Genomic DNA, 57,671 nt, shown 5'->3' with positions numbered 1-57,671 from the left:
GTGAAGTGCCGGGCCTCGTCTCGGCTCAGGTGGTTCAGCACGTCGATCAGCACCGGCTCGTCGACGACGGCCCGTAGCTGCTGGTAGTAGATCTGCGTCGCCTTCTCCTGGACGAGCGCGTAGGCGAACAGCGAAACGGCGTGTTCGAGGGGCAACGTGAACGGTTTGCGCCCCTCGTAGCCCAGCTCGGTGCGCAGCCGGGCCGGCTCGGACAGGCCCGCCGCCACCTGGTACTCGAACAGGGCTCGGGCGTGGCTGTCCTCCTCCTGAGCCCAGCGCACCGTGAAGTGGTACAGCTCGCGGTTGTGGACGAAGGCGTCGAGGTCCACCGACTCGTCGAGCGGGAACCGCCGGGCGTAGAGCCCGAAGTACCCCGGCAGGTGGTCCTCGATGTAGGTGATGAAGGCGACCGCCGAGCGCTGGCCCTCGGTGAGCCGGCCGGCGTCGACCGTCGACCAGGCGAAGGCCGACTCGACGTCCCAGCGCCGCCCGACCGGCGACGAGCGCATGAACGCCCCGACTGCCTGTGCGACATCGGCGGGGGGCAGCAGCGGCCCGGCGGCCTGGCCCGCCGGTTCCACCGCCACCTCAGAGGTGCTGTCCGTTCTCATTGCTGTCCTCCCGGACGGACGGTCGGTTCGGCGTTCTCAGCGGGACCGCTGGCACACGAGCGCGTAGTGCTTGGTCGTGTAGCCCCAGCCCGCGTTGGCGACCTCGAGGTAACGGCGCAGGGTTGGGGCCATCCCCGGCCGGATCCGCTCGATGGCCTCGGCGTTGGCGTCGACGTTGCCGAGCCAGTCGTCGATGGTGCGGCGGTAGTCATCGGTCAGGTCCTCGACGCTGACGACGGAGAACCCGGCGTCCTCGGCCGCGCGGACGAGGTCGGACAGCGGACGCATGTCACCCCAACCGAAGATCGACTGGCGGACGAACTCGGTGCCGGTCCGCCGGTCGTACTCGTCCCGGGCCGCCGCGTTGCGAAAGCAGGTCTCGGAGACGTAGTACCGGCCGCCCCGGCGCAGCAGGGACCGGGCGCGGCGCATCACGTGGACGAGGTCGGGCATGTGCACGATGGAGCCGAGCATGGTCACCGCGTCGAACCGCCCGGCCGGCAACGCGGCGTGCTCGAAGTGGCCCTGGACAGTGGTGACCCGGTCGGCCACGCCCAGCTCCCTGGCTCGCTGGGCGATGTAGGTGTGCTGGTTGCCGGCCGGGCTGATCCCGACGACCCGGGCGGCGTACTCCTGGGCCATGAACAGGATCAGTGCGCCCCAGCCGCAGCCCACGTCGAGCAGCCGGTCGCCCTCGCTCAGGCCGAGGCGGTCTGCGACGAAGTGCAGCTTCGCGACCTGGGCCTGGGCCAGGGTCAGGTCGGGTTCCCGGTAGTAACCCGAGGAGTACTTGCGCATCGGGTCCAGGAACAGCCCGAAGATCCGCGGGTCGAGGTCGTAGTGTTGGTTGGTCTGCGCGGTCTCGGCAGTCTCGGCGGCCGAAGCCGTCGCGGCGGTCGCGGCGGCGCTGGTCGCGGTGCTCACACCGCGGCCGATTCGGTGAGGGTGCGCGCGAGGACCTCGGCCACCTCGCGGACCGTCGAGGCGCCGAAGACCTCCTCGTCCTCGAGCTCGACGTCGCGGGTGCGCTCGATGCGGGCGATCACCCGCAGCACCTTCACCGAGTCGGCCCCCTGCACCGACCGCAGGTCGGCGTCGGGCGGCACCGAGTCCGCGGGGACGCCGAGCTCCTCGGCCACGATCCCGGTGATCTCGGTGATGAGTTCCTCAGTCGACACAGACATGGGATTCCTCCGGACGGTCAGCAGCGGTGACGGCGGCGGCAGGGGAGACGGTGGTGGAGGCGGCGGCGGTGGTGGAGACGGCGGCGGACAGCGCCCGGCGCAGCCGATCGACCTGCGGCGCGGCGAGCGAGATGCGGTCGCGGGCCGCGTCGAGCGACACGGTCCGGTAGCTGGCGGTGGCCGTGGCGACCACGGCGCCGTTCTCCGCACGGATCTCGGACTCGGTATGGATGAGCTGGTCCCCACCGTCCCGGACCCGGGCGGTGCACTCGTAGCTGCCCCCGACGGTCACCGGCAGGACGTAGCGCAGCCGCATGCCCGTCGTGAACGGGATCTCACCGGTCCGCAGGACGATCAGGTTGCCCATGATCTCGTCGGCGATCACCCCGAGCAGCCCGCCGTGGACCACGCCGGGGTAGGACTCGTGCGCCCGCCCCAGGCGGAAGACCGTTCGCAGGCCGTCGCCGTGGTGGGTGAACCGGAGCTGGATGCCGTGCGGGTTGTGCGGTGAGCAGCCGAAACACCGGTAGTCCTCAAGGACGTACCAGGGCAGGCCGATGTGGTCCGCCGCGGCCGGGCTGGGAGAGTGCCCGTTCGTCTCCGTCACGCGATCGCTTCCGCGAGCCGCCGGCGGACGCGGGCGTTGGAGCTGACGTCCATCCCGGTCAGGGCGGCGAACGCGCGGCGGATGTTGTCCTGGAGCTTCTCCAGGTCGCCGGTGCCGGCGACCGTCTCCAGGAACATCTCGAAGGCGGTGTCGATGGTCTCGTGGTCACGCAGGGCGACCAGCTCGCTCTTGAACACCCCGACCGGATGCTTGATCCGCTGCTCGCTGGTGTAGACGTGCAGCGTCTCCAGCACCGAGGGCAGCTCGTCGGGGTGCTGCGCCAGCCGGCGCCGGGCGAAGTGCAGGAACTCCCGAGCGTGTCCCGCCTCGTCCCGGCTGGCGTTGTTCATGATCCCGCGCAGCACCGGCTCCTCGATCCAGGCCGCGACCGCGCGGTAGACGTGATTCACCGTGAGCTCGGAGATGATGTTCGTCGCCAGCGTGGCGCACGGGGTGGTGCCGGGGTCGTACGGCGCGCGCATCGCCTCGACCGCCGTGGTCCTGACCTCGGCGTCGACCGCGTTCAGCCAAGTCCGGAAGGCGAAGTGGTGCTGGAGCTCCTCGTACCCCCAGATCGCGACGAACGCCGAGAAGTCGTAGTCGTCGAACTCGTTGAGGAAGCCGTGCTGGGCGGCGATCGAGTTCGCCTCCCCCATGACCGCGCTCTTGACCATCGTGACGTACTCGGGTCGGACGAGGTCCAGGCGCACCTCGTCCCACGGCACGTCGGCCAGCCGCCAGTGCTTGCGTTCGTAGTGGTGGAAGACGTCGAAGCTGTGCATCGGAGCTGTCTCCTGTCGGTTCGGTGGGTGGTCAGGCTTCGAGGCTGGCCGCCTGCCGCGTCAGCTCCCGGGCGGCCAGCCGCTGGAACTTCCCGCTCGAGGTGCGGGGCAGATCGTCGGGACCGACGAGGTGGACGGTCACGTCCGGCAGGCCGAGCTCGACCGACACGGCGGTGCGCAGGTCGGCGGCGAGCCGAGCCCGGTCGACCGGGTCCTCCAGCGCGCTCTCGCCCACGACGGTGATGCACTCGGCGCCGTCGGCAGCGGTGTCGGCGAACGCGACGCAGCGCCGGCGATGCAGACCGGGGGCGTCCCGGATCACACTCTCGGCGTCCTCCGGGTAGAAGTTCACCCCGCGCACGATGATCATTTCTTTGCGGCGACCGGTGACGTACAGATCTCCGGCGTGCTCGAAGCCGAGGTCGCCGGTGCCGAGCCAGCCATCGGGGTCGGGTCCGGGCGCCGGTGGGGCGCCGGGGGCGGTCAGGTAGCCCGCGGTGACCGGATCGCCGGCGATCTCGATCTCGCCGACCTCGCGGTCGGCGACCTGCTCGCCATGCTCGCCGACCACCCGGACCCGCACGCCGCGGACCGGCCGGCCGAGCGCGGGCAGCCCGCGGGCCCGCGGGTCGTCCCTGGCCAGCTCGACCGCGACGCCGCCGGCGCTCAGCCGGTCGCGGTCCACCCAGAGCGCCGTCGGAGCGCGGCCCAGGGGTGGGAAGGTGACCGCGAGCGTCGCCTCGGCCATCCCGTAGACCGGCAGCATCGCCGACGGTGCGAAGCCGGCCGGCGCGAAGTGGTCGAGGAAATCGTCGAGGCCCGCGACCGGGATCGGCTCGGCGCCGTTGAGGGCGACCCGCCAGCGGCTCAGGTCGAACCGGCCCACCTCGTCCCGGGGGACGGCCTCGGTCAGGGTCTCGTACCCGAAGCCCGGGGCCGGGGAGATCGTCGCGCCGAGGTCGGCGAACCGGCGCAGCCAGCGGGCCGGATCCTTCACGAAGGCCCCCGGGGACCACACCGTCATGGGAATCCCGGCGAGTGTGCCGCTGAGGGTGCCGAACAGGCCCATGTCGTGGAACAGCGGCAACCACAGGCCGCCGCTGTCCTCGCCCGGGCGGATGTCGAGGCCGGTGGCGATCGCGACCAGGCCGGCGATGACGTTGCGGTGGGTCAGCCGCACCCCCTTCGGCACCGCCGTGCTGCCCGAGGTGAACTGGACGACCGCGAGCTCGTCCGGTTCGACGGTGGGCAGCCGCGCCGGGCCGCCCGCAGCCGCCCCGGCGGCGAGACTGCCCACGCCGATCAGCTCCACCCCGGTGAGCGCCCCGGCCAACCGGCTGGCCATCCCGCCGAGTCGGTCGTCCACGAGGACCTTGCCGATGCCGGCGGCGGCGATGATCCCGGAAAGCCGGGAGGCGTAGCCGGACAGGTCACCGGCCGAGGTCGGCAGGGGCAGGGGACAGGCGGCCGCGCCCGCGCCCACGGCGGCGAACAGCGCCACCAGGAACTCGGGGCTGTTGCGGCTGAGCACTCCGATCCGGTCGCCGCCTTCGACGCCGCGGGCGACCAGCGCGACGGCTGCGGACCGCGACGCTGCGGCCAGCTCGCCGACCGAGATGTCCCGATCGGCGGAGGGAAACGAAAGCTGGAGCTCGGGGTCGGCGGCGACGACCGTCGCCAGGGCGTCGGTGAGGTTATCGGCACTTCCGGCGAGCATGTACTCGCTCCTGTCTCGCGGGGGCGGGACGTGGCGGACGAGGGTCGCTGGACGAAGATCGCAAGGCGAAGATCAGTAGACGAAGGTCAGACGAAGGTCAGTGGTGGCGTCGACCGGCGGTGCCCGTGATGTTCACCAGCAGGGAGTCGGGACCGCGCAGGGCCGCGTTCGGCCGGTACTCGATGTCCTCCGTCACCAGGGACAGCTCGCCGCCGCGCCGCACCAGCGTGCCGATCGCGGCCGCCGCCTGGACCCGGGCGAGCGGAGCGCCGAGGCAGTAGTGCAGTCCGAGGGCGAAGCCGAGGTGACGGCGCGCGGGAGGCGTCGCCGCGTACCGGGTGATGTCGAAGCGGTCCGGGTCCGCGAACGCAGCGGGATCGCGGTGCCCGGAGGCGCTGAGCACAACCACGCCGTCTCCCCGCCGGAACGGGTGCCCGTCGACGATGGTGTCGGCCAGCGCCACCCGGGTGACGAACTGGGACGGCGGGTCGTAGCGGAGCATCTCCTCGAGCGCGGCCTCGATGAGCTCGGGCCGCTCGCGCAGCAGCGCGAGCTGGTCGGGGTGACGCAGCAGCGCCAGGATTCCGTTCGTGATCAGGTTGGCCGTGGTGTCGAGCCCGGCGGCCAGCAGCAGCGCGCAGAGTTCGACGACCTCCCGCTCGGTCAGCACATCCTGGTCCTGCTGGACCGCGACGAGCCGGCTCACCAGGTCGTCGCGCGGCTGGGCGCGCCGCGCGGCGACCAGAGCGAACAGGTACCGGCCGAGGTCCCGGGCGGCGGCGGTGCGCACCACGATCTCGGCCGGGGACAGCAGATAGTCGGGGTCGGTGCCGCGGGTGATCCCCTGGATCCAGCCCAGGAACATCGGCGCCTCGGCGGCCGGGACGCCGAGCAGGCGCCCCATGACCGCCAGCGACAGCGGCCTGGCCAGGGCGGAGACCACGTCGAGCCCGCCCTGGGCCACCGCCGTGTCGACGAGGCCGTCGACGGTCCGGCCGACGAAGGGGGTCTCGGCCAGGCTCGCGCGCGGCGTGAACGCCCGGCTGACCAGCCCGCGCAACCGGGTGTGGTCGGGCGGGTCCATCGCCAGGAACGAGCCGCCGGGGACCTCGCCGGGAGCGACGCCCGGGCGGAACGGGTTCAGGCCCTCGGTATAACCCCGCCCCCACTGCGCGCCCTGCAGGACGGCGGCACAGCCGTCATACGTGGTCGCCAGCGTCACCCGGGCGTCGCCGAGCCGGATCGGGCAGAACGGCGCCGTCTCCCGCAGGGCCCGGTACCGGGGGTAGGGATCGGGACGGTGGACCGGGTCGAAGGCGTCGAAGTCCACGACGCCTCCGAGACCCGGGTCGTCTCCACCGCGAACATCGGTCCCGGCGTTCGTCACCACGCCTCTCCTTCCGTCCGCTCGGGGTGGTTGGTCAGGCCTCGAATCGCACGGGCAGTTCCGCGATGCCGCGAACCACGATGTTCGGCCGGTAGGGCGGCGGGTCGGCCAGCAGCGTCATCTTCGGGCCGCGGCGGGCGAGCTCCCGCAGCATGGACTCCATCTCCATCCGGACCAGCGGCGCGCCGATGCAGTAGTGCAGGCCGACGCCGAAGCCGAGGTGGCGGGGAACGGACTGGGACTGCGCGTAGCGGGTGAGGTCGAGCCGGTCCGGGTTGTCGTAGACCCGCGGGTCGCGGTTGGCCGAGGCGAGCAGGATGAGGGCGCCGTCGCCCTCCTTGAAGCTGTGGCCGGCGATCTCCATGTCCCGGACCGCCATCCGGGTGGTCGCGTGCGACGGTCCGTCGTAGCGCATGAGCTCGTCGACCGCGGCCAGCGCCACGTCGGGGTTCCTGCGCAGCACCTCGAACTGGTCCGGGTTGCGGGTCAGCGACAGCACGCCGTTGGCCAGCAGGTTCACCGTGGTCTCGTGCCCGGCGACCAACAGCACGGTGAGGGTGGCGATCATCTCGCCGGTGGTGAGCCGGTCGCCTTCCGCCTCGACCTGGGCCAGCCCCGAGATGAGGTCGTCCTTCGGGTGGGCCCGCCGCTCGGCGACCAGCTTCTCGAAGTACTCGCGGAAGTGCTCGGCCCCGTCGGCCCGGGACTGCAGCTCCGCCGCGGACAGCAGGGTGTCGGGGTCCAGGCCACGAGCGATGCCGGCGGACATCGCGCGCACGGCGGCGTGGTCCTCGGGCGGCACCCCGATCATCTCGGCGATCATCGTCAGCGGCAGCGGGTAGGCGAGGTTCTCGACCACGTCGATCTCGCCCACCCGGATCGCGTTGTCCACGATCTCGGCGGAGACCTCCTCGACCCGGGCGCGCAGCGACTCCAGGCCGCGGGCGGTGAACGCCTTGCTCACCAGGCGGCGCAGCCGGGTGTGGTCCGGCGGCTCCATCCACAGGAACGACGCGGGCAGGTCCGAGCCGTCGCTCTCCGGGTGCAGGAACTCGGGCTCCTGAGCGTGGCTCCACGCCGAGTCCTGGAGGATGGCGTCGGCCTCGGCGTAACGCGACACGATCTGGAGGTTGAACGGGCCGGGCACGAAGGGCCCCGCCTCGCGCAGCACCTCGTAGGCGGGATACGGATTGTGGCGGGATTCGGGCATGAACGAGGCCAGGATCGCGTCCTCGAGGGAGAGCGAGCCGGTCCCCGCGGGCGTCCCGGTCGGCGGCACCGTTGATTCGGTCGTCGTGGTATCCACGTTCGGGTCCTCTCGTCCAGATCAGCCGGCGAAAGATTCTCGGCTGACAGCGGGCGTCAATACGGAGGTCGCTCGTAGTACATTGCACGAACGGATTTCTTCGGGCGGGTTTGAACCGTCGGTTCGGGTGGGTCGCCGATCGGCCTGACCGTTGGCCGGTGCACTCGGAGCGGGCGGCCAAGAAAAGAGCCGGAGTCCAGGAGACGCTGGCGGGTGATCGAATGTCACGATGCCGTGATGCCGGCGGGCTGGCTGATTCCCATAAACCCTGAATTGAGTCTCTATCGCGGCTCACTCGCCGTCAAGACCAAAGGATCGATACAATCGATCTATCGCCGCGCGAACCACGGTCGGATTAAAATAAAGTGTCGGTCAGGTCTCATGCAGATGAGCAGGGTCGAGGGCCGACGGCACAATGATGGTCCGGCCGGTCGGCTACCTGGCCTGATAGCGGCGCGAGGCGTGTTTCCGGGTCCGGACGCCCGATCGGGCGTCCGGACCGCCCTACTCGGCTGCGGCGCTCGGGTCGCCGGTCGTCTCGCCCAGGCGGCGGCCACCGTCCGGGGCGAACAGGTGGACATGCTCGGCCGGGACGCGCACCCGCACGGCGTCCCCGACCGCGGGCACGCGGTCACGGCCGCGGATGCTCACCGCCCACTGGGTGCCCTCACCAGGGCTCACGCAGGTCACCACGGTGCCGTCCCCGGTGAACTCGACGACGTCCGCGACGGCTCGCAGCACGACTCCCGGCCCGGCTGGAGCCGCCACGTCCGTGCCGCCCCCGCCCGGTTCCCGGCTGCCGTCCACCACGCCGGCGCCGGCGCCGTCGCCGTCCATCGGCTCGAGCAGGCCGTCGGCCGGTCGCCAGCCCAGCAGAACCGGCCCCGGCCCGGACCGGGGCGGGCCGGGTAGCCGCGCCGCCACCCCCGGACCGGTCAGGACCCGCCCGTCCCCCGCCGGTGCGACGGTGTGCAGGTTCATCGGCGGGCTGCCCAGGAACGTCGCGACGAAGGTGTCCGCCGGGTACCGGTACACCTGCTCGGGCGGCCCGGCCTGGACCACCCGGCCGCGGTTCATGACGACCAGGTTCGTGCCCATCGACAACGCCTCGAGCTGGTCGTGGGTGACCAGCACCACGGTGTTGCCGAGCTCCCGGTGCAGCCGGACCAGCTCCGCCCGCGCCCGCTGACGAAGCTGGGCGTCGAGGCTCGACAGCGGCTCGTCGAGGAGCAGGACGGCCGGGCGACGCACGATCGCCCTGGCCAGCCCCACCCGCTGGCGCTCCCCGCCCGAAAGCTGGCGGGGCAGCCGGCGGCGCAGCTCGCTGAGCCCGAGCATCCCGCAGACCTCGGCCACCCGGCTGGAGATCTCGGCCCGGCTCGGCCCGGAGCGCCGATCATGTTTGGCCGCCAACCGCAGGCCGAAGTCGATGTTGCGCTCCACGGTCATGTGCGGGTACAACGCGAAGTCCTGGAAGACCAGGGCCACCCCGCGCTCGCCCGGCGGCAGCCGGGTCACGTCGGTGCCGTCGATGAGCACCCGGCCCTCGTCGGGCGTCTCCAGCCCGGCGACGACCCGCAACCCCGTCGACTTCCCGCAGCCGGACGGGCCGACCACGACCGTCAGCGAGCCGGCCGGCACGCCCAGGCGCGGCACGTCGAGCGCGGGCCGGGCGCCATAGCGTTTCACGATGCCGGCCAGCGTGATCCCGTCCGGCGCGGTCCCGTCCGGCGCGGTCCCGTCCGGCGCGGTCCCGTCCGGCGCGGTCCCGTCCGGCGCAGCGTCGGACCCGACGGGCGTGTCGGGCCGCGACCGTCCTGGCGCCGCCGCCGCCGCATCGTCGGTCCGGCCGGGGGTGGTCATATCGGCGGCAATATGCGTCATCTCAGTCCGCTGTGCATGAAGGCGTCGGTGACGCGGCGGGAGGCGAGCAGGTAGACGGCGACGATCGGCAGGGTGGCCAGCATCGAGCCGGCGAGCAGGGGCCCGTACTCCGGACCCTCCTGGGTGAGGAAGGCGCTCAGGCCGGGCTGGATCGTGGCGTGATCGATGTCCGGGGCGGCCAGGCTCGGCCACAGGTACTCGTTCCAGGCGGTGATGAACAGCAGGATCGCGACCGTGCCCAGGGCCGGGCGCAGCAGGGGCAGCAGCACCAGCCGCAGTACCTCCCCCGGCCGGGCACCGTCGAGGACGGCCGCGCCCAGCACCGTCGCGGGGACCGCCCGGATGTGGTCGCGAAGCAGGATCACCGCCAGGCCGGTGCCGTAGAGCTGCGGCAGGATCAGGCCCGGGAAGGTGTTGCGCCAACCGAGGTGGGAGACCATCAGGAACAGCGGGATGATCAGTGACTGCGGCGGGACCAGCAGGGTGATCACGATCAGCGCGACCAGCATCCGGTGCGCCCGGGGCGGGAAGCGGACGAGCGCGTAGGCGGCGGGCACGGCGATCAGGAGCTGCAGCAGCGTGACCCCGGCCGCCATCACGGTGGTGTTGATCAGTAGGCGCCAGACCGGGAAGTCCCTGGTGGCCACGCGGTAGTTGTCGAGGGTCGCGGGCGAGGGCAGCGGATTCTCGTCGAAGATGCCGCCCGGGGTCTTGAACGACGCCGCCAGCGCCCACAGCACCGGCAGGACCATGATCGCCACGGTGGCGAGCAGGAATGCGTGCCGGCCGACCGTCCCGACGAGCCGGCGGCCCCGGTCGGCGGCCGCGCGCCGGGGCCGAGCCACCCGGGCGCCGGTGAGGGCTGCCCTCGCCTCTATCCGCATGGTTCCGCTAGGCGATGGCACGGCGCCTCCGTCCGGCCACGAGCAGCCCGAGCCCCAGTACCAGCGCGAGCGCGCCGGTGATGACCACGGCGGCGGCCGAGGCCGTGCCCGCGTCGAAGAAGGTGAAGGCGTAGGTGAACAGCCGGTAGTAGACGTTGTCGGTCGAACCGGCCGGGCCGCCCTGGGTCAGCACGGCGACGTTGGCGAAGATCCATGGCCAGACCACGACGAGGGAGAGCATGCCGAGCAGGACGACCGTGTGCCGCAGGTGCGGCAGCACGATGTGCCGGGTGATCTCCCACTCGGTCGCGCCGTCCAGCGCGGCCGCCTCGAGCAGGCCGCGTTCCAGGGTCGCCAGCGCCGCGCCGAACAGCAGCACGTTCAGGGCGACGACCTTGACAGAAGTGATCAGCAGGACGGAGTACAGCGCGCTGGACGGGTCACCGAGCCAGTTGTGCGAGCCGACGCCGAACCAGCCCGCCACCACGTTGACCAGCCCGGACAACGGGTCGAGCAGGAACTGCCAGGTGATGGCCGTCGCGACCGGCGCGAGCACGACCGGCAGGAACAGCAGCGTCCGGTAGACGGTGCTGACCCGGCCGGGCCGCTTCCACAGGGCGATGGCCAGCGCCATCGGCACACCGGTGGCGAACGGCAGCATCAGCACCGCATAGACGAGCGTGTTCCGGGCGGCGTGGGGAAACTGCGGCTCGTGCCACAGCCGGGAGTAGTTCGCCGTCCCCAGCCACGACGGGTGGGGCGCAGTCAGGTTCCAGCTCATGAAGCTCAGGACCCCGGTGAACACCAGCGGCCCGTACACCCAGACGACCAGCACGACGATCAACGGCGCGAGGTAGAGCCAGGGGCGGGCGCGGTCACGCAGGCGCGCGACCGGGGGAGCGTGGACGACGCCACGCTCCCCCACGATCAGCGACGGATTCGCCATCCGATCACTTCTGGCCGAGGACGCTGCGCACCTGGCCCGCCACCGACGACAGAGTCGACGCCGGCGTGGCCCCCCGCAGCACGATCGGTTCGACCGCGTCGTCCTGGAGCGCGACGACGGCCTGACTCGCGCGCTTGCCGGTGAAGGACTGGTAGGGGCTGACGTGATCCAACTGCGCCAGGGCCGGGGAGAGCAGCTTGTTGGCGGCGAAGTAGGGCGCGAGGTACTTCGGATCGGTCGCCAGACTCGGCCGCAGCGGCAGGTAGCCGATCTTCGATGTGATGATCGTGAAACCCTCCGCCGAGGTCAGGAACTTGATGAACGTCCAGGCCGCCTGCTGATGCGCCTTGTCCTTGGCAAGGCTGGCGAGCCCCGCGCCGGAGTAGGTCGGGGCCGCCGGCCGGCTCCCGAAGCTCGGGAAGCCCGTGGTCCGCAGCTCGAACTTGCCGGTGGCGGCCTTCTGCAGGCTGGCCGTGACGGCGGTGCTGCCGACGAGCATGCCCAGCTTGCCGGCGCCGAAGGCGGCGACCGCGCTGGTGGCCGTGATCGCCGGCTGCGCTCCCGACGTGGTCAGGTCCTGCATGGCGGCCAGGGCACTCACGGCCGCGGGCTGGTCGAAGGCCGGCATGCCGTCGGGGCCGACCTCGCGCCCGCCGTTGCTGGCGATCACGGACTGGGTCAGGTAGTCGGACTTGCCCGAGTCGACGACCGCGAAGTACGCGCCCTGGGCGCCGGCGGACTCCTTGATGGCGAGCGCGTCCTTCTTGACCTCGTCGACGGTCGTCGGAGGCTTGCTCGGATCGAGGCCGGCCTTACGGAACAGGTCCGCGTTGTAGAAGATCACCGGAATCGAGATGGTGTACGGGACCGCCTTCACCTTTCCGTCCACCGCGACGGCGGACAGCAGGTGCTGGGAGAACCCGGCCATGGCGGCGTTCCAGTCGGCCTTGGTCGGGATGTCCTGCACGGGCACGATGGGCAGGAGCTGGTAGGCGGCCGCCATCTTGCTCCAGCCGATCTGGGCCACATCTGGCGGGGAGCCGGCCGCGGTGTCCGTCTGCAGCCGGGTCAGCACGTCGGCCACCGCGACGCCCTGCGGCTTGACGGTGATGTTCGGGTGCGCCTTCTCGAACGCGTCGATCAGGGCCTGGGTTCCCTTGCCGCCGATGTCCGGCGTGCCGTAGTTGTAGGAGAGGAAGCTGATCGTGATCTTCTGATCGGCTCCGGTCGTCGGGGCGGTGGCGGCCGAACCGGAACTCGATCCGCAGGCGGCCAGGGCGGCCAGCGCGGCCGCGGTGATCAGGGCCACGGCGGCGGCCGGCGACCAACGTCGACGCCCGGCCACCCGCTCGACGTTCGCGCGCTCGACGTTCGCGCGCTCGACGTTCGCGCGCTCGACGTTCGCGCGCTCGACGTTCACGCGATCGACGTTCACGCGATCGACGTTCATGGGCGGGCCCCTGCGGAGGAACGGATGTCGAAGGTCCTGGCCGGGGCGGCCAGGTGCACCGGTCCGTCGAAGGACCGCTCGGCGTCGGCCTTGCGTGCCGTGAGCCACGCGTCGTCGGCGGTGATGAAGTGGGTCAGCACGAGTTCCCGCACGCCGGCCGCGGCGGCCACGTCACCCGCCTCGGCCGCGCAGAGGTGGCCGTGCGTCGTCACGTCGGGCTCCTCGAGGGTCGCCTCCGACAGAAACAGGTCGACGTTCGCGGCGAGCGAGATGAGGTCGGGCGTGTAGGCGGTGTCCCCGGTGAAGGCGAACGATCCCTCCGGGCTCTCGATACGCGTCCCGCAGTTCGGCAGCGAATGGTTCAGCTTGTGCATGCTGATCTCGCAGTCGCCGATGGTGAACGTGTCCGCCGGCTCGTACTCACGGACGTCGAACGCGACATCGAACGACCGGTCCAGCATGGGAAACGACGGGACCGGGAAGACCGAGGCCAGCATGTCGAGCTTGGCTCGGCCGCCCTTCGGCACGTACAGCGGGACCGGCGGCCACTCGGTCCGCGCCGCGCCCCGCAGAGTGGGGAAACGTTCCGGGTCACGGAGCCGACCGGAAAGCAGCGTCTTGCCGATGGTCAACAGGTCGTAGCAGTGATCCGCGTGAAGGTGGCTTATAATTATCGCATCGAGTTCGCTCGGGTGCGCGACCGCGCTGAGCGCCGTGGCCGCACCGGGACCGCAGTCCAGCAGGAGCCGGGCCGACCCCGTCGAGACGAGGTAGCTGGAGCTGGACTGGCCGTCCGCAGGCATGCCCTGACGACAACCCAAAACGGTTAACCGCATAAGTGATCCCATTTCTCGGTATCCAGCGCCAATCAACGGTGATCGGCCGACTCCGGAAAAATGCTCTCAGCAGGGCAACCAGGTTTCAATCACAATCTCCCGATGGTTCGATCGCGCGCCAGAATTTGGATATTTCACCTCCCCGTCATCGCACCTTCACTATCGAGTCGCACAGTGGACGGCCCGATGGTGCTAGGCGGCAAAGCCGGTGGCCGAGTTCGCGGGCCTCACAGCCGTCGCGTCGGGCGATCCACCGCGGGCGGCGACCAGATCGCGGGCCGGGGCCGTCGGGTCACATCAGGTGGCGCGGCGTGGTTCCGCGGAATCTGCATGACCGTGTCAAGCCGGCCCGGCTACGGCACTCCCACCTACCGAGGTCGGCTTCCCACAGCCGCGGATCGACCTCCGCAGGAGGCCCCACTTCCGGGTGGGGTGACGGCGGACGCGGCTCCGACGTGGTGGTGACCTCGTTTTCGGAGGTTCTGCGGGCTATACAGTGGCTGGCACTCAGCGAGGTCGAGTGCCAATCCTCGGTGCGACGGGTGCCTGCATGAACGCCGAGCACCGTCCGCGGTGCCGGGCACCCCATCGATGACTGGTACCTCTCCGCGCAGGCTTGCCCCCCTGAGAGGACCATCACGCATGGCAAAGATGATCGCCTTCGATGAGGAGGCTCGGCGCGGCCTGGAGCGCGGCATGAACCGGTTGGCCGATGCGGTCAAGGTCACGCTCGGTCCGAAGGGTCGCAACGTCGTTCTGGCGAACAAGTTCGGTCTCCCCACGATCACCAATGACGGTGTGAGCATCGCCAGAGAGATCGAGCTGGAGAACTCCTACGAACGGATCGGTGCGGAGCTCGTCAAGGAAGTCGCGAAGAAGACCAACGACGTCGCGGGTGACGGCACGACGACCGCGACGATCCTGGCTCAGGCTCTGGTGCGTGAGGGTCTGCGCAACGTGGCCGCCGGCGCGAACCCGCTGGGCCTGAAGAAGGGCATCGAGGTCGCGGTCGAGCGGGTCTCCGAGGAGCTGTCGAAGCAGGCCAAGGAGGTCGAGACCAAGGAGCAGATCGCCTCGACCGCGTCGATCTCCGCGGGTGACTCGGCGATCGGTGGTCTGATCGCCGAGGCGTTGGACAAGGTCGGTAAGGAGGGTGTGGTCACCGTCGAGGAGAGCAACACCTTCGGTCTGGAGCTTGAGCTCACCGAGGGTATGCGCTTCGACAAGGGCTACATCTCGCCGTACTTCGTCACCGACGCGGACCGTCAGGAAGCCGTCCTCGACGACCCGTACATCCTGATCGTCAACAGCAAGATCGCCGCGGTGAAGGACCTGCTCCCGTTGTTGGAGAAGGTCATGCAGACCTCGAAGCCGCTGGTCATCATCTCCGAGGACGTCGAGGGCGAGGCGTTGGCGACCCTGGTCGTCAACAAGATCCGTGGCACGTTCAAGAGTGTCGCGGTGAAGGCGCCGGGGTTCGGGGACCGTCGTAAGGCGATCCTGGGGGACATCGCGATCCTCACCGGCGGGCAGGTGATCTCCGAGGATGTGGGTCTGAAGCTGGAGAGCACCTCGCTGGACCTGTTGGGCCGCGCCCGGAAGGTCGTCGTCACCAAGGACGAGACGACCGTCGTGGAGGGTTCGGGTGACCCCGACCAGATCGCCGGTCGGGTCAGCCAGATCCGCAACGAGATCGACAAGTCGGACTCCGACTACGACCGGGAGAAGCTCCAGGAGCGTCTCGCGAAGCTCGCCGGGGGTGTCGCGGTCATCAAGGTCGGCGCGGCGACCGAGGTCGAGCTGAAGGAGAAGAAGCACCGCATCGAGGACGCGGTGTCCAACGCGAAGGCCGCCGTCGAGGAAGGCATCGTCGCCGGGGGTGGCGTCGCGCTGCTCCAGGCCTCGATCACCGCCTTCGAGAAGCTCGACCTGTCCGGCGACGAGGCCACCGGCGCGAACATCGTCCGCCTCGCGCTCGAGGCGCCCATCAAGCAGATCGCCTTCAACAGCGGTCTCGAGGGCGGCGTCGTGGTCGACAAGGTCCGCAACCTCCCCACCGGCCACGGCCTCAACGCCGCCACCGGCGAGTACGTCGACCTCATCGCCACCGGCATCATCGACCCCGCCAAGGTCACCCGCTCCGCACTCCAGAACGCCGCCTCCATCGCCGGCCTCTTCCTCACCACCGAGGCCGTGGTGGCGAACGCCCCGGAATATGCGGCCGCCGACGCCGCCAACGTGGACGCCGCCATGCGCAGTCAGGGTTTCTGAGCCGTCGCGCCGGACCGCCCGCAGACCCTGACATCGTTGGGCCCGCGGGCGCTCCGGGGTACCGCACCGGGACCGGCACTGTTGCGTCCGGAGGAAACGACACAGGTCGCCACCGACGCCGAGAACGGCCGCAGCCTCCTCATCATGGAAGCGCTGGGCCAATGGCGGGGACACAGACCCGGGCGGAGCAGCGGAAAAGTTGGGCGAGGACGCGCGGGACCGCCCAACCGGGTCCGACGCCGCACCGAACCTGGCACCTCGACCGAGGGCGGCACGGGGTCGGGTATCGTCGAGATGCCAGCCGGTGTGGCGCAACTGGTAGCGCACTCGACTTGTAATCGAGCGGTTAGGGGTTCGAGTCCCCTCACCGGCTCTGGTAGGTTGCCGTTCGATCGTGTCGATCAACCTCGGGCGGCACCACGCCGATCCGTGATGGCTGGCGGCCAGGGCTCAACAGGCTGCCAGTCGGCTTGGCCCGCCGACCTCCGCGTCGAGCACCTCGTACTCTTCCCAGTGCGGGCTGTCGGACGGCCCCGACACCGTCGGGTATGACGGATGGGCTGGCTTCGTGCCGTCTGTCGTAGAAAGCGGGGCGTTGCGGATGGGAAGCACCGTCAGAGCGGGGGCGATGTCCGCGGGGACCCCGCCGGAGCAGGGCGAGGGCGGCTCGGCTGGTCCGGGCGGGCGGGGAAGGTTAGCTCGCGCCGGCCTGCTCGCGCCGGTGCTGGCGGCGCTGCTCGTCTCCTGCTCCGGCTCCGGCAGCGGTGGGGACGCAGCCGCCACGCCTTCGCCCTCCCCCGCTCCGACAGCCTCGACGAGCGTCACCTCGCCGACGGCCTCGGGTGATACGGCCACAACGCCCGCTCCGACGGCCCTGGCAACGGCGACGGCCGCCGCGTCGGTGGGGCCGCGGGTCGACGCGCGGAGCTGGTCGCGCCAGCCGGCGGCGGCCACGCGCCAGCCGACCCGGCCCGTCCGGCTCGTGTCGCTGCGCAGTGCGACCAACGTGGAGAACGGCGTCCGGTTCCAGCGGCTCGTGTTGGAGTTCGCGGGGGGTGTCCCCGGCTACCGCGCCCAGTTCGTGCCGCAGGTGATCCGGCCGGGTTCCGGCGCGCCGCTGCCGCTGAGCGGGCAGGCGGCCTTCGAACTGGTCCTGACCTCCGCCGCCGCCCATGACGACCAGGGCGCCTCGACGCTGCGCACGGCGCCGAACGGCACGGGCCAGTCGGGGCTGAGTTATGCGCTGGCCGGCGACTTCGAGGGGACGGTGCACATCGGCGTCGGCCTGAGCCGGGTGGCGGGCTTCCGCGTCGTCGAGCTCACGGGGCCGGACCGGATGGCCGTCGACTTCCTGCTCTGATTCGGCGCCTTGGCCGCTTCGGCTCCTTGGCCGCTTCGGCTCCTTGGCGCCGACGTGGCGACGGCGATCGCCCGCCGGGTTGTCTCCCCGCCCGGGCGGCCGCGCGGGGAGACGGCGCTCAGCCGGATGCGGTGGCGCCCCTCCGCGGCATCGCAACGCCCACCGCGGGCCCACGGCCGTTCGTTGCCGAGGCCCCAGGGCGTGGGGATGATGGAGCGCATAGCCGACACCATCCCGATCCATGGAGTCCGCAACCGGATCGCAAAGAACGGACCGGCCATCCGCGAGACGCTACATCCGGATGATCGTGAGATGTTCGTGGCGGAGCTGCGGATCGCGTTGGCCGAGGCCGACGACAGCCTCGACCTCGTGCCTGTGGCCGCGGTGATCGACAAGTGGTGGGGTCGAGCCGTGCTCACGGCGAATCCGGAGATCGAGGCGGGAGCCCTCGCGGACCGCCGCCAACTGGAGGCCGGGGACCTGACCGTGCTCGGCGGGACCACTTCGTACCCCGGCGGCAATCCGGAGGCCACAGATCCCCAGGTACACGATCCGTTGGGTCACCTTCGCCGAGCAACAGCGTGGCACCCTTCCGGCCCGGGGTCGCCACGAACTCGACGCCTTCCTGAATCGACTGGCCGGACGATCCGCATCGGTGCGGGACCTACGACAAGCGCACCGAGCTGTGGCGGGCGGTCTTCGGGTACGGGCTGCTGACGTACAGCATCGAAGAGCGCTGGATCACCATCACCATCCTGCGGGTGACCTGGGTGGGTTGACTCCACGGGACTGCGCGTCGAGACCGCCGTCGTCGGCGGGACCGGCAGCGGCCTGACCCGGGCCAGTCCAGCGCCGCGCGGCAGCTCACCGGCGACCACGACATCATGCGGCCATGACCTCCGAGGCTGACGCGCGGGCCCGGCTGTTGGCGGAACGGGCCGACGCCACCGCGCGCGTCGCCGCGCTGCGCGAGGGGTTCGAGCGCATTCTCGACGACACCGCCGACCGGGATGCCGACGACGAGCACGACATCGAGGGCGCGTCGTTGCCGTTCGAGCGCGAGCAGGTACGCGCGACGCTACGCCAGGCGACCGACCGCCTGGCGGAGGTCGACGCCGCGCTCGGCCGGCTGGCCGCCGGAACCTACGGCGTCTGCGAGACCTGCGGGCGACCCGTCGGCGAGCAGCGCCTGGCCGCCCGCCCCTCGGCCCGCACCTGCGTCCCCTGCGCCAGCCGCCGGCCGCCGCCCCGCTGACCTTGCCTCCACCAGGGCAGACCGGACACCAAGGGCCGTGCCCGCACGGTCACGGGGCAGGCGCGGTCGTGGCGGGGGGCGGGGGCTGACGGGTCAGCACCGCCACGGTGCGGTCGTCACGGGCGTCGGCGTGGGTGTGGGCGGCGACCCGCGCGAAGATCCGGTCGATGAGCAGGTCGGGCGTGACGTCGGGGTTGTCGCCGCCCGCCGCGCCGATGCGGTCCGCGCCGAACTGCTCGCCGGCGGCGTCGCGGGCCTCGCTGAGGCCGTCGGTGTAGACCACGAGGCGGTCGCCGGGGGCCATCCGCAGGGACCGGGACGTCCAGATCCGGGTGTCCGCGAACAGGTCCGACAGGATCGGGCCGGTCGGTCCCAGCGGCAGGCCGGCGGGGCCGGAGCCGGGATCGGGGCCGGAACCGGGGCCGGGATCGGGGCCGGGATGGGGGCCGGGATTGGAATCGTGGCCGGACTCGGAGTCGGGACCGGACCCCACGGCGCCGGGGTCCACGCCGGATCGGGACAGGTGCACGGCCCATCGGGTCAGGTGCACGGCGGGCGGATGGCCGGCGTTGACGTAGGCCACGCGGCCCGTGGACGGGTCGGCGATGGCGACGAAGGCCGTGGCGAACATCTCCCCGAGGTCACCGAGCCCGGCGACCTCGTCGACCGTGCCGCTGACGGCGGCGTCGGGCTCCTCCCCGGCCAGCAGACGCCGGCGCAGCACCGCCCGCACCCGGCCCGCGAAGGCCGCCGCCCGCGAGCCGTGCCCGGCCGCGTCGCCGACGCAGATCGCGAGCCGGCCGTCGTCGAGGTCGAACACGTCCACCCAGTCCCCGCTGGCGCCGGGCGTGACCGCGTGCAGCCGCCAGTAGGCCCCCATGCCGCAGGCGCACGACCCGCCGGCGGGGGGCGGTTCGGGCTCGGAGTCGGAAGCCGGGCGGGGTTGCGGCATCGGGATGTCACGCACGGCCGGCCTCCCGGTTCATCCCGCTGGAACATCTGCGGATCCCCAAGGGTGCCCCGCCGAGCCGGTGCCCACCAGGGACCTTCGGCGGGTACCCGGGGGTCTCCCGCCCCGTCCGCCCTGCTGGCCTGGCAGCCGACGCCCAACCGGACGGCACGGCAGCACCACCTTCGGGCCCGGTCGGGCGGCCCGTGCCCGGCCCTCGGCGCCCGCGATCCCCCCGCACCACCGGTCCCCACGGCCCCACCCGGCAGGGCCTCCGGCCCTTCGCCACAACAGCCAGGGCCACCGGCCCATCGCCACTACAGCCGGGGCTACCGGCCCATCGCCACGGCGGGCGGAGCTACCGGCCCATCGCCGCGGCGGGGCCGGCGGCGTCAGCGGTCGAGGCCGGGGTCAGCGTGGTGGGTCCGGACGCCGGGCAGGACCCGGGACCGGCGCGCACCGACACCGGGCATGAAGCGGAACTCGCCGGTCCAGTCGATCGTCGCGGTCTCCGCGTCGGCCGACACCATGGCGTACGTGCGCCACAGGAACGCCGCCACCTCCCGCGCGGGCAGCTCCAGCTCGGCGGTGCCGGACGGGCCGCACAGGCACAGCGCGAGCGCGGGCTGCCCGCGCAACACGATCGGGCGGACCCGCACATCGCCCAGACCGACGGGTCGGCGCGCCCCGTCGGCGAGAAGCCGGCGGGCGAACCGCCAGACGACCGGACCCGCCCCGATCGCTCCGCCGATGGTCAGGGTCACGGCGATCGGATCCGTCGGGTCGTAGCCGAAGACGACGCGGACGTGCCGCGGCGGCCGGCCCTCCCGCATCAGCCGTGCGGTCATCCCGCGGGCCAGGCTGCCGCGGCGCACCGAGATGCCGACGCGCCCTGAAATTCCAACGCGCCCTGAGGCACCTCGGCGCACCGATCTACCGAGCATGGGTCCTCCTCCGGGGTCGGCCAGGATCGTAGGACAGCGGCCCCAGGGGTCGACGTCACCGCCGGGCGGCCGGGCCCGCACCGACACCACGGCGGAGATCCAGAGCCGCCGCCACGATCGACCGCACACCGACCAATGAAACATGCCCTCCCGGCAGAATGCGCGACGCGTGTCCGGTCGCCGCGGAGCCGGCCGGCACCGCCGGAAAGGCCGACCACTGGCACCTCGGGGCCAGCCGGCCGCATTCGACCGCCGCCGACATCACCCCGGCCACACCCGGCCCGCGGACCGACCGCCGACGGCGCCGACCTGGAGTTGGAGGCGATCTGTGGCCCACGGCCCGGCCGGCGAACCCCGCCGGCACTCGGTTTGAGTAGCCGTTCAGGTGGTATTAGCACTCCTGCCACGGAAGGGTGAACGCCTAAACCATCTGGTCGCGTCACGACGATGCTGTGCGCCGCGGATCATGCGGGTGGGAGGGCGAGGTAATGGCTGCTGCCGCAGACGGTTCGTCCGTGATGCGCGCGGCGCAGAAATTCTGGCAGCTACCCGACGACGACCTGCACGCGCTGGTGAAACTCACCCGCCAGGTGGACCGGGTGGAGCTCAAGTTCGTCGTGCCCTCCTCCGCACACCGGCGGGCGTTCGAGATGTTCGGGATCTCCGCGACGAGGGCTCGGCGGCAACGGGTCTATTACCTTGACACCCCGGACCGGCTGCTGCACCGGCGCGGAGTGGTGGTCCGCGTCCGCAGTACCAGGGGCAGACCGGACGACTCCGTCGTCAAACTCCGGCCCGTCGTTCCGGCGAACGTCGCCCCGCGGCTGCGGCGGTCGAAGCAGTTCGTCGTCGAGGTCGACGCGATGCCCGGCGCCTACGTCTGCTCCGCCGCCCTGCGGACCCGCCTCGCTCCCGACGATGTGCGGCGCGCGATGGCCCGCCGCGGCTCGCTGCACAGCCTGTTCTCAAAGCAGCAGGCACGGCTGCTCGCCGCCCACGTGCCCGGCGCCGGCCGCATCGACGATCTGGCCGTCCTCGGGCCGATCGAGGCCTCCCGGCACCGGTTTCGCCCCGAGGGTTTCGATCGGGTGCTCCAGGCCGAACGGTGGACGTTTCCGGACGGCTCCCGCCTGCTCGAGCTGTCGACCCGCGCCACGCCGCAGGCGGCCACGCGGACCGCCGCCCGCATGTCCGCCGTCCTGCGCCGCCACGGCCTCGACCTGACCGGACCGCAACAGACCAAGACCCGCGCCACGCTCGACTTCTTCAGCGCGGCGCCGTAGGCGTGACGCGCAGGGAGGACCGGCCCTCGTCCCACGCGGTGAGGATCGCCTCCGCGCAGCGGCCCTCGACCACGGTCGTCGCCCGGGCGCCGAAGACGACGTCGACGGCCAGGGCCGGGTCCTGGGCGACGAGGGCCGCGGCGAGGTCGCGGGCGGCGACCATCTGATGATGGGCGTCGGCGACGACGTGGACCTCGAAGAAGTGGCGGGCCCCGGCGGCCAGGCCGAGGCGGCGCAGCGCCGCCGCGTAGGCGCCCATCGGCTCCACCGACGTCATCTCGAACAGCGCCAGGTGGCCGACCAGCGCACCGCGCAGCCGCCGGTGCAGGCCGAACAGCGACGGCACGTTGACGGTCGCGAACGCGTGCCCGGGCAACCGGTCCAGGTAGGCGCCGGGACGGGCGTCGAGATCCAGGGCACGCATGGTCACGGCGAACAGGTTCTGGTGCATGTCCCGTTCGACACCGTGGCCGTACTCGTCGGCCTGAATCTCCACCAGCGCCGCCTTCGGCGCGCCGGTCAGACGCGGAATCGCCCAGGTGTGCGGGTCGGCCTCGATGAGCTGGAGCAGCGAACGGTGCATCGCGTACTCGCGGAACTGGTCGAGCGTGCCGGTGGTCGCCAGCCGCCGCGACAGGGAACGGCCACCGGCCCGGGCGATCACGTCCCGCAGCGCGGCCGCGATGTCCCCGGCCGCGATGTCCCCGACCGCCCCGTCACCGTCGACCCCGGCCCCGACCCCGGCCCCGGCGGCGGCCCCGGCGGCGGCGTCAGCGTCAGCGGCGGTGGTGGCGGTGGCGGCACCGGCCTCGGCGTGTAGGCGGGCGAGCAGCTCCCTCTCCAGCCGGCGGCGCACCGCGAGCAGCGACGGCTCCCACTCCCAGTCGTCGTCAACCTCGGCGAAGCCGCGGTAGTGCAGACCGTAGAGGCAGTAGAGGGCCAGCGGGCCGTCCTCGCCGTAGAGCACGTCGTCGTCCGCGGCCGGCGCCGGCCCGAGCCCGGCGGGGCGGGGAGCACGGCGCAGCCGGTCGAGCAGGAACCCGGACAGCGTCCCCCTGGGCTCGGGCAGGTGCGGCTGACCGAGCTCGGCGGACGTCAGCACGGCGCCGTACTCCGCCCCCGACGGGCGCGCCAGCCGGTCGGCGGTTGCCGTGGAGCCACCGTCCCGCGCGGTACCGGACCCCGCCGAGGTGATCATGTACCGCTCCCCGACAGGCGGGAGACGGACCGGTCCGGCAGCTCACGGTGCCCCGAGACGATCCGTGTCCGGTGGCGGCCGTCGACGGTCGTCGTCCGACCGACGCCCGCGGTCTCGTCGAGACCGGTGGCGCTGCCCGCCGCGGTGAGGGTCCGGCGAAGCATGGTGGCGGCGTGGTCGGGCTCGCCGGCGACGGCGATCGGCCCGCCGGCGCGGACCCAGGTGACCCCGGCGAGCAGGTAGCCCTCCGGGCCGAAGAAGGCGCGGCCCGACCGGGCCAGCTCGCCGATACGTCGGCTGATCCAGGGCTGGCGGGAGTACCGCCCGAACGGGATGGGCCGCACCAACCAGTCCGCGACCCGGTAGCCGGCGGCGCGGGCGTGCTGGACAAGACCCACCGGGTCGGAGATGGAGGCGATCATCAGCAGCACCACGTCCATCTCCTGGGACAGGATGCGCCGCGCCACGTGTGCGCCGTCGTGCCCGCCCCACAGGTGGGAGGCGCCGGCCGGCCGCACGGTCGCCGGCAGGTACGGCGGGTTGCCGATCGCGCACCGCGCCCGCCGCGCCGGTGCGGTGGCGGCGAAGAAGTCGCCCTGGACGACGGTGTAGTTCCCCAGCTCCACCCCGGCCGCCGCCCGACTCGCGATCCGCGCGGCCTCGGCGTCCAGCTCGTACCCGGTGATGGGCACTCGTGACCCGGATCGTTGCAGCGCCTCGACGACCGGACGGGCGGTTCCCGGCCCGATCTCCACGATGCCGCCGGCGAGCAGCGGCGCAAGCTCGGTCGACGTCAACAGTCGCTCTACGCAGTGGCCATAGAAGGGGGACTCGATCGGATCGAAGAAGGGCATGCCATCGCTCCTCGGCTACGCAGCACGGCGTCGCTGTCACAAAACGGACCGGTCGCACAGCGTGGTTACTCACGGTGGGGGCACGTCCGTGCACACCAGGTAAAAGGTGTCCGGTGACGGCCCAGCAAAACCCACTTCCCGCCCGCCGCCCAGCGGCAGGACCCCGCTCAGCCCTGCCCGTCACCCGCGACCGGGGCCGCGGCCGAGGGCGGGGCCGAAGGCGGAGGCGGGGCCGAAGGCGGAGGCGGGGCCGAAGGCGGAGGCGGGGCCGAAGGCGGAGGCGGGGCCGAAGGCGGAGGCGGGGGCGAAGGCGGAGGCGGGGGCGGGCGCCAGCCGCCCGCGTCGACGCCGCCGGGTACGGGGCCGGCCGGGGCGTAGGGGACCCGCGTGAAGACGAACGAGGCGAGTTCGAGGTGGCTGAGTTCGCCGTCGGACTGGCGCCGCGGGATGAGGGTCTCGCCGGCGAAGTAGCCGTCGACGCCCAGGAAGGTGCCGCGGTCGGCAGGGCCGGGGCGGAACCGGGATCGCCGGCCGGAGCGGCCCAGCGGCGCGAGCAGCAGCCCGCCATCCGGCCGCAGCGACAGTGCGTACGGCGCCGGCCCCCAGTACCAGACGCCGGTGACGTCGAGCGGCTCCCGCCCGGCCACCGGCGCGGGCACCCACTCGGCCGGCAGCGGCGGCTCGACGGTGTCGACCGTGTCGATCAGGCCGACGGCGAGGTCGACGACGGCGACCCCGCTGGTCGCGTTCGCCATCGCCACCGCCGCGGTCCCCCCCGGTCGGGTCCACAGGGCCGCGACGAAGCCGGGCATCGAACCACCGTGCCCGACGAGCACGCCCCCGGGTTCGCGCAGCAACTGCACGCCGAGCCCGGCCCCCAGGCGCCACTCGCCGCTGTCGCCCTCGACGGCGGCCGGTTCGCGCATCTCGGCGAGGGTGTCCGCGCACAGCACGGCGTCGGCGTGCCCGCCGAGGACGGCCGACCAGCGCACCAGGTCCGCGGTGGTCGACCAGAGCTGGCCGGCCGGGGCCAGCACGCCCGCATCGTGGGCGGGCTCGGGCAGCAGCACGTCGGCATGCGGGTGGACGGCGAAGCCATGGGCGTGCGGCGCGGCGGGCAGCGCGGTCGTGCGGGACATCTCCAGCGGCGCCAGCAGCTCGCGGTGCAGGGCCTGCGCCCAGCTCATCCCGCGCAGCCGGGCGACGAGTTCGCCGAGGACCGCGAAACCGACATTGGAGTAGTGATGGCGACGTCCCGGGCGGAACCGGTCCGGGTCGGGACCGAGCGCGTCGGCGAGGGTGGGATGGGCCTGCCCCGCCACCCGCTCCCACCAGGGCGGCGGCGTCTCCGCCGCGATGCCGCCGAGGTGGGACAGCAACTGCGCGACCGTGCGATCGCCGACCGTGGTCCCCGGCAGGTGCCGGTCGAGGGGGTCGCCGAGCGCCAGGCGTCCCTCGTCGCGCAGGCGCATCACCAGCACCGCGGTGAAGGTCTTCGTGATCGAACCGATCCGGTACTGGGTGTCGGCGTCTGGCCGCCGGACGCCCCGGCCCTCGCCAACGCCCCCGCGACCGCCCTCGCCGTCGCCCTCGCCGTCGCCCTCGCCGTCGCCCTCGCCGTCGCCCTCGCCGTCGCCCTCGCCGTCGCCCTCGCCGTCGCCCTCGCCGTCGCCCTCGGCCGGATCGGGTCCGACCGCGCGGCCCCGCCCGGCCGTCCACACCGGGCGGCCGTCGCGCGCCACCGCGGCGACGAGCGACGGCGCCCGCCCACCGGCCTGCTCGGCCGCGACCCGCTGCAGCAACAGCCGCTCGGTGGCGGGCAGCAGGCCCCCGCCCTGCCCCGGCTGCGACCCGGGCGCCGCGGGCACCCGGTTCGCTCCGTCCGACCGCGGCGATTCCGGCGGCATCGGCACCCCCCGTCTGTCGGCAGTTTCCCGGTTCGGCGTCCGGGCCACCCCATCCGATCAGCCTCTTTGCCTCGGCGCCAGCGGAACGCACGCCGTGAGCTGGGCGATCGCGGCGCGGCCAGGCCGAACGACGGCGCGACCGGTACGCCACGGACCCGACGGACGCGATGCGGGCCTACTGCGCCAGCAGCTCGGCCGCAGGGTGCCGCCCGGCAGCCCGCCGACGGCGGGGGGCGATCGAGGAATGAGGCTGACGCGGGCACTCGGGCACAGTAGGCACTAGCTTCGAAAGAGTGGACTCATTAGTAGCGCGCAAGGTGGCGCGGACAACAAATCCCTACCCGTCGATCGTCTTCCTCGCCCCCGAGGTCCAGGATGCCTACACCGCCGTCGGGCTCCCACCGGGCCTGACGGGCTACTTCGCGGGCCGAGCGGCCCCGCTGGGGCCCGTCCCCGCCGAGGTGGTGATCGCCACCTTCTACAGCTTCCAGCCCGACCTGGTCCGCTCGGCGATCCCGGCGGCCTGGGCCCAGGTGGCGCCGACCGCGATCCTCGAACGCCGCCTCGCCGCCGTCGACGCGGCACTGCGCCGCGTCCTCGGCGACGAGATCGTCGGCGGGGAGGCGGTGCGGGAGGCGGCCGGTCTCGCCCGTGAGGCGGCACTGGAGTGCCAGCCCGAGGCCAGGACGCTCTACGCCGGGCACGCCGCACTCGACTGGCCCGACGAACCCCACCTGGCGCTCTGGCACGCCCTGACGCTGCTGCGCGAGCACCGCGGCGACGGCCACCTGATCGCCCTGCAGGCGGCGGGCTACTCCGGCTGCGACGCGATGGTGATGACGCTCGCCACGGGTGCCGCGTCGGCGGAGTTCGTCGCCACCCGAGCCTGGTCGGACAAGCAGTGGGCGGCGTCCGTGGCGAGCCTGCACGAGCGGGGACTGGTGGACGCGGACGGCCACGCGACCGACGCGGGCCGTACGCACCGTGAGGCGGTCGAGCAGCAGACCGACCGGCTGGCACTGGACCCGCTGCGGACTCTCGGCGTGGACCGCTGCCTGCGGCTGCGCGAACTGCTGCGCCCGATGAGCGCCACGATCGCCGAGAGTCTGCTCACCGGTTTCCGTCGCCCCGCCGGCCCCTGACCCGCAGTCGCTTCCCGACCGACCCCGGACCAGCCCTCCCAGCGGTCGAAAGCACCACCGACATTTTCCCGAACCGAGCTCCGCCGATCATGGTGTTCCCCGCGGCACCGAGCACCGCGCCCGGCATCGCGTGGCCGTGGAAAACCGAGAACCGCCCGACGGGATCGCGCTGTTCAGTCCATTATCGCCGTAAACCGGGTGGCACCTTTTTCCCATCGGGCCGAGTCGGAGTCCGCCGGTCGGCTCCGTCCGCCCTAGGATCGTCGCCACCGACCGGAACTCCCGCCACAGAGGGGCCTCATGCGACGGCGTCTGTCCATCATTGCGGCCGGCCTCGGATTGCTCCTGCTGTCCGCCGCGCCGGCCGGGGCCGCCGGCTCCCCGTCACCGGCCACGAGCGGCGGCCCGGTCCCGAGCCCGTCCGAGGCCGGCAGAGTGGTCGCGGAGCCTGTGGTGTTCGGTGCCTGGAACGACCGGCAGCCGCCCACGGCCGTCACCTACGACGAGCATCTCGTGCCGTCGGGCACGACGGCGGTCGCGCTCGCCGTCCGCGGTAAGCAGACCGTGATCGGCCTGATCGTGCAGGGCCTGGCGCCGAACCACCAGTTCGGCGCGCACGTTCATCAGAAGGCCTGCGGGGCGACCGGCGCGGCCGCCGGCCCGCATTACCAGAACGTCCCCGACCCCGTGCAGCCGTCGGTGGATCCCAGATACGCCAACGCGCGCAACGAGGTATGGCTGGACTTCACCACCGACGACCGTGGCACGGGATCGGCGTTCGCGGCGGTCGCATGGGACTTCCGGGCCGGCGGCGCCCACTCGATCATCCTCCACGAGCACCACACCGACAGCTCCCCCGGCGCCGCCGGGACGGCGGGCGCGCGCGCGGCCTGCATCACCGTCCCGTTGTCCTGATCATCCCGGCGGGCCGGTGGGCGGGCTCTGGCCGGGCAGGTCCAGTCCGCCCGCCGGTTCGGCGGCGCCGCCGGGTCGGGATCGCCGCCCGGCGGCGGGAACGGCTCGCGCAGCGTGAAGGCGTACGCGGTGGGCCCCTGCCGGCGCAGCCGGCGAACGCGTTGCTCCGCCTGCGCCGTCGTCGGGCGTTCGCCGGCGGGCACCCACCACAACGCCGCGTACGCCTCGCGCATGGTCTCGAACCACTCGCGCCGCCGGCGCAGCACGTCGCGATGCGGACCGGAGAACGCGAAGTCTCCCAGCGATTCGATCGAATCCCACACCGTCAAGTTGACGATGACCCCGGCACTCGTGCCCGCGTCCCAGGAGAAGGCGCGTATCGCGGTGGCGTTGCCGTCCTCGGTCTGCAACCGCCACCGAAATCCCGGTGCCGCGTCGGCGAGGGCGTTCACGGGATCGAGGGCGGCCACGAAGTCTGCGAGGATCGGATCGTCGAGCGGCGCCCGCAACCGGGCGATGTTCACCTGAGCCAGCTCCCACATTCCCCGATGGTCCCGCATGCCGGCGGGTGCCGGCGACCAGTCGGGCATTCGAGCGGCACGGCGCGCATTTCGTTCGGCATTTCCGCGCCCTGACCCTGGTGGATACCGGCGACTCCCGGACCCGCCGTCGCAGTCGTTCGGAAGGCCGGGAAGGGGACGAAAGTCCATATAGCTGCCGCACGCGCCGGCCGATGATGGCGGCAGCGGCGCGTCCCGTGCGCCGCCGGGCGGGGCAGGAGCGAGATGACGATGCCGGAGCTCGATCGCGTCACCGGTTGCGGCACGGCCATGCGGTCGGCCCGCCCGGCCGACGGGCGCCTGGCGGACCTCACCGGCATCATGCTGCCCGGCCCGCCCATCGGCCCGATTCCCGTCCGCGATCGCGCCTGCGGGCTTCCCGCAGAGCCGGCACAACCGCCACGGAACATGGTTGGGCCGGTCCCCGGCGGCGCGCGACGGATCCGGCGTATCTCGTTCCCTGCGCCGGAAATCAGCCGATCTTCTTCTCCCCGAGGACGGCCCCACAATGTCTGAATACTGCTGGTGCACGGCCACTCCGGCCATCGAGGACCTGATCCGGGAGCATGACGAGCTGGTCGAACTCTCGGCCGAGGCGCGTGAGGCCTACCGGCGGGGCGACCTCGAGTCGCTGATCGACTGCTGCGCCAGGATCTCCACGGTCCTCGGCCCGCACACCGTGGTGGAGGAACGCGGCCTGTTTCCCCCGATGGCCACCGAGTTCCCGGAAAAGATCGCGATCCTGCGCGGCGAGCACCGCCGGATAGAGGCGGTCCTCGCGGGCGCGGCCGACGGCACCGCCCGCACCGATCCGGCCTGGGCCGCCCGGGCCGTCGAGATGCTGACGCTGCTACGGCGGCACATCGTCAAGGAACAGGAGGGGCTCTTCCCCGCCGCCCTCGCCGTCCTCAGCAACGAACAGTGGGACATGCTCACCGCCATCCGCGCGGGAACCAGCCTCATCGGCTCCTGAGCGGCGGCCCGAACCGGAGGCGCCCTCCCACCGGCGGACGGCGGTTCGCCGTGCCGGCGGGCCGACTCATCGCCCCGACCGCGGTGAGCCCCAGCCCGCCCGGCCGCCGGCGGGCCGGTGGCCGGGCGGCCCGCCACCTTCGGGTGCCCCCTCGCCGCTTGTCGACCCCGGCAGGCGGCCCGTCGGCGGCGGATGTGACCAGCGGGATCCGGGGTCGGGCCGCCGCCTGGTCGCGGCGGCGGGAGGATGGGCTGGTGAGGACACCCACCTGGGACGCGACGCACCGCTTACGCGCCCGGCGGGCTCCATTCGCCACTCTCACGGAAAGCGAGGCCCACGCGTGAGTCCACAAGGACCCGGTACCGCCGTCGACGTCGACGACGAGGTCGTGCTGCTGGACCCCGACCGCCGCCCCTGCGGGACGGCGCCCCGGCTCGCCGTGCACGGTCTCGACACCCCCCTGCACCTGGCCTTCTCCTCGTACCTGTTCGACGCGGCCGGCCGGCTGCTGGTCACCCGCCGGGCGCTGGGCAAGCGCACCTGGCCGGGGGTGTGGACGAACAGTTGCTGCGGGCATCCCCGCCCCGGCGAGGACATCGCCATCGCCGTCGAGCGCCGGGTGGACCAGGAGCTGCGGCTGGCCCTGACCGACCTGCACTGTGCACTACCGGACTTCGCCTACCGCGCCACCGCCGCGGACGGGCTGGTGGAGAACGAGGTGTGTCCCGTCTACGTGGCCCGGGCGGTGGGCGACCCGGACCCGGACCCGGCCGAGGTCGTGGAGTGGCGCTGGGTCGACTGGGAGAGCTACCGGCAGGCGGCGCTCGCCGCGCCGTGGGCGCTGAGCCCCTGGTCGGTCGACCAGATGATCGCGTTCGGCCAGGCCGCGCACCCGCTGACGGCCGCGCTGCGCGCCGCCGGCTGACCGACCCGCGCACGAGGAGCCCATCCGGGGGGTCGCCTGGTCGGTACCGGCGAGGCCCTGAGCACCGCCCGGGTGGGCCCCGTGATCCCGAGGCGCCGGCACGCCTGCCGGGAGGCCCTGACCCAGATCAACCGAGCCGACACCTGCCCAGGACTAGGTCTTCTGGTCGGAACGGGTCACCCAACCTCCCGATGCCTGTGGCTACTTATTACTAGTGAAAGAACGACCTCGGTTACACTTCGTTAACAGACGATCGCGAAGCGATCATCGCCGAGGTGGACGGACGACATTCCCGCAAAACGGTGTCGAGTTACAGCACTGTCACTACATCGGCAGCCCGTCGAAATCCGCGAGACGGTGCCGCGCCTGGCAGGCCGTGACCCGTCGGTCGGTCTGGAGTAGGCGAGGCCGCCAAGGGCGGATCCGCCGGGTCGGCTGTCCCGCGCTCCGACGGTTTCCCGCTCTCGGCACATCGGGTCGACCACGGACGACCCTCTAGGGGAATGCACATGTGCCGGCCGCCGACAATGGTACGAAGTCCCCTGTTCACCGGGTAGTTGGTCCCGGCCGGGTGCCACGATGGTGCCGGGTCGCGTACTGATCGACGCCGGTCCGGGCCGGCGGAGCCGAGCCCGCGAAGCTGAGCCCGCGGGAGCCGAGCCCGCGTCTCGACTCCGGTCTCCCCCGCTGCCCATGGCCGGCCTTCCTCGGCACCCGGCGGATGGCCCCTCCGATGGCGATCCGCCACCGGCGCCACTGACCTGGCGTTCCGCCCACGCCCGACCGCACGGGGCGCACGCAGAGGGCCGCCGCCGCCCCCCGACCACCGGCGCAGTCCGCCTCCACGCAACCCCGACCGCCAGGCGTGGCGTGGGATCCGGCGCCCCCCGGAGTCCCGGCCCCGGTACCGCGCAGGACCAGGCGCCGCGAATCGGCGAGCGGCAGGTGGACCCGCACTCGCCGCGGGGGGCACCATTCCACGACGCTCACCGAAGGCCGGCCGACGCGGACGCAGAGTGATTCAACGGTCGCCCAGCAGCCCGGCAGCCAGGCAGCCAGCGGCCCGGCAGCCCGCCGCATTCCACCTGTTCCACGGGAACCAGGCCGACGAACGGGTCGGCGGCACGGGCGATATCAGGCACGCGCCGCGCGAATTCTGTTCGGCCGGCCGGCCATACCCGGTCAGGCGATACCGAGCCGATCGCCCGGTCGGGCAGCCGGAGTGGCGAGCATTCACCTCCGTGATATTGGGCCGACGAGTTCGGCATTGACTGTCCGTGACCGTGGGCCCTGGGGGCCGGGCTAGAAGAAGCCCTCTTCCCGGGCCAGTCCCCGATTGGTTCCGCAAAGTGCTTGCCGCCCACGCCGTCCGTGCGGGAGGCTGCCGATGCGCGGCGAGAGACGCGCCTGCCAGCACAGCAAAGCGCATGTCGGCGAACCGCGCGACACCTACGGGGGTTACTGGTATATGGAGCGTTCAACGGTGCGATCATCCGGGCCGCGACCGGTCCGACGACGTCCGTACCCATTGTTCGAATCCTGACCGGGCGAGCGCGGCAACCTCGCTCCAGGAATCGGCCCGCGGCCGAAAAAAGATCACGGAAATCGTCGAACGGCCGTCACTCTTCCGTGCGCGGCTTCGGCGTACGACCGCGCGGCCGTTTCACGTCAGCTCCTGGTTTCACCCATGCCCCAAGTTCCACCCATGCCCCAAGTTCCACCCGAGCCCCATGGGCTCACCCGAGCCTGCTGGTTTCGCTCGAGCCTCAAGGTCTCATATCGAGCCCCGAGGTTTCACCCCAGTCCCTGGAAGATCGACGATAGGTGGAGTCTGCCATGACCGAGCCCGTACCGACCGAGCCCGGAGCGACCGGCGAGGACCTCCGGCTGAGTCTGAGCACGGCGGCCGCGCGCAACCTCGCGACGACCACCAAGTCCGTCCCGCAGATGCAGGAGATCACCTCCCGGTGGCTGCTGCGGGTGCTGCCCTGGGTCCAGACCGCCGGCGGCGTCTACCGGGTCAACCGGCGGCTGACCTACGTGCTCGGCGACGGGCTCGTCACGTTCACGTCCGTCGGGTCCGAGGTGCGGGTGGTGCCCGGCGAGCTCGCCGAGTTGCCCGCGCTGCGCGGCTTCGACGGCGGGGCGCTCGCCGGTCTCGCCGACCGCTTCGTCCAGCGGGAGTATGCCGCGGGCGACGTGCTGGCCGAGACGGGCGCGCCCGCCGACGAGGTGTTCCTCATCGCCCACGGCAAGATCGGGAAGTTCGGACCCGGCGAGTACGGCCACGAGCGGTCGCTCGGGGTGCTCGGCGACGGCGAGTACTTCGGCGACGAGGTCCTCACCGAGTCGGATCGGTCCTGGGAGTACACCGCCCGGGCGCTGACCGCCGCCACCGTGCTGGTGCTCTCCCGCCAGCAGCTCGCCGAGGTCACCGGGCAGGACGCCGAGCTCAGCGCGCATCTGGCTGACTACCTCAGCCGGCCGCAGCCCCCACGCAACCGCCTCGGCGAGGCGGAGATCGCGATCGCCGCCGGGCACTCCGGCGAGCCGGACCTGCCGGGCACGTTCGTGGACTACGAGCTGGCGCCGCGGGAGTACGAGCTGTCCGTCGCCCAGACGGTGCTGCGCATCCACAGCCGGGTGGCCGACCTGTACAACGAGCCGATCAACCAGCTCGAGCAGCAGTTGCGACTCACCGTCGAGGCGTTGCGCGAGCGCCAGGAGCACGAGCTGGTCAACAGCCCTGAATTCGGCCTGCTACACAATGCCGACCTGCGTCAGCGCATTCACACCCACTCGGGCCCGCCGACCCCGGACGACCTCGACGAACTGCTCAGCCGGCGGCGCAGCACGCATTTCCTGCTCGCCCACCCGCGGGCCATCGCGGCGTTCGGCCGTGAATGCACGGCGCGGGGCATCTACCCGGCGACCGTCCTGTTCCACGACCAGCATGTGCCGGCATGGCGCGGCGTGCCGCTGCTGCCGGTGAGCAAGATTCCGATCAGCGCCACGGGGACGACGTCCATTCTCGCGCTGCGTACCGGCGAGGAGAACCAGGGTGTGATTGGCCTGCACCACACCGGGCTCGCCGACGAATACGAGCCGGGGCTGTCCGTCCGATTCATGGGCATCAACGAGAAGGCGATCATCTCCTACCTCGTGACGACCTACTTCTCCGCCGCCGTGCTCGTGCCGGACGCACTCGGGATCCTGGAGAGCGTCGAGATCGGGCGCTGAACCCACCGACCGGTGCGCCGCCGCGGCCACGACACACCGCGGCGTCGCACCGGTTTCGATGATGCGTTCCTGATCGCACCGTCCCGGCCCCGCGGCAACCAAGGGTTTTCCCGGAGAAATCATGCAGCCTTTCACCCTCCCCGAGTTCTACGTGCCCTATCCCGCGCGGCTGAGTCCGCACCTTGGACAGGCCCGGGAACACAGCAAGGAGTGGGCCCGGGCGATGGAGATGATCGACACTCCCCAGCACGGCATCGCGATCTGGACCGAGCAGGACCTCGACGCCCACGACTACGCCCTGCTGTGCGCCTACACCCATCCCGACGCCACCGCCGATCGCCTGAACCTGATCACCGACTGGTACGTCTGGGTCTTCTACTTCGACGACCACTTCCTCGAGCTCTACAAGCGGACGCATGACCTGGCCGGCGCCCGGGCCTACCTCGACCGGCTCCCCGCGTTCATGCCGGTGGAGGGCAAGATCACCGAGGAGCCGTCGAACCCGGTGGAGCGGGGCCTGGCCGACCTGTGGACGCGGACCGTGCCGGCCCGCTCGGCTGACTGGCGAGCCCGCTTCGCCGTCAGCACCCGCAACCTGCTCGACGAGTCCCTCTGGGAACTCGAGAACATCAACGCCGCTCGGCTGTCCAACCCGATCGAGTACATCGAGATGCGCCGCAAGGTCGGCGGCGCCCCCTGGTCGGCGAACCTCGTCGAGCACGCCGCCGACGCCGAGGTCCCCGCCCGCGTCGCCGCCACCCGCCCGTTGCAGGTGCTGCGCGACACCTTCGCCGACGCGGTGCACCTGCGCAACGACCTGTTCTCCTACGAGCGGGAGGTCACCGAGGAGGGCGAGCTCAGCAACGGGGTGCTGGTCGTGGAGCGGTTCCTCGACATCGACACGCAGGCCGCCGCCGACACCGTCAACGACCTGCTGACCTCCCGGCTGCACCAGTTCGAGCACACCGCGGCCACGGAGCTGCCGGCCGTCCTCGACGAGCACGCCATCGACCCGGCGGGCCGGTTGGCGGCGCTGGCCTACGTCAAGGGTCTGCAGGACTGGCAGTCCGGCGGGCACGAGTGGCACCTGCGCTCCAGCCGCTACATGAACCGCGAGGCGACGCCCGACGCGGTCCCGCCCGGCCCAGGGCTCCCCACCGGGCTCGGGGGTACGGGCAGCCTCGTCCCCGCCGCCGGACTGCCCGGCATCCCCGGGATCCCCAGCCTCGGCACCTCGGCCATCCGGGTCATCCCGTCGCTGCTGGCCACCTCCCCGCGGCGGATCCGGTCATTCGCCAACGTGCCGTTCCGGGTCGTCGGTCCGACCCCGCTGCCGGAGTTCTACCTGCCCTACACCACCGGACAGAGCCCCCACCTGGACCACTCGCGGGAGGAGGCCGTCCGCTGGGCGCGGTCGGTGGGCCTGCTGGACCGGGTTCCGGGCATCTGGAATGAGCACAAACTGCGCGCGGCCGACTTCGCCCTGTGCGCGGCGGGCATCCACCCGGACGCGACCGCCGAGGAGCTCGACCTCACGACGGGCTGGCTGACCTGGGGAACCTATGCGGACGACTACTACCCGGTGATCTTCGGCGCATCCCGGAACCCGGCCGCGGCGAAGCTGTGCAACGAGCGGCTGCGTTCCTTCATGCCGGTGGACGCCCCGCTGACCGAGCCGCCGGTCAGCGCCCTGGAGCGGGGCCTCGCCGACCTGTGGGAGCGCACCACCAGGGGGATGGAGCCCGCCGCGCAGGCCAGTTTCCGCCGGGCGATCGACGTGATGCTCGACAGTTGGCTGTGGGAACTGGACAACCAGCTCTACAACCGCATCCCCGACCCCGTCGACTACCTGGAGATGCGCCGCGCGACGTTCGGCTCGGACCTGACGATGAGCCTGTGCCGGCTGGCCCGCGGGAACAGCGTGCCGACGGAGATCTTCCGGACCCGGCCGCTGCGGGCCCTGGAGAACACCGCGGCGGACTTCGCCTGCCTCCTCAACGACGTCTACTCCTACCAGAAGGAGATCCAGTTCGAAGGCGAGATCCACAACGCGGTGCTGGTCGTCGAGAACTTCCTCGGCTGCGACCGCGACCGGGCCGTCGAGGTGGTCAACGCGCTCATGACCGCCCGGGTGCGGCAGTTCGAGCACGTCGTGGACAGTGAGCTGCCCGATCTGTACGACCGCCTCGACCTCGACGGCGAGGCCCGCGCCGCGATCGGCTCCTACGCCCGGGAGCTCCAGAACTGGATGGTCGGCGTCCTGCGATGGCACCAAGGGACGCACCGATACGAGGAGGCCGAACTGCGCTACCACCCCTCCGCCGACAGGCGGCCCTTCGGTAGCCCGACTGGGCTAGGCACCTCCGCCGCCGACGTTCGCCGACTGGCCTCCCGCTAGCCCACCGGTTGCCGCACCCGACCGAACCTGCAGGTGAGCGTGAGGTCAACGCGTCCGCGTCGTCCGGTCGGGTTTGGTTGGCCTGCTCGCCCGATCTCACCCCTCGGGGGTACCAGCCCGGCCAGGCGTACTTCACAGAGGGTGGTCGGACGGTATGCATTCCGACCGAATCGTCCGGGTACAACAGATTCGGTCGGGTAGCGGCGTGGGCCGCGACCGGGCGTGCCGGCGTTCGTGGTGTCGCCGCACCCCCGGTGCCCGGCACGGCGGCGCCTGGGCGCGGCCTCGGCGCGACGCAGCATCCGAGGGGGACGTGGCGTGTCCTGGAAGGCTTTGCGGGCGGGCGATCCGCCCGAAGTGGGTCCGTACCGGCTGATGGGCCGGCTCGGCAGCGGGGGCATGGGCATCGTGTACCTCGGCGTGGACGACGCGGGCACCCGTGCCGCGGTCAAGGTGATGCGGGAGGAGCACACCGCCGACGCGGCGTTCCGCCACCGCTTCCACCGGGAGGCCGCGGCGGTGGCGGCGATCGACAGCCCTCGCGTGGCGCGGTTGCTGGCCGCGGACGTGGACGGCGACCAGCCGTGGATCGCCACCGAGTACGTGGCGGGTCCCACCCTGTACTCGTCGGTCGCCACCGGGGGGCCGCTGTCCGGTGAGGCGCTGTGGGAGGTGGCCCGCGGGCTCGCGGAGGCGCTGTGCGCCATCCACGACGCCGACGTCGTGCACCGCGACCTCAAACCGGGCAACGTGATGCTGGCCGCGGACGGCCCGAAGGTGATCGACTTCGGAATCGTCGCCGGCCTGCCCGGAATGATGACCGCCTCGGGCGTGGTGATGGGCAGCATCGGCTACCTCGCGCCCGAACTGCTGACCACCACCCGACGTCCCCGGCCCGCGGCAGACATCTTCTCCTGGGGCCTGACGGTGTGCTTCGCCGCGAGTGGGCGTCCGCCGTTCGGCGGCGGCCCCTTGGACGCGCTGCTCTACCGGACGGTCCACGGTGAGGCCGACCTCAGCGGCCTGCCCGGTCCGTTGCGCAGCGTGGTCGCCGCGAGCCTGCGCAAGAAGCCGGAACGCAGGCCGGACGCCCACCGGGTCCTCAGCCAGATCGCCGCCACCGCGGCTGCGGTCGCGGCCGAGGGCGCGGACGCCGGCGTCGCCCTGCCGGGCGGACGCCTGCCGGTCACCCGGCTGCGCGCGCCCGGCGCCGAGCCGAACCCGACGCTCCCCCGCGAGCGGCGTCCCGCCCGCCGGCCGCGGACGCGGCGCGGCGTGCTGGTCCCCGGTGCGGGGGCGACCGCGGTCGCCGCGGCGGTGACCGCCGCGATCCTCCTCGCCTCCGCACCGGCGGAGCCGCCCAACGCCATCGCGGCGGGCGGCGCCGCCGAGGGAGACGCAACCAACTCCCATCCCGCCGGCCCCTCCTCCGCCGGCCTCTCCCCGGACGGCCCCTCCCCGGCCGGCCTCTCCTCGGCCGGCGGGGGGAAGTCCCTCATCGCCGCCGGCCCGACCCTCCCCCCTGGCGCGGGCGGCGCGACCGCCGGCGACCCGACCACCGACGACCCGACCGCGGGCTACCTGGCTGGCACGGCCGGCCCAGGGAGCCTGGCCGTGCCCGGGACCGCCGGGCAGCCGCTGCCGGGCGGCATCCGCACCGGCCGGAAGTTCCTGGCGGCACCGCCCGGCTCGACGGCGGCGTACCCGGCGGGCACGGCGGCGGCGGCCGGAGCTACGACGCCGGCCCGCGGAGCGGGATGGGTCGCCTCGACGGCCACCTGGGCTGGCACGGCGGCGGCCTCGGTGGGCGCGGCGGACCCCGCGACCGCGACGAGCGCGGCGGGGGGCGCGGGCCCCGCCGCTGCGACGGCGGCGGGGGTGAGCGCGGGCTCGGCGCCGGCGGCGACGATCCGCGAGGTCGACTTCCCGGCACCGACCCAGCAATCCGGGCCCGCCACCACCCCCGCGAGCGGAACCGGGGCGGCCACGACGACGCCCTCGGGGACCGCCACCGCCGCCACCGCCGCCACCGCCACCGCCCGCCGCATCGCCGCGGCCTTCACAACCGGGTCCGCCACCGGTCGCACGACGAGCACCTGCCTGCCCGGCGGCCCCTGGGGGCCGCTGCAGTTCGCGGCCGGTTGCGGCGGGGCGCTCGCCATCCCGGCGATCTTTCGCGCCGCGACGGCGCCGCCGCCGTGGTCGACGGCGCTCGCCGAGGGCATCCCCCGGCTCATCGCCGCCGCTGTCAGCTCGGAAGCGCCCTGGGACGAGCTCGACTGAGCCCGGCGCTCAGTCGACGGGGATCATGCCGCCGCTCTGCCGCTGCCAGAGGGCGTGGTAGCGGCCACGGCGGTCGAGAAGCTCGCGGTGTGAGCCCTGTTCCACAATGCCGCCGCCGGCCAGGACGATGATGCGGTCCATGTTCAGCAGCGTCGACAGCCGGTGCGCCACGGCGATCACCGTCTTGCCGCGCCAGAGCTCCTCCAGAGCGTGCTGGACGAGCACCTCACTCTCGCTGTCCAGGGCGCTTGTCGCCTCGTCGAGAACGAGCATGGGTTTGTCGTCGAGGAAGGCGCGGGCGATCGCGATCCGCTGCCGCTGTCCGGTCGACAGCTTGATGCCGCGCTCACCGACGACGGTGTCGTAGCCCTCCGGCGCCTGGCTGATGAAACCGTGCGCGTGGGCCCGTCGCGCCGCCGACTCGACCTGCTCCTGCGTGGCCGCGGCGGCCGTCCCATAGGTGATGTTGTCCCGGATGGACCGGTGGAACAGCGTGGTGTCCTGCGGGACGTAGGAGATTCCCGCGGCGAGCGCGTAATTCGACGTGGGGCGGCCGTCCAACCGGACGATGTCCGCCGGCAGCGGGTAATAGCCGAGCAGCAGCTTGACGAGCGTCGTCTTGCCGCTTCCGCTGCGGCCAACGACGCCGATCTTCTCGCCCGGCTCGATCGTCAGATCGACGCCGGCGAGCACCGGCCTGCCGTCGTTCTCGGGATAGGCGAACGACAGCCCGCGGAACTCCAACCGCCCCGGCGTGTCCGGCACGGCCGCCGAGGGCGTCCCTGTCAGCGCGGCCGGCCGGTCCGCGGTGACGGGTCGGCCGGCGAAGAGGTAGCGGTAGGCCTCCTCGACCCGCGCCAGGCGGAGATTCAGCTCCGCGATCTCCCAGACCGTGCCCCAGATGAAGTCCGAGAACATCACCAGCACCGACAGGAACGTCGTGAACTGCGCCAGACTCAGCTCGCCCGTCAGGTACAGGTGGAGGTTGAGCAGGATCGAGACCGGCCAGACCAGATAGCGCACCACGAGGGACATCGAGGTCCAGAACACGATGGTCCAGAAGTACGAGCTGCGGGCGGCCGCGATGACGGCGCGGCGGCGTCGGATCACCTGCTCGTACTCGGCCGCCTCCTGCCGGAACGACTTCACGCTGACGAAGTTCGCGATGACGTCGATCACGTACCCGTCCATCTCGGAGACCTCGTCCGCGAGACGCTTCTCCGCCCGCGACGAGCGGCTCACGGTATGCCGGCCGACCGCCATCATGAGCAGCACGGCCACCAGGAAGGTGAGCCCCGAGTAGACGTTGATGGAAAACATGATTATGACGATTGACGGCACTCGGATAACCTGCTCCACATAGGTGAAGCAGGTGGTTTCCAGGATCTCCCGGAACTCGCGTCCCAACGATGCGATGTAGCTACTGATCTTGCCGGTGAACTTTCCGACGAAATACGGGTAGCGCTCGTTGATGACGCTGCGGAAGAGAATGTTCTCGTACTCGTAGCCCCGATCGTTCAGCAGGCGGAGGTACGCGAGCTCGCCGGTTCGCCAGGTCAGGTCGTGGAGGATGTTGCAGCCGATGAGGATGGCCGCGTACCGGTACACCCCGTCGGTGGACTCCGTCGCACGGGCCAGAGCCTGGACGAACCTCCCGATGAAGACAGGCAGGATCGCAAGCGCCGCGTTCGAGACCGCGAAACAGGCGACCACTACCAGCAGGGAGCGTTTGAAGGTGCCGACGAAATCCAGGTAGGAACGCAGGCCCGCGTGCCGGCCCGGCTCGCCCCGTGCGGCACTCCCGATATCGCCGGTCGAGGACTCGGAGGGTTGTATTCGTTGCCAGGGAATGTCGTCGCCCGCAGCGTCCACCCGGGAATCATGACAGGCCCGGGGCGCTATCCGCATCCCATTTTACGGCCGCGGCCCCGCCGAGGCCGCAGACCCTCCCGGATCCCAGCGCACCGGATCGTTTCGGGTCGGTCGGGTCGGGTCGGGTCGCTGCAGGGTCCGGAACCGGAGTGGATCGGGTGGGGCGGTGGGGCGGCCCCGCCCCGGAGGACCACACGCCCCAACGACTCGCCCCCACCGACGCCCCGGGCGACGTGGCACGGGCACGGGCACGGGCACGGGCACGGGCACCCGACCGCAATCGACGGTCACGGTCATCCGCCCGGACCGGACGTTCTCACCGCTTCCCCAACGGACGCCACACCCTGCCGCGGGTGGCCGGCGGCGACGGCCGAAAACGATGGCTTTCGCCGTTCGACCGGGCGATTCAGCCCCACCCCGGCGGGTTCACGCCCTTCTGTAGCGTAATGAGCGGAGCATTCCCGGTGGCGGCCGGCCGCGGCCGCCGAACATCCCGCAGGGAAAGGTGCGTCGCATGCCTCGCGGACGCTGGTTCGGCCTGGCGGCCGTGGTGGTTCTCGCCGCGGTGACGGCCGCATGTTCCACCAGCGAGGGCTCCGCCTCCGCGCAGGCCCGCTCCGCGGCGCTCGCCCGGGAGGTGGCGGGCCCCGTGGGCCCGCCGGACGCCGCGCGCCTGCCGCTGCTGTTCGTTCACGGCAGCCTCGGCTCGGGGGACCAGTTCGAGTCGCAGGCGCAGCGGTTCGCCAGCAACGGATATCCGGCCGACCGGATATCCGCCTTCGACTACGACGCGTCGTCCTGGGGCAGTCCCTTGGATAAGGTCTTTCCGCAGCTTGACACGGCGATCCAGGACCTGCTCCGGGCGACCGGGGCGAAGAAGGTCGATCTGGTCGGGCAGGCGGAGGGCGCCGAACTCACCGAGCGGTACCTGGCCAGCTCCGCATCGCGGGCGGACCGGGTCGCGCATCTGATCAGCGTGGAGGGCTCCCTGGCGAGCGGACCGCCCAGGGGAGTGCCGATGCTCACCGTCTGGGGCACCGGAGATCCCACCCGCCGGGTGCCCGGAGCGCGCAATGTCCGCTTCCCCGACCAGGAGCGCAACCGCCTGCTGACGTCGACGGGCACCTTCCGGGAGATGTTCCGCTTCCTCACCGGGACCGAGCCGTTCACCACCGACGTCGTCGCGGAGAAGGGGAAGATCGAGATCTCCGGCCGCGCGCTGCTCTTTCCCGTGAACACCGGCGTCACCAAGGCCCGCCTGGAGGTCTACCAACTCGACCCGAAGACGGGTAAGCGCCTACCGAAGGGGCTTGGGGGCCTTTTCACCCTGGCCGCCGACGGCTCCTGGGGCCCGTTCCGGGCGGACGGCACCGCCACCTACGAGTTCGCCGTCGTCCGGTCCGGGGAACCCGTCCACCATTTCTACTACCAGCCCTTTCACCGCAGTGATCGACTCGTCCGCCTCCTGACCAGCCGGCCGGGCCAGGAGATCGGCGGTGGTATGAAGACCGACCCGAAACAGACCGATCTCGTCGTGAGCCGCGGCCTGGAATGGTGGGGCGACCAGGGTCGGGACAGCGACATCCTCGCCGTCGACGGGACGAATGTCCTGAGCCCGGCGGTGGCCCCGCGGTCCAAACAGGCCCTCGCCGTGTACCTCTTCGATCGTGATGCCGACGGTGTCTCCGACGTCATGGCCCCGATCCCCGACTATTTCGGGATCGGCTTCATCACCGGTGCGGATCTGCACATCCCGGCGGGTGACCGCTCGGTCGAGGTCACGGTGACCCCTCGAGGGCAGGCGGCGCACCGTACGGTGCTGCGGGTACCCGCCTGGCCGTCCGACACCGACCGCGTCACGCTGCACTTCCGCGACGACGACTGAGCTGAGGGACGACGGCTAAGGGACGACGGCCGAGGCAGCGACGACCGCGAGATGACGGCCGAGTCGGCGACGGCCTACGCGGCGACGGCCGAGCGGCGTGGGCCCGCGGCCCGACCGCAGCTCACGCCAGCGCCCGCCGAATGCCGTCTGCGGCGGCCGCGTAGCCCGCTCGGAACGCCTCCCGCTCGCCCGCCGTCATCCAGCGCGCCGCCACCAGTCCAGCCGGCTCGGCGCCGAGCGCGGCCTCCACGACCGTCGGCGGCCGGCCCGGCGGCGGATCGCCGCCGGGCCCCCGGCCGTACACCAGCACCACGTCGACGTCGCCGTAGGCAGCGATGAAGACCAGGCCGGCCGGCAGCCGGCCGACGGCACGGAACGCCTCCGCCGGATCGGACCCCGCGCGCAGCGCGACCGCCCAGCGGTCCAGCCCCCATGGCGTGACGGAGGCCCGGCGGGCCTCCTCCCGGTCCGCCGCCGGCTGGGCGGCGCTCGCGTCCTGTGCTCCGGCCGCCGCCGTCCCCGCCTGGCCGGCTGGGGGTAGCGCCGCCGATCCGGGGGGTCCGGCCGGACCGGCGGCGGATCGGTGACCCTGCTTGGGCAGGGCAGGGTCACCTGTCCACCGGGTCGGAGGGGGCATCGCGGTGACGGCGGACTGCCGTTCGTGGACGAAGAAGCGCACCGGCGCCACCTCGTACTCCGGCCAGCCCTGCTCAGCCGCGAAGTCGTCCGCCGCCGACGCGGAGACGAAGGTGATCACTACATCGGCGACCTGCCGGTTGCCGCCGGGGGCGAACCGGACGACGCCGTAGGCGACCGCAGGTCGATCATGATCTCTCCTCGGCTCCGTCACGATCGGCACCGCCCTTCCGGACCTACACCCCCTGCGCCCACACTCCCTGCGCCGCCGCCCGACCGGCCGACGCTGGTGGCCGCCACCGACGCTGGTGGCGGCCACCAGCGTCGGTGGCCGTCGGTCCGCCCCTTCCATCCGGGCCGGCGGTGACCAACCGGCCCGCCGGGTGCGCCGGCCCCGCCCGGCGGAGGTCGCGGCTCGACGCGGGGCGGGGCCGGCCTGCATCCAGGGTGGCCCGAGCCGGGGTGGCCGGGAAACGTCAGTCAGGCATGCTCTTCTCGTATGGGCTCGGCTGGTCCGAACCGGACCACGGCCGGATCCGCACCGCTGCGTGCCCCCCGCACCGGCGATGCATGGACAACCTCGCCGCCTCCCCCAGACGGGGCAGGAGCGGCTGACCCGGCCGGGCGGGATCCGAGCGACCGGAAGGTCGCCTACCAGATCCGCCGCGGTGCCGCCGGCCCATCCGACCCGACCGGATGTCGGATCCACGACAACCTCGCGGTCGCGGCAAGTGCCGGCAAACTATGCCGGTTTGGCATAGCGTCGTCATCCTGACGTCTCAGCCGCAGCCTGACGCATCGGACTTTCCACCGTCCCGGCAGGGCGATCGACGCAGGTCGGAGCCCGACGGAAGGCCGGTCGATGTCCTACGAATCCGGTCCCTACCGGGTCTCCCGCACCCTGCTCGCCCGGTCCGACTTCCGGATCGCGTGCGAGACCCGGGACTTCCGGATGGCCTTCCGGCTGATGAAGAAGTACGACGGCGCGAGCCAGAACCGCATCGCGTCTCCAGTCGAGGGTCTCAGCCAGAGCCGGGTCAGCCGGATCATGCAGGGCGAGGATCACATCGCCCGGCTCTCCCTGATCGAGCGCATCGCCGACGCGCTGCGCATCCCGGGCGCCTATTTCCAGCTCGCCGCGCGCCCGTGGGAGGCGGCGGACGAGGGGGGTGACGTCGCCCCCCGTCCGCCGGGCGCCCGGCCGACCGAGTCCGGCGGCCGCGTGGGCCCGCCGCCACCGGGATCGTTGGCGGCGATCACGGCGGCCGAGCCGGTCGGGGCCTCCCGGGCCACTCGGGCCGGCCCCGACCCGGGTGGGCTCGTCGTCGAGGAGGATCGCGCCGAGCTGCGGTACGAGGACGGCATGTACGTCGCCCATCAGCGCCGGCTCGTGCTCAACACCGGCGTCGAACCGGTGACCCGCTACCTGATGCGGATCTCTGTCGACCGGTTTCCCGGGGACCAGGAACGCGCCGCCCGGCTCTACCGCAGCAATCCGCTGCGCTGGGAGGAACTACAGCTCAGCGCACACTGCGGCGACGAGCAGATGTCCTGGCAGGTCAAGACCGACTGGGATGCGCTGAAGGAGGTCTGGCTGCTGTTCGAGAACAATCGCGGCCGATTCCCCCTGTATCCGGGCGAATCAGCATGGATCGAGTACAGCTACCGGGTCAGCGAGGAGAAGTGGGGCCCGTGGTTCCAGCGGGCCGTCCGGGTACCGACCAGCTTCCTGTCGGTCGTGCTGGACTTCCCCGCCGAGGTCGATCCCGTGGTCTGGGGCATGGAGACGTCGATGACCGCGGACGCCTTCCCGTTCCGCACGGCGATTGCCCGCACGGATGATGCCAAAAGGCGTGTCTTCACCTGGTCCACCAATAATCCCGCCTTGCACGCCCGGTACCGCCTGGAATGGAACTTTCGGGCGGGGGCGCCGAACCGGGATCCCGCCGACCGAACCGTTGCCCGGCCCAGCGGGCAGATGGCCGCGGCGGGCATCGTCCAGGTGGGCGATCCCTCGCTCCACCAGCCGGCCCGATCGTTCGAGCTGCCCGTCGAGGCCGAGGACGCCCGCCGCGTCGTCGCCGAGCTGTCCTCGGCCATGGAGCGGGTGTCCGCGCTGCACACGTTCGGGAAGGGGATGGGCATCGCCGCGCCCCAGATCGGGATCAACCGGGCGGCGGCCATCGTGCGTTCCGCGGATGGCGACATCCTCACCCTGCTCAACCCGCGCGTCATCGAGTCCGTCCCCGAGAGCGACGAACAGTACGAGGGGTGCCTGAGCTTCTTCGACGTCCGCGGGATCGTCCCGCGGTCCCTGGAGCTGCACGTGGAGCACACCGACATCTCGGGCCGCCGGCACATCACGGTGTACCGGCAGGGCCTGGCCCGCCTGGTCGCCCACGAGATCGACCACCTGCACGGGCACCTCTACACCGACCGGATGCGCCCCGGGGTCATGCCGATCCCCGTCGAGCAGTACCGCGGCACCGGTTCGGCCTGGACCTACACCCCCTGAAGCCCCGCAGCCACCCTCGGGACCCGCAGCCACTCCCTGAGATCCGCCCCCGCCGGCAGAACGGTCCCGCCTCCAGCCCGCCGGTCCCGCCGACCGGCGCTGCGGTCCCGCCGGCGCTGCGGTCCCGCCGACCCGCCGGTCGCACCCGCCGGTCGCGCCGTCCAGCCGAGCGCCGGCCACTGACACTGCCGGCCGCCCTGCCGGACACATCCCCTTTATGCAGGACGACCCGCTGAGTGCCGTATAGTTCGGAAAAGCGCCGGAAGAGCCGTTCCCCGCGGAGCAGCAGCGAAATTTTTCTCGACTCCGTTAGCGGCACCGTCGACGCGGGTAGAGAACGCGCCCTGCCACGCCCGGGAGAGAACCGGCCACGGACCGCGAAGGGTTTATGGTCAGCGTGGCCGACCAGCCGCAAAACAGGCGTTCCCCGGAGCTCCGAAGGCCGTTAGAATCGGGCGCGCACGCGGGCGCGAAACCGCAAAAAAAAGATCAATGGAAGACGTTAGAACGTACTGTGCCTATCCTCACGTACCCTTGATTTCCCGGGGTCACGCTCAGCTATGTTCGTCGCCATGCCGTCAACTGATGGCAGACGTCGGGTGGCACGCCGAATCCTGCCCCCACCCGATGAGAATCAAACCTGAGGCAGGGACGGGGGAACCAATTCCGGGCGCCGAGGTCAGGCGTCCTAGGGGTGAAGCCGCGAACCGCGGCCGGGCATTCCCAGCCCGAACCCGACAGCTCACCTCGCAGGCGTGGGGAAGGGCAACTCAATGTCCAACGCTCGTTCGCTCGGTCGGGGCCTCAACCGGATCAAGCTCGGCACCCGGGCCGCAGTCATCGCCACCACTCTCGCCGCCTCCGTCGGCGGCGGCCTCGCGCTGTCCCAGCCGGCCAGCGCGGGGACCAACGCCGACCACTTCCTGCGCGCCGTGATTCCCTGCGAATCCGGCGGCAACCCGCACGCGGTCAACTCCATCGGAGCCGGCGGCCTGTTCCAGTTCCTGCCCAGCACCTGGCACGGTCTGGGCGGCAAGGGTCTGCCGCAGCACGCCAGCGTCGGGGAGCAGTGGCAGCGCGCGCGGCAGCTCTACGCGCAGGCCGGCACCAGCCCCTGGTACGCGTCGAAGCCCTGCTGGGGTCACCGGATCTGAGGCCCCGATACACCGCGCCGACATCCGCACTCGGCCGACTCTGATCCGCACATGATCGATCGGATCGTGCTCGACAGATCGTGAGCCGTAGCCGGCGCGAGGCGACGCGACCCAGCACGGGTCAGGAGCCCCGTCCCCCGAGCGGGGGGCGGGGCTCCGTCACGTCCCCGGACCGGCCGCCGGCCACATCCCCGCCTGCGGTCGCGGCCCGGACGGCACCCCCGCGGGCGGCCAGCGCAGCTCCATGCAGAGTTGCCCGTCGTCGACGTCGACGATCATGTCGATGGCCCGACCCGACGGTGCCGGCGGCAACTGGCCCGCCGGCCAGGAACACGACAGGAACAGGCTGGCCGTACGCGACTGCGCAGTGACGGTGAGCAGGACCCGGCGACTCGGCATCACCCGCAGCGCGTGGTGCAACTGCTCGACGAACTCGCCGCGCACCGAGGCGGGAAGCTGGTCGAGGCCACCGGAGATCTGGCTGGACACGACCGTGCCATGCCGTTCGGCGGCGTCGATGGCCTCCCCGATCGCGCTGTGGACGGCGTCGTCGTCGAACAGCAGCCGCCGCACGGCGACCGCGCGCCGGGCACATTCCGAGCGCACGACGGCGGCCTGCGGGTCGAGCCGGCCCGCGGCGACGCCGGCCAGCAGCGGCGCCACGTCCCGTTCGACGGCCCGCAGCAGCACTCTGCGACGCTCGCGCACCCGGTCCCGGTTCTCGGCTCGCCGGCCCAGCTCCCGCTCGCAGTGACTGGCCCAGGCGCGGACATCGGCCGTGCTCCACAGCAACGGACCGACCATGACCAGGCAGATCTGCATGATCCACAAGTAGTAGAGCAACAGGAGAAGGTGGGACAGCGCGAACGGGCCCCGCGGGTTGGTCAGCAGGCTCGCCGCGATCATGGCGGCGCCGACGGTGACCGACGCGAGCACCCATCGCCACACCGGGCGGGACACCGTCACCAGCATCAACAACGGCGGCAGGCTGACCATCGGCCACGCCATCATCCGCACCTCGCCGGCGTCGTCGCCGGCGTTCCACCCGCCCCCCACCACGATCGCCAGACAGAGCAACACCACGGCGGCCGCCTCCGCCTGCGTCAACGGCCCGGACCGGAAGCGTCGCCGGGCCGCGGCGACCGCGGCGAGCGGCGCGAGCAGCAAGGCGAGCGCCAGCGGGACCGAACGGACATGGGGCAGGGCACGGCCGGCGGGCAGAACCAGCAGGATCAGCCAGAGTGCGGCGAACCGACTGGTCACGTGACGTAGCTGCGCGGTGTAGAGGGCATGCAGCAAGCCGGCCGCGGGCGCCACCGTCGCCCAGGGGTCCGGACGTGCGGCCCCGCCGCGCGCCTCGCCGGCCGGCACGGATTCGACCAGCAGGTCGCCGGCCGCGCCCTCGTCGAGCGTCGGTCCGCGCGCCACCGCCAGGATCTCGCCGGCCGCCGGCCGGTGCCCCGGGCCGCCCCGGCGCGGCGGCTCGCGCTCACCGACCAGCTCGTCAAGGGCCGTCGCGCCGTCGGCACAGCGGCGGCGGGTGAGATGTCCGTCGTCGCCGCCGCCCCAGGCGATGCCGGTGAGGGTGTTGAGCACCGCGTTGTGGATCGTCAGCTCATGTTCCCGCTGCTCGCGCAGCAGGGTGAGCACGTCGTCCTCACCGGCGCGCCGCTCGGCCACCTCGGCCAGCCGCGCCTGCGCCCCACCCGCGAGCGCGCGCACCTGCGGCCGGACGTACCGGACGAGCAGGGCCGTGCAGATGATCGTGGCCAGCGGCATCGGGGACGGCGGCCCGGTGCCGGACGCCCCGGCCACGAAGGCGCCGACCGTCAGCGCCGTCACGGCCAGGAACGGGCCGGCGGGGAAGGCCCAGGCGGCCACCGCCGTCGCGTGCGTCGCCGCGAGCAGCACGAACGAGGCAGAGTCTCCGACCGATTCGGGCGGCAGCCACAGGCGCGCCCCCGAGGCCAGGACGAGCGCGGCGACCACGTTGCCGGCCGCCAGCACCCACCCGATGCCGCGATGCAGCGCGACCAGGGCGAACGTCAGCGACCAGGCGGCGGCCAGCGCCGCGACCAGCAGGCCGAGCGGATGGCTCGCGTACCAGTCGTGCCACAGCAGCACGAACCCGACGCCGAAGAGCGCCGCGTACAGCCGCGACGCCGCGAAGACCGCGGCCAGCACCAGCCGCAGCGCGACGGTGGGCAGCAGAGTCAGCCGCGGCTGCGGTTCGGGCAGGAGGAAACGCGGCAGCGCGAACAGCCGCGCCGACGGTTCCCGCCTGCCCCGCACCGTCGTCCGTTCCCCCGAGATGGCCCGACGCCCAAGTAGGGCATGAGGCTACAAGGGCGCCGCGACGGGCTCAGCGTTCCGCCGCGCAAGACTCGGCTGCGTCACCTTTCGTCCGTCACCGGCCGTCCCGTCACCGGCCGTCCCGTCACCTGCCGGAGTGCGCCGCCGGAGTGCTCAGGCGCCGCGGCGGCGGCGGGCGATCTCGGCCAGCGCGATGCCGGCGGCGACCCCGGCGTTGAGGGACTCGACCGCCCCGGCCATCGGGATGCGGACCGTCACGTCGCAGCGCTGCTCGACCAGTCGGGACAGCCCGCGCCCCTCGGACCCGATCACCAGGACGACCGGATCGGTGGCCATCTCCAGCTCGTCGATCGTCGTGTCGGCGTCCGCGGCCAGACCGACGACGAACAGGCCGGCCTCGGCGTAGGACACGAGGGTCCTGGCGAGGTTGGTGGCCCGGGCGACCGGCAGCCGGGCGGCGGCACCCGCCGACGTCTTCCAGGCGGCGGCGGTCATCCCGGCGGCGCGGCGCTCGGGTACCAGGACGCCGTGGGCGCCGAAGGCCGCCGCGGAGCGCACCACGGCACCGAGATTGCGGGGATCGGTGACGCCGTCGAGCGCGACGACCAGACCGGGAGCCGCGGCGCGCGCCCGGGCGAGCAGGTCGTCGGGATGGGTGTAGCGGAACGGCGGGACCGCCAGGGCGAGCCCCTGATGCGGCGCCGTGCCGCACATGCGGTCGAGGTCCGGGCGAGCGACGTCGACCACCGCGATCCCCGCCCGAGCGGCAAGGCGGCGGGCGTCGGCGAGCCGCTCGTCGAAGTCCAGCCCGCCGGCGACGTAGAGGCTCGACGCCGGCACCCCGGCCCGCAGGGCCTCGACCACCGCGTTGCGGCCGACGACCAGCTCGTCGGCTTCGGCGCGCCGCGAGCGCGGCCCTCCTTGCCCTCCCTGCCCTGCCTGGCCCGCCTGGGCGGCGTCAGCGGAGCCGGGCCGACCGGCGGCGCCCCGCCCGCGCTCCCCCCCCTGCGCGGCCCTGGCCGCGGTGGCCGCCCGGCGCTGCGCGGGATGGCCGGGACGCAGGTGGGCGGGCGGGGTCGCGCCCCGGCCCTCCAGGGCCTTGCGGCCCTGGCCGCCGCTGCCGGTGCCGGCTCCCTTGCGATGCGAACCCACCTTGCCGGCCCGGCCGCCCTGCCCGCCCCGGGCGATCCCGCCGCCGCCCCGGCGCGCGGCGCCGGCCATCAGTGCCACCGACCGGCGTGCGCCGCGGAAATGACCATGTGACCACGGTATACGGCCGGCGCCGGGGACGCGGCCGGCGTCGGCCACGGCCGGGACCGGCCGGTCCCGGGCGCCCGCCGACCAGCCAGGGGCCCCCGGCCGGGGGTCCGGCGGGCCCGAACCCGGCCGCCTGCCGTGACATGGTCCTTCGGGGCTGCCCGGCGCCCTATCCTGAGGCGGCAGTCCCACGCCGGTGACCTGGGTGGTCCCGGCCGCCCTCGGCCAGGTCAGGAGGGTTCGGTGCGCGTCGTTCGCCACGCGTCGTCACGCGGTCGCGGACCGTGGCTCGAGCGCGGACCGTGGCTCGGGCGCGGACCGTGCTGAGCTCCGGTGAGTTGCGGGCCGAAGACGGGCCGGGACCGGCCGGCCATGCCGACGCCCCGGCACCGGCATGGCCGCCACCATCGTCGACCCTCGCCCCTTACGCTCTCTTAAGGTTGCGCGTCGACGGAGGGGGATGCGCCGGGACCTGGCCCGCCCACGGCGATCTACGTCATCGACGGGCCCTGGGGGAACCTGGGAGAATACGTCCCCATGACTCCACGATGACCAGCTCGACGCGTGTGACCAGTTCGTCCGGTCGCCGGCCGTGCGCCTCCGGCGTCGCGGAGCGACGGCGGCGAGCTCCGATGACCGGACCAGCAGGGGCAGGAGGCACCCAGCACATGGCTCTGCGCACACCGCCCGCACGCGAACGTTCCCTCCCGGCGGCATGACGGTGGACCTCAACCCGCACGACGACGCCCCCACGGTGGCTTACCAGCTCTCCGGCAGCGGGGCCTTCGATCCCGACGACGACCTGGGCCGCTGCCCCGTGTGCGCGGCACCGGTGTATTCGGACGACCACTACTGCGAGGTCTGCGGGCATCCGCTGGAGGGCCCGGACCCGGCGCACGGCGACGCCGACCACAGCGAGGTCGACCTCGGCGAGCTGGCCGGGGTGTGCGACCGGGGCGTGCGCCACACGACCAACGAGGACGCGATGGGGCTCGCGGTCGTCTACGGCACGCTCATCGCGGTGGTGTGCGACGGGGTCTCGACCACGCCCGGCTCCGGTCAGGCCTCGGCCGCCGCCGCGGCCACCGCGATGGCGGTGCTCGCGGACGCGGTGCGGGCCCACGGGCCCGGTCATCCGGTCCACCACGACACCCGCCCGCCCCGCGGCCGCGGCGCGGCCGACGACATGCTGGACATCCTGGAGCCGGCGTACCCGGAGTACGACGAGCCGCGCACGGCGCCGCGGGCGATCGTCGGGGGCTTCTCCCCGGAGGACGCCGAAGCCGCGCTGCACGCCGCCGTCGACGCGGCGCAGGCCACGATCGCCCAGCTCAGCGCGGCCGAGGGGCGGATGGCCCCGTCGTGCACCTTCGCCGCCGCCATCGTCACCCCGCCGACACCCGACGGTCCCGGCATGGTCACCGTCGGCTGGGTCGGCGACAGCCGCGTCTACCTGCTCGGACCGCGCTGGTGCGAGCGGCTGACCTCGGACGACACCTGGGCCGCCGAGGCCGCCCGGGCGGGTCTGATCCCCGCCAACGAGGCCGAGACGCATCGACGCGCACACACGCTGACCCGCTGGCTCGGTGGCGACGTCGAGGACGTGGCCCCGCACACGGAGATCTTCCCGATCGAGGCCCCTGCCACGGTGCTGGTGTGCTCCGACGGGCTGTGGAACTACGCCTCCCGGCCGGATGTCATGGCCTCGCTGGTCAACCAGCTCCCGCCGCGCTGCACGGCGATCGACGTCGCCCGCCACCTCGTCGACTTCGCCATCGACGCCGGTGGCCACGACAACATCACCGTGGTCGCCGCCCGGGTGGATCACTGATGGGCGCGTTCACCGCGGAGGTCTACCAGAACGAGTACCTTCCGGCCGGCGGGACGGACGTGCACGCCGTCGTCACCGTGACGTCGACCGGCCGGCCCGACGGCCCGGACGGCCTCGCCGGCGAGGCCACCCCGCACAGCTCCCCGCCGCACAGCTCCCCGCCGCCGGCCGGATCGCGGCGCCCGGAGCTCGCCGAGGTCCTCCTGCTCGACTGCTCGGGCTCGATGGCGAACCCGCCGGAGAAGATCGCCCAGGCGCGCCACGCGGCGTGTGCGGCCGTCGACCGCCTGCCCGACGGCGTCTGGTTCGCGATCGTGCGCGGCACCGGCGCCGCCAGCATGATCTACCCGGACAGCCCGCACCTGGTGGCCGCCTCGGCCGTCACCCGCGAGCAGGCCCGCCTCGCGGTGAGTCGGATGGAGCCGCACGGCGGCACCGCCATCGGCCGCTGGCTGGACCTGGCTCGGGCGCTGACGGAAACCCGGCCGCAGGCCATCGCGCACGCACTGCTGCTCACCGACGGCCAGAACGGCGAGCTGGCGACGGACCTGGCAGCGGCCGTCGCCGCGGCCCGCGGGCGGTTTCAGTGCGACTGCCGGGGCATCGGCACCGACTGGCGCGTCGCCGAGCTGCGGCTGATCGCGACGAACCTGCTGGGCACCGTCGACGCGATCGGCAGCCCGGACGAGCTCGTCGCGGACTTCACCAGCGTGGTCGCGACCGCCACCAGCCGAGCCACCGACCGGGTGGCGCTGCGGGTGTGGACCCCCCGGGGCGCCGAGGTGGGGTTTCTGCGGGAGGTCTCCCCGATGCTGCGCGACCTGCGGGCCGAGACGACCACATCCGACGATCACAGCCTCGACTACCCTACCGGCGCGTGGGGAACGGAGTCACGCGACTACCACCTGAACATCCGGGTGCCGGCTCGGCCGGTCGGGACCGAGGCGCTGGCCGCGCGGGTCAGCCTCGTCATCGACGGCCGGGAGACGTCGCAGGCGCTGGTGAGAGCGGTGTGGACGGACGACGAGACGCGCTCCACCCGGGTCAGCGCGGCCGTCGCCCACTACACCGGACAGACCGAGCTGACGGCCTCGGTGCTGCGTGGCCTGGAGGCGCGTCAGTCCGGCGACGAGGCCACTGCAACACTGTTGCTCGGACGCGGGGCCCAGTTGGCGCTCGCCTCCGGCAACGAAGACACCTACCGCCTCCTACAGAAGGTGGTTCACATCGACAATGCCACAACAGGTACGGTTCGGTTGAAGAAGAACGTCAAGAAGATCGATGAGATGGTCCTTGACACACGGTCGACGAGGACCCTCCGGGTGAACCGGTGATCAGGTGAGGGCACGTTGCCCTGCGGGGCACCTGTCTCACGACCCGACTACTGCGATCGGTGCGGAATTGGGATCATGAGTGGTCAGGAGAGGTACGAATACCGTCCGGACGACGGCGGTCGGTCTCCCTACGGGACGGACGAGCCCGCCGGCCAGCGTCGGCGTGGCCCGTCGCAGGCAGACGGCCCGGACGCGGCGGGGGGTTACGACCCGCTGGGCATCCGGCGTTCACCGGCCGACCAGTCCAACGTGGCGGATCCGCCACGCGGCGGCGACCCGTACGGCGGGTACGGTCGCGAGGACTACGCCGACCAGCCACGCGGCGGTCGCGGCTACCAGGCGGACCCGTACGAGGAGCCGGGCGGGTACGACCGTGATCCCTACGCCCGACGGCGCGACGACCGGCCGGGCGCCGACGACCGGGCCGACCGCGGACGCGACCCCTACGGACGCGACGACCGCGCCCCCGCCGGATACCCCGACGCCGACCGCGACCCCTACGGCCGCGCCCCCGACGACCGGGCCGACCGCGGACGCGACCCCTACGGACGCGACGACCGCGCCCCCGCCGGATACCCCGACGCCGACCGCGACCCCTACGGCCGCGCCCCCGACGACCGGGCCGACCGCGGACGCGACCCCTACGGACGCGACGACCGCGCCCCCGCCGGATACCCCGACGCCGACCGCGACCCCTACGGCCGCGCCCCCGACGACCGGGCCGACCGCGGTGGCTACCCCACCGGACGCGACGACCGCGCCCCCGCCGGATACCCCGACGCCGACCGCGCCGGGTACCCGGCGGCGCGGGAGGGCCGCGGGGCGGGTGGCTACGGCGAGGACCTGGACCGCGAGTCCGACACCCACCGCCGCAGCCGGCGTGACGACGGGTACGGCTACGAGGCCGATCCGCTGGGCCTCGACCCGGGCGCCGCGCCCGCGGGCGCGCCCGAGCGGAGCCTGCCGGGCCGCGGCGGGGATCCGCGGCACACCACCGATCCCCGCTACGCCCGGCCCGGGGGCGATCCGCGCCTCGACGACCCGCGGCTGAGTGACCCCGGCCTCGGCGATCCGCGCCACGACGCCGGACGGGGTGGCCGGCGCGATCCCAGCGCCGACGACCCGCGCGGCGCCGGCGGGTGGGACCGCGACCGTCCCCCGGCGGGGGCCACCGTCTGGGAGGCCATCGTCGAGGCGGAGCGCGAGTACTACGACAGCGGCGACGACCACCGGGTGCCGTTCCCGACCTTCTATCCGCGTCGCGTCTTCGCCCTCGCCGGCGCGCAGATGCTCGTCGGCCGGCGCAGCGAGTCGCGTGGCATCCACCCGGACATCGACCTGTCCGGCGCGCCGGAGGATCCGGGCATCTCGCGCAGCCACGCGTTGTTCGAGCAGCTCCCCGACGGCGGCTACGCCGTGCGCGACCCCGGCTCGACCAACGGCACCCGACTCAACGACGAGCCGGACCCGATCGAACCCGGGCAGCCCGTCCCGCTCCGGGACGGCGACCGCGTCTACCTGGGTGCCTGGACGCGCATCACGCTGCGCGCCCGCTGATCGACCGGCGTCGGCCCGTTGAGTCGGGCCGACGCCGAACGTCGCGCGGGGTCGTCGTCTGCCCGGGTACTACCGGCCGGCGACCTGCGCGCGCCGTCGTGGCCGGAGGCCTGACCGGGCGGTGGCCCCGCGACTGCGGGGCCACCGCCGGGCGACGGACTCAGGCCAGGTGCCAGCGCTGCCCTTCAGGGGTGTCCTCGACGATGAGGCCGGCGGCCGCGAGCCTCGAGCGGATCGAGTCGGCCTCCGCGTAGTCCCGCCGCGCCCGCGCCGCGGAGCGCAGATCCAGCGCGATCTGCATGACCCCGTCAAGCGCGGGCCGCAGCTCGGCGCCGGCGGAGGGCCACTGCTCGTGCGGGTCGAGCCCGAGGACGCCGAGCATCCGGCGGGTGACGTCGACCCAGCCCGCCAGCTTGCGGCTGTGCGCCTTCGACAGCACCTGGTTGCCCTGACCGACCGCGCCGAAGATGGCCGCGAGCGCGCGGCCGACCGCGAGATCGTCATCCATGGCCGCCGCGAAGTCCGCCCACGCCCGCTGCGGGGTCAGCCCCGCCTCGGGATCCCCCGCCACGCCGCCCACAGCCTCGCTGCCGGGCCCGCCCCGGGCGGTCCGTCCCCGCTGCCCATCCCCCGCCGCAGACGGGCCGTCGTCGGCCGCCAGGGCCGCCGCCTCACCCGGGCCGCCGAGGATGTCCAGCGCGTTGCGGACGAAGGTCTCCACCCGGTCGTGCGCGGCGGCCGACTCGCCCAGCGCCTCCGGGGTGTACTCGAGCGTCGAGCGGTAGTGCGCCGACAACAGGTGGTAGCGCAGCACCTGGGGGCGGACGGCGTCGAGGGCGTCGGCGACGAGCACCGAGTTCCCTAGCGACTTCGACATCTTCGTGCCGCCGGTGGTCAGCAGTCCGACGTGCATCCAGTACCGGGCCATCTCGCCGGCCTCGCCGGAGCCGCCCGCCGCGCAGACCGTCTGCGCCCGCTCGTTCTCGTGGTGCGGGAAGACCAGGTCGAGCCCGCCGCCGTGGATGTCGAAGACCGGGCCGAGGTACTTGCCGGCCATCGCCGAGCACTCCAGATGCCAGCCGGGACGACCGTCGCCCCAGGGCGAGGACCAGAACGGCTCGCCGGGCCGGGCGGCCTTCCACAGCGCGAAGTCCCGCGGATCGGCCTTGCCGGGCTCCGACTCCGCCGAGGGCAGCATGGCGTCCGGCCGCTGGTGCGACAGGGCCCCGTAGGCGTCGAAGGAACCGACCCGGAACCAGACCGAGCCCGCGCCGGTGTAGGCGTGGCCGCCGGCGATCAGCGCGGAGATCAGCGCGATCATCTCCGGGATGTGGCCCGTCGCGCGCGGCTGGATCGTCGGCGGCAGGATGCCGATCGTGCGATAGGCGTCGTCGAAGGCACGGGTCTGGCGGGTGGCGAGCTCCCAGACCGAGGTGCCGTCCCGGTCCGCATTGATGATGATCTTGTCGTCGATGTCGGTCACGTTCTGCACGAGCGTCACCTCGTGCCCGGAGTGCACCAGCCACCGGCGCAGGAGGTCGAACGGCAGGGCCGTGCGGACGTGGCCCACGTGCGGCGGCGACTGCACGGTGGGTCCACACACGTAGACGCCCACGTGACCGGGGCGCAGCGGCTCAAATGGCCGCACGCGCCGCCTGCGCGTGTCGTAGAGGTGGAGACCCATCTGTCAAGGGTACGGCTCCGGCCCCGGCGGCGGGTATGCAGCCCGTGTCAGCCGACCGTCAGCACCCGGTCGGCCACAACCCGGATGACGAGCCGGACCTCGCCCGGGTCGTCCCACCGGTAGATGTCGCCGGTGTACTTCAGCGACAGCCGGTCGATCAGCTCCCGGCCCCCCTGCTCGGTGAGCGTGGCGGTGCCGCGCACCTCGACGTACGAGTAGGGGTCGTCCTGGTCGAGGAACATCAGCCCGACCCGCGGATCACGCGCGATGTCCCGTTCCTTCGCGCGTCCGCGCGCCGTGGACAGCAGCAGCTCGTCCTCGTCGCGATCCACCCAGAGCACGGTCATCCGCGGCGAGCCGTCGGCCTGGACCGTGGCCAGGACGACGTAGGTCCGCGCGTCCGCGAGGGCCCGCACCGGCTCGGGAAGGCGACCAGCCATCACACTCCTCGGGCTCCTCGGGGAGCGGCCAACGACGGCCCAGCCTTTCATTCACCGCCGGCACACTACCGAGCGATGACGGATCGGCATACCCCCTCGGGCGCGGCCGGAGCTCAGGCGCGCACGACCAGGGCCGTGGCGATCGCCGCGAGCCCCTCGCCCCGGCCGGTCAGGCCGAGCCCGTCGGTGGTCGTCGCCGACAGGCTCACCGAGGCGCCCAGGGCCGCGGACATCGCCGCCTGGGCCTGCTCGCGGCGCGCCGCCATCCGCGGGCGGTTGCCGATGACCTGGACCGACACGTTCCCGATCACCCAGCCACCGACGGCGAGCAACCGGGCCGTCTCGGCCAGCAGGACCGCACCGGACGCCCCGGCGTACTCCGGCCGGTCGGTGCCGAACACCTTCCCCAGATCGCCGAGGCACGATGCGGTGAGCAATGCGTCACAGGTCGCGTGCGCGGCGACGTCCCCGTCCGAGTGCCCGGCGAGGCCCGTCTCCCCCGGCCACTCCAGGCAGGCGACCCAGCACGGCCGACCGGCCGCGAACGGGTGCACGTCGACGCCGATGCCCACGCGCGGCAACACCGCGGTCGTCACCGCGCTCGAGGCCGGCGCCGGGCGGTCTGTGGGCGCCACGCCGCCGTCCACCGGCTGGGGCGTGTCCGGGCTCACCCGAGGCTCCGGACATCCGAGCCGGCGCGCGCGTCCGCGCCACCGCGCGGGTCGGTCCCCCCGCGGGGGTCCGCAGCCGCGCGGGGGTCGCCCGGGGCGCAGCGGGCAAGCAGCGCCTCGGCGAGTACGAGATCGGGCGGTTGGGTCACCTTGAACGCCTCCTGAGCACCGGGGATGGTCGTCACCGGCACCCCGAGAGCCTCCACCAGGCCGGCGTCGTCCGTCGCCGGAATGTCCTGCAGGGCATACGCGGCGGCGAGCACGTCACGCCGGAATCCCTGCGGGGTCTGCACCGCCCGCAGCCGGTCGCGGGGCGGGGTGCGGATCACCCGGCCGTCCGGGCCGACCTCCTTGACGGTGTCCGTCAGGCCGAGCACGGGTATCACCGCCGGATGGCCGGCCAGCACCGCCGCGGCAACGGCGTCGACGAGCGAGGGCGGGGTCAGCGGCCTGGCCGCGTCGTGGACGAGG

44 protein-coding genes, 1 tRNA gene and 1 riboswitch (2 of these 46 only partly in view) are annotated in these 57,671 nt (G+C 72.7%); of the genes, 18 read left to right on the top strand and 27 right to left on the bottom strand.

The window, feature by feature from the left end:
- From AC5R91_RS21770 to AC5R91_RS21710, 13 genes are all read right to left on the bottom strand, one after another.
- Positions 1–611, bottom strand: the 5' portion of a protein-coding gene (locus AC5R91_RS21770) for an acyl-ACP desaturase (RefSeq protein ID WP_495393171.1). The gene continues 289 nt to the left of window position 1, outside the view; the window shows 611 of its 900 coding nt (coding positions 1–611); it begins with the start codon at positions 609–611; its stop codon lies off the left edge, out of view.
- 36 nt (positions 612–647) lie between these two features.
- The gene (locus tag AC5R91_RS21765; RefSeq protein ID WP_495393170.1) at positions 648–1,535 is read right to left on the bottom strand and encodes an SAM-dependent methyltransferase; all 888 of its coding nucleotides are present in this window, start codon (positions 1,533–1,535) and stop codon (positions 648–650) included.
- Positions 1,532–1,795 carry an acyl carrier protein gene (locus AC5R91_RS21760; RefSeq protein WP_495393169.1) on the bottom strand — a complete coding sequence of 88 codons (264 nt, stop codon included), beginning with the start codon at positions 1,793–1,795 and terminating at the stop codon, positions 1,532–1,534. Before AC5R91_RS21760 ends, AC5R91_RS21765 begins: the two co-directional genes overlap by 4 nt.
- Entirely contained in the window at positions 1,779–2,402 is a 624-nt protein-coding gene (locus AC5R91_RS21755) for a PaaI family thioesterase (RefSeq protein WP_495393168.1), read from the bottom strand. Before AC5R91_RS21755 ends, AC5R91_RS21760 begins: the two co-directional genes overlap by 17 nt.
- On the bottom strand, positions 2,399–3,184 hold the full coding sequence (locus AC5R91_RS21750; RefSeq protein ID WP_495393167.1) for a ferritin-like domain-containing protein: 786 nt from the start codon (positions 3,182–3,184) through the stop codon (positions 2,399–2,401). Before AC5R91_RS21750 ends, AC5R91_RS21755 begins: the two co-directional genes overlap by 4 nt.
- Before the next feature lie 31 nt (positions 3,185–3,215).
- On the bottom strand, positions 3,216–4,901 hold the full coding sequence (locus tag AC5R91_RS21745; RefSeq protein ID WP_495393166.1) for an AMP-binding protein: 1,686 nt from the start codon (positions 4,899–4,901) through the stop codon (positions 3,216–3,218).
- A gap of 97 nt (positions 4,902–4,998) precedes the next feature.
- Positions 4,999–6,288 carry a cytochrome P450 gene (locus tag AC5R91_RS21740; protein WP_495393165.1) on the bottom strand — a complete coding sequence of 430 codons (1,290 nt, stop codon included), beginning with the start codon at positions 6,286–6,288 and terminating at the stop codon, positions 4,999–5,001.
- A gap of 34 nt (positions 6,289–6,322) precedes the next feature.
- On the bottom strand, positions 6,323–7,594 hold the full coding sequence (locus AC5R91_RS21735; protein ID WP_495393164.1) for a cytochrome P450: 1,272 nt from the start codon (positions 7,592–7,594) through the stop codon (positions 6,323–6,325).
- A 504-nt stretch (positions 7,595–8,098) separates the two neighbouring features.
- Positions 8,099–9,478, bottom strand: a complete 1,380-nt coding sequence (locus tag AC5R91_RS21730) for an ABC transporter ATP-binding protein (RefSeq protein ID WP_495393163.1) — start codon at positions 9,476–9,478, stop codon at positions 8,099–8,101.
- Positions 9,475–10,383, bottom strand: coding sequence for a carbohydrate ABC transporter permease (locus tag AC5R91_RS21725; protein ID WP_495393162.1), 909 nt, complete (start codon positions 10,381–10,383; stop codon positions 9,475–9,477). Before AC5R91_RS21725 ends, AC5R91_RS21730 begins: the two co-directional genes overlap by 4 nt.
- Entirely contained in the window at positions 10,370–11,308 is a 939-nt protein-coding gene (locus AC5R91_RS21720; protein WP_495393161.1) for a carbohydrate ABC transporter permease, read from the bottom strand. The genes AC5R91_RS21725 and AC5R91_RS21720 overlap by 14 nt, the downstream gene beginning before the upstream one ends.
- Before the next feature lie 4 nt (positions 11,309–11,312).
- Positions 11,313–12,743 (bottom strand): ABC transporter substrate-binding protein, encoded by a 1,431-nt coding sequence (locus AC5R91_RS21715; RefSeq protein ID WP_495393160.1) that lies wholly within the window; start codon positions 12,741–12,743, stop codon positions 11,313–11,315.
- A gap of 11 nt (positions 12,744–12,754) precedes the next feature.
- Positions 12,755–13,594, bottom strand: coding sequence for an MBL fold metallo-hydrolase (locus tag AC5R91_RS21710; RefSeq protein WP_495393159.1), 840 nt, complete (start codon positions 13,592–13,594; stop codon positions 12,755–12,757).
- 642 nt (positions 13,595–14,236) lie between these two features.
- Between AC5R91_RS21710 and groL the strand changes: the two genes are divergently transcribed.
- The 5 genes from groL to AC5R91_RS21685 all read left to right on the top strand — a co-directional run bounded on the left by groL (position 14,237) and on the right by AC5R91_RS21685 (position 18,480).
- On the top strand, positions 14,237–15,865 hold the full coding sequence (gene groL, locus AC5R91_RS21705; protein WP_495393158.1) for a chaperonin GroEL: 1,629 nt from the start codon (positions 14,237–14,239) through the stop codon (positions 15,863–15,865).
- A gap of 300 nt (positions 15,866–16,165) precedes the next feature.
- Positions 16,166–16,238: transfer RNA gene (locus AC5R91_RS21700), tRNA-Thr, on the top strand.
- Positions 16,239–16,466: 228 nt separating this feature from the next.
- Positions 16,467–17,225 (top strand): AMIN-like domain-containing (lipo)protein, encoded by a 759-nt coding sequence (locus AC5R91_RS21695; RefSeq protein ID WP_495393157.1) that lies wholly within the window; start codon positions 16,467–16,469, stop codon positions 17,223–17,225.
- A 126-nt stretch (positions 17,226–17,351) separates the two neighbouring features.
- On the top strand, positions 17,352–17,942 hold the full coding sequence (locus AC5R91_RS21690; protein WP_495398026.1) for a DUF6247 family protein: 591 nt from the start codon (positions 17,352–17,354) through the stop codon (positions 17,940–17,942).
- 175 nt (positions 17,943–18,117) lie between these two features.
- Positions 18,118–18,480, top strand: coding sequence for a TraR/DksA family transcriptional regulator (locus AC5R91_RS21685; RefSeq protein ID WP_495393156.1), 363 nt, complete (start codon positions 18,118–18,120; stop codon positions 18,478–18,480).
- A 49-nt stretch (positions 18,481–18,529) separates the two neighbouring features.
- On the opposite strand, the gene AC5R91_RS21680 is transcribed toward AC5R91_RS21685, so the two are convergent.
- The gene (locus AC5R91_RS21680) at positions 18,530–19,447 is read right to left on the bottom strand and encodes a PP2C family protein-serine/threonine phosphatase (protein WP_495393155.1); all 918 of its coding nucleotides are present in this window, start codon (positions 19,445–19,447) and stop codon (positions 18,530–18,532) included.
- A 374-nt stretch (positions 19,448–19,821) separates the two neighbouring features.
- Positions 19,822–20,373, bottom strand: coding sequence for an SsgA family sporulation/cell division regulator (locus AC5R91_RS21675; RefSeq protein WP_495393154.1), 552 nt, complete (start codon positions 20,371–20,373; stop codon positions 19,822–19,824).
- Positions 20,374–20,861: 488 nt separating this feature from the next.
- Between AC5R91_RS21675 and AC5R91_RS21670 the strand changes: the two genes are divergently transcribed.
- Complete coding sequence (locus AC5R91_RS21670; protein ID WP_495393153.1) at positions 20,862–21,656, top strand: CYTH domain-containing protein; 795 nt, start codon at positions 20,862–20,864, stop codon at positions 21,654–21,656.
- On the opposite strand, the gene AC5R91_RS21665 is transcribed toward AC5R91_RS21670, so the two are convergent.
- From AC5R91_RS21665 to AC5R91_RS21655, 3 genes are all read right to left on the bottom strand, one after another.
- Entirely contained in the window at positions 21,640–22,854 is a 1,215-nt protein-coding gene (locus AC5R91_RS21665; RefSeq protein ID WP_495393152.1) for an iron-containing redox enzyme family protein, read from the bottom strand. The two genes, AC5R91_RS21670 and AC5R91_RS21665, sit on opposite strands and share 17 nt — an antisense overlap.
- A complete protein-coding gene (locus AC5R91_RS21660; protein WP_495393151.1) occupies positions 22,851–23,708 on the bottom strand; it encodes a methyltransferase in 858 nt (285 codons plus the stop codon). The genes AC5R91_RS21665 and AC5R91_RS21660 overlap by 4 nt, the downstream gene beginning before the upstream one ends.
- 167 nt (positions 23,709–23,875) lie before the next feature.
- Positions 23,876–25,576 carry a serine hydrolase domain-containing protein gene (locus AC5R91_RS21655; protein ID WP_495393150.1) on the bottom strand — a complete coding sequence of 567 codons (1,701 nt, stop codon included), beginning with the start codon at positions 25,574–25,576 and terminating at the stop codon, positions 23,876–23,878.
- 356 nt (positions 25,577–25,932) lie between these two features.
- On the opposite strand from AC5R91_RS21655, the gene AC5R91_RS21650 reads away from it, so the two are divergent.
- On the top strand, positions 25,933–26,757 hold the full coding sequence (locus AC5R91_RS21650; RefSeq protein WP_495393149.1) for an SCO6745 family protein: 825 nt from the start codon (positions 25,933–25,935) through the stop codon (positions 26,755–26,757).
- A 665-nt stretch (positions 26,758–27,422) separates the two neighbouring features.
- Here the strand turns inward: AC5R91_RS21650 and AC5R91_RS21645 are convergent.
- Positions 27,423–28,214, bottom strand: coding sequence for a DUF3291 domain-containing protein (locus tag AC5R91_RS21645; protein WP_495393148.1), 792 nt, complete (start codon positions 28,212–28,214; stop codon positions 27,423–27,425).
- Between the two features lie 526 nt (positions 28,215–28,740).
- Here AC5R91_RS21645 and AC5R91_RS21640 point away from each other — a divergent pair.
- The 5 genes from AC5R91_RS21640 (at position 28,741) to AC5R91_RS21620 (ending at position 38,051) form a co-directional block, all read left to right on the top strand.
- Entirely contained in the window at positions 28,741–29,205 is a 465-nt protein-coding gene (locus AC5R91_RS21640; protein WP_495393147.1) for a hemerythrin domain-containing protein, read from the top strand.
- 340 nt (positions 29,206–29,545) lie between these two features.
- Positions 29,546–30,130: an isopentenyl-diphosphate Delta-isomerase gene (gene idi / locus AC5R91_RS21635; RefSeq protein ID WP_495393146.1), complete on the top strand. Its 585-nt coding sequence runs from the start codon at positions 29,546–29,548 to the stop codon at positions 30,128–30,130.
- A 1,836-nt stretch (positions 30,131–31,966) separates the two neighbouring features.
- Complete coding sequence (locus tag AC5R91_RS21630) at positions 31,967–33,370, top strand: family 2B encapsulin nanocompartment shell protein (protein WP_495393145.1); 1,404 nt, start codon at positions 31,967–31,969, stop codon at positions 33,368–33,370.
- 121 nt (positions 33,371–33,491) lie between these two features.
- Positions 33,492–35,768: a family 2 encapsulin nanocompartment cargo protein terpene cyclase gene (locus AC5R91_RS21625; RefSeq protein WP_495393144.1), complete on the top strand. Its 2,277-nt coding sequence runs from the start codon at positions 33,492–33,494 to the stop codon at positions 35,766–35,768.
- A gap of 318 nt (positions 35,769–36,086) precedes the next feature.
- Complete coding sequence (locus tag AC5R91_RS21620) at positions 36,087–38,051, top strand: serine/threonine-protein kinase (protein WP_495393143.1); 1,965 nt, start codon at positions 36,087–36,089, stop codon at positions 38,049–38,051.
- 9 nt (positions 38,052–38,060) lie between these two features.
- Here AC5R91_RS21620 and AC5R91_RS21615 read toward each other — a convergent pair whose 3' ends face one another.
- On the bottom strand, positions 38,061–39,923 hold the full coding sequence (locus AC5R91_RS21615; RefSeq protein ID WP_495393142.1) for an ABC transporter ATP-binding protein: 1,863 nt from the start codon (positions 39,921–39,923) through the stop codon (positions 38,061–38,063).
- 514 nt (positions 39,924–40,437) lie between these two features.
- Here AC5R91_RS21615 and AC5R91_RS21610 point away from each other — a divergent pair.
- Positions 40,438–41,808 carry a lipase gene (locus AC5R91_RS21610; protein ID WP_495393141.1) on the top strand — a complete coding sequence of 457 codons (1,371 nt, stop codon included), beginning with the start codon at positions 40,438–40,440 and terminating at the stop codon, positions 41,806–41,808.
- A 121-nt stretch (positions 41,809–41,929) separates the two neighbouring features.
- On the opposite strand, the gene AC5R91_RS21605 is transcribed toward AC5R91_RS21610, so the two are convergent.
- Positions 41,930–42,658 (bottom strand): hypothetical protein, encoded by a 729-nt coding sequence (locus AC5R91_RS21605; RefSeq protein ID WP_495393140.1) that lies wholly within the window; start codon positions 42,656–42,658, stop codon positions 41,930–41,932.
- A 648-nt stretch (positions 42,659–43,306) separates the two neighbouring features.
- Here AC5R91_RS21605 and AC5R91_RS21600 point away from each other — a divergent pair.
- A complete protein-coding gene (locus AC5R91_RS21600; protein ID WP_495393139.1) occupies positions 43,307–44,959 on the top strand; it encodes a peptide deformylase in 1,653 nt (550 codons plus the stop codon).
- A 595-nt stretch (positions 44,960–45,554) separates the two neighbouring features.
- Positions 45,555–45,730, top strand: a riboswitch (cyclic di-AMP (ydaO/yuaA leader).
- Between the two features lie 2 nt (positions 45,731–45,732).
- Positions 45,733–46,113 carry a transglycosylase family protein gene (locus tag AC5R91_RS21595; RefSeq protein ID WP_495393138.1) on the top strand — a complete coding sequence of 127 codons (381 nt, stop codon included), beginning with the start codon at positions 45,733–45,735 and terminating at the stop codon, positions 46,111–46,113.
- Positions 46,114–46,272: 159 nt separating this feature from the next.
- Here AC5R91_RS21595 and AC5R91_RS21590 read toward each other — a convergent pair whose 3' ends face one another.
- Together AC5R91_RS21590 and rlmB are read right to left on the bottom strand one after the other, a co-directional pair.
- Positions 46,273–48,405, bottom strand: a complete 2,133-nt coding sequence (locus AC5R91_RS21590) for a hypothetical protein (protein WP_495393136.1) — start codon at positions 48,403–48,405, stop codon at positions 46,273–46,275.
- A gap of 174 nt (positions 48,406–48,579) precedes the next feature.
- On the bottom strand, positions 48,580–49,647 hold the full coding sequence (gene rlmB / locus AC5R91_RS21585) for a 23S rRNA (guanosine(2251)-2'-O)-methyltransferase RlmB (RefSeq protein WP_495393135.1): 1,068 nt from the start codon (positions 49,645–49,647) through the stop codon (positions 48,580–48,582).
- 751 nt (positions 49,648–50,398) lie between these two features.
- Between rlmB and AC5R91_RS21580 the strand changes: the two genes are divergently transcribed.
- The 3 genes from AC5R91_RS21580 (at position 50,399) to AC5R91_RS21570 (ending at position 54,405) form a co-directional block, all read left to right on the top strand.
- Complete coding sequence (locus AC5R91_RS21580) at positions 50,399–51,514, top strand: PP2C family protein-serine/threonine phosphatase (protein ID WP_495393134.1); 1,116 nt, start codon at positions 50,399–50,401, stop codon at positions 51,512–51,514.
- On the top strand, positions 51,514–52,848 hold the full coding sequence (locus tag AC5R91_RS21575; RefSeq protein WP_495393133.1) for a vWA domain-containing protein: 1,335 nt from the start codon (positions 51,514–51,516) through the stop codon (positions 52,846–52,848). The genes AC5R91_RS21580 and AC5R91_RS21575 overlap by 1 nt, the downstream gene beginning before the upstream one ends.
- 75 nt (positions 52,849–52,923) lie before the next feature.
- Complete coding sequence (locus AC5R91_RS21570; RefSeq protein WP_495393132.1) at positions 52,924–54,405, top strand: FHA domain-containing protein; 1,482 nt, start codon at positions 52,924–52,926, stop codon at positions 54,403–54,405.
- A gap of 160 nt (positions 54,406–54,565) precedes the next feature.
- On the opposite strand, the gene cysS is transcribed toward AC5R91_RS21570, so the two are convergent.
- The 4 genes from cysS to ispD form a co-directional block, all read right to left on the bottom strand.
- Positions 54,566–56,089 carry a cysteine--tRNA ligase gene (gene cysS, locus AC5R91_RS21565; RefSeq protein ID WP_495393131.1) on the bottom strand — a complete coding sequence of 508 codons (1,524 nt, stop codon included), beginning with the start codon at positions 56,087–56,089 and terminating at the stop codon, positions 54,566–54,568.
- A 47-nt stretch (positions 56,090–56,136) separates the two neighbouring features.
- Positions 56,137–56,529, bottom strand: a complete 393-nt coding sequence (locus AC5R91_RS21560; protein ID WP_041939911.1) for a PPOX class F420-dependent oxidoreductase — start codon at positions 56,527–56,529, stop codon at positions 56,137–56,139.
- A 113-nt stretch (positions 56,530–56,642) separates the two neighbouring features.
- The gene (ispF, locus tag AC5R91_RS21555) at positions 56,643–57,125 is read right to left on the bottom strand and encodes a 2-C-methyl-D-erythritol 2,4-cyclodiphosphate synthase (RefSeq protein WP_011607564.1); all 483 of its coding nucleotides are present in this window, start codon (positions 57,123–57,125) and stop codon (positions 56,643–56,645) included.
- Between the two features lie 71 nt (positions 57,126–57,196).
- Positions 57,197–57,671, bottom strand: partial view of a 2-C-methyl-D-erythritol 4-phosphate cytidylyltransferase gene (gene ispD, locus AC5R91_RS21550; RefSeq protein WP_495393130.1) — the 3' portion only. It continues 320 nt past the right edge of the window; the window shows 475 of its 795 coding nt (coding positions 321–795); its start codon lies off the right edge, out of view — the gene reads right to left on this strand; its stop codon occupies positions 57,197–57,199.

The organism is Frankia sp. BMG5.60, assembly GCF_059428125.1.
The sequence above is the reverse complement of the archived record's forward strand: the minus strand, read 5'-3'. Positions and strand labels throughout refer to the sequence as shown.

Coding starts and splice junctions, on each gene's coding strand:
- AC5R91_RS21760 (WP_495393169.1), bottom strand. CDS start 1,795: ATGTCTGTGTCGACTGAGGAACTCATCACCGAGATCACCGGGATCGTG.
- AC5R91_RS21750 (WP_495393167.1), bottom strand. CDS start 3,184: ATGCACAGCTTCGACGTCTTCCACCACTACGAACGCAAGCACTGGCGG.
- AC5R91_RS21745 (WP_495393166.1), bottom strand. CDS start 4,901: ATGCTCGCCGGAAGTGCCGATAACCTCACCGACGCCCTGGCGACGGTC.
- AC5R91_RS21730 (WP_495393163.1), bottom strand. CDS start 9,478: ATGACGCATATTGCCGCCGATATGACCACCCCCGGCCGGACCGACGAT.
- AC5R91_RS21720 (WP_495393161.1), bottom strand. CDS start 11,308: ATGGCGAATCCGTCGCTGATCGTGGGGGAGCGTGGCGTCGTCCACGCT.
- AC5R91_RS21710 (WP_495393159.1), bottom strand. CDS start 13,594: ATGCGGTTAACCGTTTTGGGTTGTCGTCAGGGCATGCCTGCGGACGGC.
- groL (WP_495393158.1), top strand. CDS start 14,237: ATGGCAAAGATGATCGCCTTCGATGAGGAGGCTCGGCGCGGCCTGGAG.
- AC5R91_RS21695 (WP_495393157.1), top strand. CDS start 16,467: ATGGGAAGCACCGTCAGAGCGGGGGCGATGTCCGCGGGGACCCCGCCG.
- AC5R91_RS21690 (WP_495398026.1), top strand. CDS start 17,352: ATGCGGTGGCGCCCCTCCGCGGCATCGCAACGCCCACCGCGGGCCCAC.
- AC5R91_RS21685 (WP_495393156.1), top strand. CDS start 18,118: ATGACCTCCGAGGCTGACGCGCGGGCCCGGCTGTTGGCGGAACGGGCC.
- AC5R91_RS21675 (WP_495393154.1), bottom strand. CDS start 20,373: ATGCTCGGTAGATCGGTGCGCCGAGGTGCCTCAGGGCGCGTTGGAATT.
- AC5R91_RS21670 (WP_495393153.1), top strand. CDS start 20,862: ATGGCTGCTGCCGCAGACGGTTCGTCCGTGATGCGCGCGGCGCAGAAA.
- AC5R91_RS21665 (WP_495393152.1), bottom strand. CDS start 22,854: ATGATCACCTCGGCGGGGTCCGGTACCGCGCGGGACGGTGGCTCCACG.
- AC5R91_RS21660 (WP_495393151.1), bottom strand. CDS start 23,708: ATGCCCTTCTTCGATCCGATCGAGTCCCCCTTCTATGGCCACTGCGTA.
- AC5R91_RS21645 (WP_495393148.1), bottom strand. CDS start 28,214: ATGTGGGAGCTGGCTCAGGTGAACATCGCCCGGTTGCGGGCGCCGCTC.
- AC5R91_RS21640 (WP_495393147.1), top strand. CDS start 28,741: ATGTCTGAATACTGCTGGTGCACGGCCACTCCGGCCATCGAGGACCTG.
- AC5R91_RS21630 (WP_495393145.1), top strand. CDS start 31,967: ATGACCGAGCCCGTACCGACCGAGCCCGGAGCGACCGGCGAGGACCTC.
- AC5R91_RS21625 (WP_495393144.1), top strand. CDS start 33,492: ATGCAGCCTTTCACCCTCCCCGAGTTCTACGTGCCCTATCCCGCGCGG.
- AC5R91_RS21610 (WP_495393141.1), top strand. CDS start 40,438: ATGCCTCGCGGACGCTGGTTCGGCCTGGCGGCCGTGGTGGTTCTCGCC.
- AC5R91_RS21600 (WP_495393139.1), top strand. CDS start 43,307: ATGTCCTACGAATCCGGTCCCTACCGGGTCTCCCGCACCCTGCTCGCC.
- AC5R91_RS21595 (WP_495393138.1), top strand. CDS start 45,733: ATGTCCAACGCTCGTTCGCTCGGTCGGGGCCTCAACCGGATCAAGCTC.
- rlmB (WP_495393135.1), bottom strand. CDS start 49,647: ATGGCCGGCGCCGCGCGCCGGGGCGGCGGCGGGATCGCCCGGGGCGGG.
- AC5R91_RS21580 (WP_495393134.1), top strand. CDS start 50,399: ATGACGGTGGACCTCAACCCGCACGACGACGCCCCCACGGTGGCTTAC.
- AC5R91_RS21575 (WP_495393133.1), top strand. CDS start 51,514: ATGGGCGCGTTCACCGCGGAGGTCTACCAGAACGAGTACCTTCCGGCC.
- AC5R91_RS21570 (WP_495393132.1), top strand. CDS start 52,924: ATGAGTGGTCAGGAGAGGTACGAATACCGTCCGGACGACGGCGGTCGG.
- cysS (WP_495393131.1), bottom strand. CDS start 56,089: ATGGGTCTCCACCTCTACGACACGCGCAGGCGGCGCGTGCGGCCATTT.
- AC5R91_RS21560 (WP_041939911.1), bottom strand. CDS start 56,529: ATGGCTGGTCGCCTTCCCGAGCCGGTGCGGGCCCTCGCGGACGCGCGG.